This is a genomic window from Burkholderia sp. AU6039 (genome assembly GCF_002223365.1).
Taxonomy (GTDB): domain Bacteria; phylum Pseudomonadota; class Gammaproteobacteria; order Burkholderiales; family Burkholderiaceae; genus Burkholderia.
Genome location: NZ_NKFK01000004.1, coordinates 169,106 through 225,287, shown reverse-complemented (window position 1 = coordinate 225,287; position 56,182 = coordinate 169,106). Strand labels below are relative to the sequence as shown.

Annotated in this window: 52 protein-coding genes (1 of these 52 only partly in view); 26 read left to right on the top strand and 26 right to left on the bottom strand. The window is 67.0% G+C overall.

Annotation, left to right across the window (positions count from 1 at the left end):
- The 3 genes in view from CFB39_RS13670 to CFB39_RS13660 are tightly spaced (at most 23 nt apart) and all read right to left on the bottom strand, a layout consistent with a single transcriptional unit that may run on beyond the window.
- A protein-coding gene (locus tag CFB39_RS13670) for a fimbria/pilus outer membrane usher protein (RefSeq protein WP_179257688.1) crosses the window boundary here: on the bottom strand, positions 1–1,088 show its 5' end (the start). Its footprint begins 1,276 nt before the window's first position; 1,088 of the gene's 2,364 nt are visible here — the first part of the coding sequence; the start codon lies at positions 1,086–1,088; its stop codon lies beyond the left edge, outside the window.
- A 23-nt stretch (positions 1,089–1,111) separates the two neighbouring features.
- Positions 1,112–1,822, bottom strand: a complete 711-nt coding sequence (locus tag CFB39_RS13665) for a molecular chaperone (protein ID WP_089426091.1) — start codon at positions 1,820–1,822, stop codon at positions 1,112–1,114.
- A gap of 6 nt (positions 1,823–1,828) precedes the next feature.
- Complete coding sequence (locus CFB39_RS13660) at positions 1,829–2,365, bottom strand: spore coat U domain-containing protein (RefSeq protein ID WP_089473381.1); 537 nt, start codon at positions 2,363–2,365, stop codon at positions 1,829–1,831.
- A gap of 302 nt (positions 2,366–2,667) precedes the next feature.
- Here CFB39_RS13660 and CFB39_RS13655 point away from each other — a divergent pair, with 302 nt between their 5' ends.
- A complete protein-coding gene (locus CFB39_RS13655) occupies positions 2,668–3,669 on the top strand; it encodes a spore coat U domain-containing protein (RefSeq protein ID WP_089473380.1) in 1,002 nt (333 codons plus the stop codon).
- A gap of 6 nt (positions 3,670–3,675) precedes the next feature.
- Here the strand turns inward: CFB39_RS13655 and CFB39_RS13650 are convergent, their stop codons facing one another.
- Positions 3,676–4,485 (bottom strand): helix-turn-helix transcriptional regulator, encoded by an 810-nt coding sequence (locus tag CFB39_RS13650; RefSeq protein WP_089473379.1) that lies wholly within the window; start codon positions 4,483–4,485, stop codon positions 3,676–3,678.
- A 215-nt stretch (positions 4,486–4,700) separates the two neighbouring features.
- On the opposite strand from CFB39_RS13650, the gene CFB39_RS13645 reads away from it, so the two are divergent.
- Positions 4,701–5,453 (top strand): class I SAM-dependent methyltransferase, encoded by a 753-nt coding sequence (locus CFB39_RS13645; RefSeq protein WP_089473378.1) that lies wholly within the window; start codon positions 4,701–4,703, stop codon positions 5,451–5,453.
- 119 nt (positions 5,454–5,572) lie between these two features.
- Here the strand turns inward: CFB39_RS13645 and ppc are convergent, their stop codons facing one another.
- Positions 5,573–8,587 carry a phosphoenolpyruvate carboxylase gene (ppc, locus tag CFB39_RS13640; RefSeq protein WP_089473377.1) on the bottom strand — a complete coding sequence of 1,005 codons (3,015 nt, stop codon included), beginning with the start codon at positions 8,585–8,587 and terminating at the stop codon, positions 5,573–5,575.
- Positions 8,588–8,794: 207 nt separating this feature from the next.
- On the opposite strand from ppc, the gene hemC reads away from it, so the two are divergent.
- Genes hemC through CFB39_RS13625 form a run of 3 tightly spaced genes read left to right on the top strand, consistent with a single transcriptional unit; the run spans position 8,795 to position 12,959 of the window.
- The gene (gene hemC, locus CFB39_RS13635; protein WP_089426085.1) at positions 8,795–9,799 is read left to right on the top strand and encodes a hydroxymethylbilane synthase; all 1,005 of its coding nucleotides are present in this window, start codon (positions 8,795–8,797) and stop codon (positions 9,797–9,799) included.
- A complete protein-coding gene (gene hemDX, locus CFB39_RS13630) occupies positions 9,799–11,769 on the top strand; it encodes a fused uroporphyrinogen-III synthase HemD/membrane protein HemX (RefSeq protein WP_089473376.1) in 1,971 nt (656 codons plus the stop codon). Before hemC ends, hemDX begins: the two co-directional genes overlap by 1 nt.
- Before the next feature lie 2 nt (positions 11,770–11,771).
- Positions 11,772–12,959 carry a heme biosynthesis protein HemY gene (locus tag CFB39_RS13625; RefSeq protein ID WP_089426083.1) on the top strand — a complete coding sequence of 396 codons (1,188 nt, stop codon included), beginning with the start codon at positions 11,772–11,774 and terminating at the stop codon, positions 12,957–12,959.
- Positions 12,960–13,075: 116 nt separating this feature from the next.
- Here the strand turns inward: CFB39_RS13625 and CFB39_RS13620 are convergent, their stop codons facing one another.
- The 5 genes from CFB39_RS13620 to CFB39_RS13600 all read right to left on the bottom strand — a co-directional run bounded on the left by CFB39_RS13620 (position 13,076) and on the right by CFB39_RS13600 (position 18,662).
- Positions 13,076–14,203 (bottom strand): alpha/beta fold hydrolase, encoded by a 1,128-nt coding sequence (locus CFB39_RS13620; RefSeq protein WP_256991403.1) that lies wholly within the window; start codon positions 14,201–14,203, stop codon positions 13,076–13,078.
- Positions 14,204–14,298: 95 nt separating this feature from the next.
- Positions 14,299–14,712: a helix-turn-helix domain-containing protein gene (locus CFB39_RS13615; RefSeq protein WP_089461491.1), complete on the bottom strand. Its 414-nt coding sequence runs from the start codon at positions 14,710–14,712 to the stop codon at positions 14,299–14,301.
- A gap of 225 nt (positions 14,713–14,937) precedes the next feature.
- Positions 14,938–16,242, bottom strand: a complete 1,305-nt coding sequence (locus tag CFB39_RS13610; RefSeq protein WP_089473374.1) for an MFS transporter — start codon at positions 16,240–16,242, stop codon at positions 14,938–14,940.
- A gap of 128 nt (positions 16,243–16,370) precedes the next feature.
- A complete protein-coding gene (locus CFB39_RS13605; RefSeq protein WP_089473373.1) occupies positions 16,371–17,129 on the bottom strand; it encodes an SDR family oxidoreductase in 759 nt (252 codons plus the stop codon).
- 93 nt (positions 17,130–17,222) lie between these two features.
- Positions 17,223–18,662 carry an aldehyde dehydrogenase family protein gene (locus CFB39_RS13600; RefSeq protein ID WP_089473372.1) on the bottom strand — a complete coding sequence of 480 codons (1,440 nt, stop codon included), beginning with the start codon at positions 18,660–18,662 and terminating at the stop codon, positions 17,223–17,225.
- 421 nt (positions 18,663–19,083) lie between these two features.
- Here CFB39_RS13600 and ppa point away from each other — a divergent pair, with 421 nt between their 5' ends.
- A complete protein-coding gene (ppa, locus tag CFB39_RS13595; protein ID WP_011352863.1) occupies positions 19,084–19,611 on the top strand; it encodes an inorganic diphosphatase in 528 nt (175 codons plus the stop codon).
- A 54-nt stretch (positions 19,612–19,665) separates the two neighbouring features.
- Here the strand turns inward: ppa and CFB39_RS13590 are convergent, their stop codons facing one another.
- From CFB39_RS13590 to CFB39_RS13580, 3 genes are all read right to left on the bottom strand, one after another.
- Positions 19,666–20,484 carry a GIY-YIG nuclease family protein gene (locus CFB39_RS13590; protein WP_089473371.1) on the bottom strand — a complete coding sequence of 273 codons (819 nt, stop codon included), beginning with the start codon at positions 20,482–20,484 and terminating at the stop codon, positions 19,666–19,668.
- Between the two features lie 49 nt (positions 20,485–20,533).
- Positions 20,534–21,568, bottom strand: a complete 1,035-nt coding sequence (locus CFB39_RS13585; RefSeq protein ID WP_089473370.1) for an AraC family transcriptional regulator — start codon at positions 21,566–21,568, stop codon at positions 20,534–20,536.
- 303 nt (positions 21,569–21,871) lie between these two features.
- Positions 21,872–23,050: a GNAT family N-acetyltransferase gene (locus tag CFB39_RS13580; RefSeq protein WP_089473369.1), complete on the bottom strand. Its 1,179-nt coding sequence runs from the start codon at positions 23,048–23,050 to the stop codon at positions 21,872–21,874.
- A gap of 110 nt (positions 23,051–23,160) precedes the next feature.
- Between CFB39_RS13580 and CFB39_RS13575 the strand changes: the two genes are divergently transcribed.
- Positions 23,161–24,867, top strand: a complete 1,707-nt coding sequence (locus CFB39_RS13575; RefSeq protein WP_089473368.1) for an NAD+ synthase — start codon at positions 23,161–23,163, stop codon at positions 24,865–24,867.
- A gap of 83 nt (positions 24,868–24,950) precedes the next feature.
- Positions 24,951–25,289 (top strand): P-II family nitrogen regulator, encoded by a 339-nt coding sequence (locus tag CFB39_RS13570; RefSeq protein ID WP_006398637.1) that lies wholly within the window; start codon positions 24,951–24,953, stop codon positions 25,287–25,289.
- A 143-nt stretch (positions 25,290–25,432) separates the two neighbouring features.
- On the opposite strand, the gene CFB39_RS13565 is transcribed toward CFB39_RS13570, so the two are convergent.
- Complete coding sequence (locus CFB39_RS13565) at positions 25,433–26,512, bottom strand: porin (protein WP_059531990.1); 1,080 nt, start codon at positions 26,510–26,512, stop codon at positions 25,433–25,435.
- A gap of 562 nt (positions 26,513–27,074) precedes the next feature.
- Positions 27,075–28,046 (bottom strand): LysR family transcriptional regulator, encoded by a 972-nt coding sequence (locus CFB39_RS13560; protein WP_373452728.1) that lies wholly within the window; start codon positions 28,044–28,046, stop codon positions 27,075–27,077.
- An 88-nt stretch (positions 28,047–28,134) separates the two neighbouring features.
- Between CFB39_RS13560 and CFB39_RS13555 the strand changes: the two genes are divergently transcribed.
- Positions 28,135–28,632 carry a GNAT family N-acetyltransferase gene (locus tag CFB39_RS13555; protein WP_089473367.1) on the top strand — a complete coding sequence of 166 codons (498 nt, stop codon included), beginning with the start codon at positions 28,135–28,137 and terminating at the stop codon, positions 28,630–28,632.
- A 54-nt stretch (positions 28,633–28,686) separates the two neighbouring features.
- On the opposite strand, the gene CFB39_RS13550 is transcribed toward CFB39_RS13555, so the two are convergent.
- From CFB39_RS13550 to CFB39_RS13535, 4 genes are all read right to left on the bottom strand, one after another.
- On the bottom strand, positions 28,687–29,466 hold the full coding sequence (locus CFB39_RS13550) for an ABC transporter ATP-binding protein (RefSeq protein WP_089473787.1): 780 nt from the start codon (positions 29,464–29,466) through the stop codon (positions 28,687–28,689).
- Between the two features lie 17 nt (positions 29,467–29,483).
- Entirely contained in the window at positions 29,484–30,197 is a 714-nt protein-coding gene (locus tag CFB39_RS13545; protein WP_011352853.1) for an ABC transporter permease, read from the bottom strand.
- Entirely contained in the window at positions 30,194–30,883 is a 690-nt protein-coding gene (locus tag CFB39_RS13540) for an ABC transporter permease (protein WP_021158491.1), read from the bottom strand. The genes CFB39_RS13545 and CFB39_RS13540 overlap by 4 nt, the downstream gene beginning before the upstream one ends.
- A gap of 231 nt (positions 30,884–31,114) precedes the next feature.
- A complete protein-coding gene (locus tag CFB39_RS13535; RefSeq protein WP_143329468.1) occupies positions 31,115–31,897 on the bottom strand; it encodes an ABC transporter substrate-binding protein in 783 nt (260 codons plus the stop codon).
- Between the two features lie 369 nt (positions 31,898–32,266).
- Here CFB39_RS13535 and CFB39_RS13530 point away from each other — a divergent pair, with 369 nt between their 5' ends.
- On the top strand, positions 32,267–32,962 hold the full coding sequence (locus CFB39_RS13530) for a pirin family protein (RefSeq protein WP_089473366.1): 696 nt from the start codon (positions 32,267–32,269) through the stop codon (positions 32,960–32,962).
- 70 nt (positions 32,963–33,032) lie between these two features.
- Here CFB39_RS13530 and CFB39_RS13525 read toward each other — a convergent pair whose 3' ends face one another.
- Positions 33,033–33,584, bottom strand: coding sequence for a periplasmic heavy metal sensor (locus CFB39_RS13525; RefSeq protein ID WP_089473365.1), 552 nt, complete (start codon positions 33,582–33,584; stop codon positions 33,033–33,035).
- A gap of 224 nt (positions 33,585–33,808) precedes the next feature.
- Between CFB39_RS13525 and CFB39_RS13520 the strand changes: the two genes are divergently transcribed.
- Both CFB39_RS13520 and CFB39_RS13515 read left to right on the top strand, forming a co-directional pair.
- Positions 33,809–34,534: a response regulator gene (locus tag CFB39_RS13520; RefSeq protein ID WP_009693256.1), complete on the top strand. Its 726-nt coding sequence runs from the start codon at positions 33,809–33,811 to the stop codon at positions 34,532–34,534.
- Complete coding sequence (locus CFB39_RS13515) at positions 34,518–35,834, top strand: ATP-binding protein (protein ID WP_089473364.1); 1,317 nt, start codon at positions 34,518–34,520, stop codon at positions 35,832–35,834. Before CFB39_RS13520 ends, CFB39_RS13515 begins: the two co-directional genes overlap by 17 nt.
- Positions 35,835–35,876: 42 nt before the next feature.
- On the opposite strand, the gene CFB39_RS13510 is transcribed toward CFB39_RS13515, so the two are convergent.
- A complete protein-coding gene (locus CFB39_RS13510; protein ID WP_011545926.1) occupies positions 35,877–36,143 on the bottom strand; it encodes a hypothetical protein in 267 nt (88 codons plus the stop codon).
- Between the two features lie 504 nt (positions 36,144–36,647).
- On the opposite strand from CFB39_RS13510, the gene CFB39_RS13505 reads away from it, so the two are divergent.
- The 10 genes from CFB39_RS13505 (at position 36,648) to CFB39_RS13460 (ending at position 49,275) form a co-directional block, all read left to right on the top strand.
- A complete protein-coding gene (locus CFB39_RS13505; protein ID WP_089426070.1) occupies positions 36,648–38,405 on the top strand; it encodes an ABC transporter permease subunit in 1,758 nt (585 codons plus the stop codon).
- A gap of 22 nt (positions 38,406–38,427) precedes the next feature.
- A complete protein-coding gene (locus tag CFB39_RS13500) occupies positions 38,428–39,765 on the top strand; it encodes an AAA-associated domain-containing protein (RefSeq protein ID WP_011352844.1) in 1,338 nt (445 codons plus the stop codon).
- 572 nt (positions 39,766–40,337) lie between these two features.
- A complete protein-coding gene (gene tssI / locus CFB39_RS13495) occupies positions 40,338–43,337 on the top strand; it encodes a type VI secretion system Vgr family protein (RefSeq protein ID WP_089473363.1) in 3,000 nt (999 codons plus the stop codon).
- Positions 43,337–44,119 (top strand): ankyrin repeat domain-containing protein, encoded by a 783-nt coding sequence (locus CFB39_RS13490; RefSeq protein WP_089456731.1) that lies wholly within the window; start codon positions 43,337–43,339, stop codon positions 44,117–44,119. The genes tssI and CFB39_RS13490 overlap by 1 nt, the downstream gene beginning before the upstream one ends.
- Positions 44,120–44,217: 98 nt before the next feature.
- On the top strand, positions 44,218–45,033 hold the full coding sequence (locus CFB39_RS13485) for a DcrB-related protein (RefSeq protein ID WP_089473362.1): 816 nt from the start codon (positions 44,218–44,220) through the stop codon (positions 45,031–45,033).
- 12 nt (positions 45,034–45,045) lie between these two features.
- A complete protein-coding gene (locus tag CFB39_RS13480) occupies positions 45,046–46,329 on the top strand; it encodes a PAAR domain-containing protein (RefSeq protein WP_218829806.1) in 1,284 nt (427 codons plus the stop codon).
- Positions 46,329–46,757, top strand: coding sequence for a hypothetical protein (locus tag CFB39_RS13475; protein WP_144030255.1), 429 nt, complete (start codon positions 46,329–46,331; stop codon positions 46,755–46,757). The genes CFB39_RS13480 and CFB39_RS13475 overlap by 1 nt, the downstream gene beginning before the upstream one ends.
- Before the next feature lie 600 nt (positions 46,758–47,357).
- Positions 47,358–47,963, top strand: coding sequence for a hypothetical protein (locus CFB39_RS13470; protein ID WP_089473359.1), 606 nt, complete (start codon positions 47,358–47,360; stop codon positions 47,961–47,963).
- Between the two features lie 32 nt (positions 47,964–47,995).
- Complete coding sequence (locus tag CFB39_RS13465) at positions 47,996–48,511, top strand: tetratricopeptide repeat protein (RefSeq protein WP_089473358.1); 516 nt, start codon at positions 47,996–47,998, stop codon at positions 48,509–48,511.
- Positions 48,512–48,585: 74 nt separating this feature from the next.
- Positions 48,586–49,275, top strand: coding sequence for a hypothetical protein (locus CFB39_RS13460; RefSeq protein WP_089473786.1), 690 nt, complete (start codon positions 48,586–48,588; stop codon positions 49,273–49,275).
- Positions 49,276–49,487: 212 nt separating this feature from the next.
- Here the strand turns inward: CFB39_RS13460 and CFB39_RS13455 are convergent, their stop codons facing one another.
- Positions 49,488–49,982, bottom strand: coding sequence for a hypothetical protein (locus CFB39_RS13455; protein WP_089473357.1), 495 nt, complete (start codon positions 49,980–49,982; stop codon positions 49,488–49,490).
- The gene (locus CFB39_RS13450; protein WP_089473356.1) at positions 49,979–50,530 is read right to left on the bottom strand and encodes a hypothetical protein; all 552 of its coding nucleotides are present in this window, start codon (positions 50,528–50,530) and stop codon (positions 49,979–49,981) included. Before CFB39_RS13450 ends, CFB39_RS13455 begins: the two co-directional genes overlap by 4 nt.
- A 288-nt stretch (positions 50,531–50,818) precedes the next feature.
- Between CFB39_RS13450 and CFB39_RS13445 the strand changes: the two genes are divergently transcribed.
- From CFB39_RS13445 to CFB39_RS13435, 3 genes are all read left to right on the top strand, one after another.
- Positions 50,819–51,025 carry a hypothetical protein gene (locus tag CFB39_RS13445; RefSeq protein WP_089473355.1) on the top strand — a complete coding sequence of 69 codons (207 nt, stop codon included), beginning with the start codon at positions 50,819–50,821 and terminating at the stop codon, positions 51,023–51,025.
- Between the two features lie 138 nt (positions 51,026–51,163).
- On the top strand, positions 51,164–52,585 hold the full coding sequence (gene otsA / locus CFB39_RS13440; protein WP_089461477.1) for an alpha,alpha-trehalose-phosphate synthase (UDP-forming): 1,422 nt from the start codon (positions 51,164–51,166) through the stop codon (positions 52,583–52,585).
- On the top strand, positions 52,578–53,171 hold the full coding sequence (locus tag CFB39_RS13435; RefSeq protein ID WP_089473354.1) for an AAA family ATPase: 594 nt from the start codon (positions 52,578–52,580) through the stop codon (positions 53,169–53,171). The genes otsA and CFB39_RS13435 overlap by 8 nt, the downstream gene beginning before the upstream one ends.
- A 30-nt stretch (positions 53,172–53,201) precedes the next feature.
- Here CFB39_RS13435 and CFB39_RS13430 read toward each other — a convergent pair whose 3' ends face one another.
- Positions 53,202–54,569 carry an MFS transporter gene (locus CFB39_RS13430; RefSeq protein ID WP_089473353.1) on the bottom strand — a complete coding sequence of 456 codons (1,368 nt, stop codon included), beginning with the start codon at positions 54,567–54,569 and terminating at the stop codon, positions 53,202–53,204.
- A gap of 159 nt (positions 54,570–54,728) precedes the next feature.
- Positions 54,729–55,109 carry a DUF5594 family protein gene (locus CFB39_RS13425; protein WP_039368496.1) on the bottom strand — a complete coding sequence of 127 codons (381 nt, stop codon included), beginning with the start codon at positions 55,107–55,109 and terminating at the stop codon, positions 54,729–54,731.
- 117 nt (positions 55,110–55,226) lie between these two features.
- On the opposite strand from CFB39_RS13425, the gene CFB39_RS13420 reads away from it, so the two are divergent.
- Positions 55,227–55,628, top strand: a complete 402-nt coding sequence (locus CFB39_RS13420) for a hypothetical protein (RefSeq protein ID WP_011352835.1) — start codon at positions 55,227–55,229, stop codon at positions 55,626–55,628.
- Between the two features lie 183 nt (positions 55,629–55,811).
- On the opposite strand, the gene CFB39_RS13415 is transcribed toward CFB39_RS13420, so the two are convergent.
- Positions 55,812–56,126 (bottom strand): hypothetical protein, encoded by a 315-nt coding sequence (locus CFB39_RS13415; protein WP_089473352.1) that lies wholly within the window; start codon positions 56,124–56,126, stop codon positions 55,812–55,814.
- Positions 56,127–56,182: the final 56 nt, after the last annotated feature.

Sequence of the window (56,182 nt, the reverse complement as noted above, 5' to 3'; positions counted from 1 at the left end):
GACCCGCTCGCCGCCGGCGTGTGGGCGTAGTCGAACGAGGTGATGCCGTACGCGCGTCGCAGGAAACCCGCCTCGACCGAATAGCTCGCGAGGCCCGGCGCGAGCAGGCGCGTATCGATGTACAGCGGAATCGACGTCGACACCGAGCGGCCCAGCGCGTCGCGCGTGACGACGGTGGCGTTGCCCGAGCCGGTGATGCCCGGCACGCTGTTGATCACGAACGGCCCGCCCGGCACGTCGCCGCTGAACTGGCGCACATTGTTCACGTACAGGTCGACCGACGTCGGCACGACCGCGCTGCCGGACAGCGCCGGCACCGGGAACGTCACGAGATCGGGGCGCAGGCCGAAGTTGCTGCGCCATTGCACGCCACCGATGCGCAGCGAGCGCGTCCACGACAGCGACGACGAGATCGTGTCGCCGAACTGCGTGCTCGTGAGCGTCGCCGGGCTCGAGCGCGTCCACGACGTGTCGTAGCGCAGGTAGCGCTGGCGGTCGTCGTACAGGTACGCGATGCCGGTGCTGCTGAAGACGCCGGCCGGGTCGAAATAGCGCGCTTCGCTCCAGATGGCGAGCGGCGAATGGGCGAGGGTCTGCGCGTAGGCATCGTAGTTCAGCACGAAGCCGCGGCCGGCCGTGGCGGGCGGTGCGGCGGTGAGCGCGCGCGTGTCGAACGTGTGCGGAATGCGCAGCGCGTCGGGCACGCGCAGGTCGAGCGTCTGGCGGCTCGTGTCCACGTCGTAGCGCAGCCCCGGGAGCGTGTCGAGCGCGACGAGCGTATTCGAAGGCTCGTGCGTGCGCTCGCCCGTCGCGACGCCGAGATCGTTCAGGTCGGCGGAGGCCGCGTAGAGTCGGCCGTCGATCTGCTGGACGCGGGCGATCCGGTGGGTCGGCTCGCCGTTGAGCGACACGTCGAGAAACAGCACGCCGGGCTCCGGGGCAGCCGCGGGGGCGGGCCGCGCGGGCGCCGGCTCCGCGCGTGCCGCGGCGGCATGCAGCGCCAGCGCGATCGCGAGGGCGGCCGCGAGCCGGGTGTGTCGCGCGGGGGCGTGGGCCCGGTGGGCATGGCGCGTCGTCGGCACGGGCAGCGTGGCGGGTTCGTGCCCGCGCGTCAGGGTGGCGTCAACTGCGCCTCGACCGGCTGCGCGTTGACGGTGGCCTGTACCCTGACGAACGATGCCGCGCGCGCGTCGAGCCTGAGCGGCCAGCGGCGCGTGCTGCCGGCGAGCGCATAGCCGAGCAGGCCGCGTGCGACCTCGTGAGTGGCGCCTTGCGCGTCGACCAGCCGGACCGCGGAAAGCTGCGCCCGCCGTCCGCCGCGATTGTCGACCGCGAGCCGCAGGCCCTGCGCGTCGCGCTCGACGCGCCACGCGAGACGCGGCGGCGCCGGCATCCCGGGCGGCTCGACGAACACGGGCACCGAATAGCGCAGCCGGATCGTGATGCCGTTTTCGACCGGGGTGCCGGGCGCGGGCAGTTCATCGATCAGGACGCGATAGCTTTCCTCGGCTGCCGGCGCGTCGACGGCCGTGCGCACGAGCCGGATCAGCTGCCCGGCGTTCGCGCCGATCTGCAGCAACGGTGGCGATGCGGCCAGCGCGTCGGTCGGCGTCATCACGTCGTCGCCGTTTTCCTGCGTCCAGCGGTACGTGCGGACCTGGCCGTAGATCGGCCGTCCGCCCGGATTGTCGAGCATGACGCTGGCCGCGGCGGCCGACGGCGGCAGCTCGATCGTCACGGGCGTGATCTGCAGCGTGGCCGCTGATACGGCCGCCGCCGACGTGGCCCACAGCGCGGCGAGCGCGCGCGGAAGGAACGCCACGGGGCGTCAGAAGTAGACGGTGGCGGTGACGCTCGCCTGATAGGTGTCGGGCTTCGGTGTCGCCTGCGCCGGCACCTGGCCATACACGTTCAGTGTCTGTGCGGAACCGGTCCCGGTGCCGCCGACCGTGTCCGTTCCCTGCGTGTTGCCCCAGACCGTGGCGTGGCTCGAATCCTGGTAGATCTGGTAGCCGACCGTCGTGCTCGTGTTGCCGTTCGCGGTGCCGGCCATCAGCCGGCTGGCGACCGTCGAGCCCGTGACGGCGCCCGCGTCGAGCCCGACGTTGTACGGCGTCGAGTTCGTACAGGTGACGGACAGGGTGGTCTGCTGGCTGATCGTCGACGCGAGCACGCCGGTCGTGCCGAATGCGAGCGGGTTGGCGGCGATCGTGCAGTTCGCCTGGATCGTCAGCGTGACGTTGAACTGTGCGGTGGCGTTGCCGTTCGAGTAGGTTGCGGCGACGGTGACGGGTTGCAGCGCCGGTGCGAATGCGAAGGCGGTCGCGAGCGCGGTGGAAAGGACACGACGTCGGGTAGCGTTCATTGTGATTATCTCCAGCCGTTCAAGGGATGTCGCCCGGCTCGCGGGTGGCCTCCCGCGTTGTGCCTGCCGTGCCGACGGAACAGCGCTGTCGTTGAAGGAAGACTACTCCACGCTTTCGGGCGCCGGCAATGGTGAAAACGCCGAAGCGGCAGGTTTTGTGCCGGATTCCTGATAGATTGCTGTGGGCGGCTTGACCTGGATCAAGAATCGGCGCGAACGACGCGGTACGCGGCCGGCTACCATCGAGGGGCGCGTGGCCTGGCGACGGTTGTCGCGGGGCGAGCGTGCTTACGGGGAAAACCATGGCGGATGAGCGATTCGACGCGGCGCGCGGCTGGCTGCGCATGCTGTCGTGCCTGCTGCTGGTCGTGGCGCTTGGCGCGCCGTGGGCGTCGGCACGCGCGGATTCCTGTTCGGTCACGCCACCGGCGCCGAGCTTCGGCTCCGTCAGCCCGATCCGGCTGCTGGCCGTCACGACCACCAGCACGATGACCGTCAACTGCACGTGGGATGCGCTGAGCCTGAACACGGGCGTGCTCGTCTGCGTGAACCTCGGCGGCACGAGCCCGCGCTACCTGAGCAACGGGACGAACCAGATGCAGTACGACCTGTACCAGGATTCCGGCTATGCGCAGGCGTGGGGTTCCGTCAGCGCCGGCACCACGCCGATCTCCGTTACGTTGCAGAAACCGTTGCTTGGCACCAGCGCGAGCGCGAACGTCACCGTCTATGGCCGCGTCACGGCCAACCAGCCGACCGTGCCGACCGTGAACAACAGCAGCACGGTCTACACGCAGAGCTTCAGCGGCAACCAGGCGACGTACAGCCAGAGCTTTTCGCTGCTCAGCATCCTGCCGACGCTGACGTGCGCGGCGCAGTCGGCGGCCGGCACGGTGAGCTTCTCCGCCACGGCCACGGTCACCAACGACTGCATCATCACCGCGACGGGCGTCGCGTTTCCGGCCACCGGCGTATTGACGTCTCCGTTGGCGGCGGCCGGGTCGATCAATGCGCGCTGCACGAACGGCGACGCGTTCCAGATTGCGCTGAACGGCGGCGGCAGCGGCAACGTCGCCGCGCGCACAATGTCGCGCGCGGGCGGCGGCGGGGCGGTCGGCTATCAGCTTTACAAGGACGGTGGCTACACGACGCCGTGGGGCGACGGCACGGGCGGCACGTCGATGGCGACGGGGTCGGGCAGCGGACTCGGCCAGACGATCCCCGTGTACGGGCGCGTGCCCGCGCAGACAACCCCCGCGCCGGGCAACTACAGCGACACGATTACCGCAACGATCAGCTTCTGAGTGGCGTCAGTCGCGCACCAGCACGACCAGCTTGAGGTCCTCGCGGTGCGCGGGCTTCAGCGTGATCTGCTGGTACACGAGGCGGCCGTCGGCCGGATGGTCGAATTCGCGCAGGCCGCCTTCGCGTTCGAACACGTCCTGCGATGCCCAGTACTGCGCGAAAGCGTCGCTGCCGGCGGTCAGCGCGTCGATCAGTGCGCGCGTCGGCGCATCGGTCAGGTGACGGATCGAATCGGCGCGGAATTCGGCCGCGAGCCGCCGCGCGCGGGTTTCCCAGTCGACGATCAGCGTGCGTGCGGCCGCCGACATGAACGTGAAGCGCAGCAGGTTGCGGTCGTGCTCGCCGTCGAGCCAGCCGGAAAAGAGCGTGGCGGCCGGCGCATTCCAGGCGAGGGCGTTCCATTGCCGGTCGAGCACGTACGCGGGCGTCGCGATGGCCGCGACGGTCGCGGCGAGCGTCGGCGGCAGGTCGCCGCCCGCGACGTCGGGCTCGGCCGGGTCGCGCTGCGCGGCCAGCTCGAACAGATACGCGCGCTCGGCCTTCGACAGTTGCAGCGCGACGGCGATCCGCGCGAGCGCGTCGGCCGACGCCGACACCGGGCGGCCCTGTTCGATCCACGTGTACCAGGTCGGGCTGACGCCGCACAGTTGCGCGACTTCCTCGCGCCGCAGCCCCGGCGTGCGGCGGCGCGGGCCGGGCGGCAGGCCGACGGCCTGCGGCGACAGCCGCTCGCGGTGGGCGCGGATGAATTCGCCGAGTGCGCGGGCGGGCGAGGCGTCGAGCGGCGGGACGGGAGCGGAGGACGGGTGGTTCATGCGGAAACGGCGAAATGGAAACGGGGGCGCGGCAATGGTCAGGCAGGTGTATCGAATACCAGAATAACTGCTTAACTTGTACTGGTACAAACGCAGGCCTATTGTAGCGGCTCGCGCGCTGGCAGGGCAGCGCGCGTCCCACAAAACGCGTTGCATGGGGCCGGAGCAGAGGCGGAGGCGTCTGTCGCACCGGCAACGGTACAAAGGAGCGAACGATGAAACACCACGACCAGGTCGCCGACGCATTCGGCACGACGGCCGCCGCCTATCTGACGAGCACGGTCCACGCGACGGGCGCCGATCTGCAGACGCTCGCGGACGCGGTGCGCGCGACGCCCGACGCCACGGTGCTCGATCTCGGCTGCGGCGCCGGCCATGCGAGCTTCGCGGTCGCGCCGCACGTGCGCGACGTGGTCGCCTACGATCTCGCCGCGCCGATGCTCGCGACGGTCGACGCCGCCGCGCGCGAACGCGGGCTCGCGAACCTCCGTACGCAGCAGGGGCCGGCCGAGCAACTGCCGTTCGAGACGGCGACGTTCGACTGGGTCGTGAGCCGGATGAGCGCGCATCACTGGCACGACATGCGCGCGGCGCTCGCCGAAGTGCGCCGCGTGCTGAAACCGGGCGGCCGCGTGTTGATGATCGATATCGCCGGCAACGACCACCCGCTTCTCGATACGTACCTGCAGGCCGCGGAAGTGTTGCGCGATGCGTCGCACGTGCGCGACTACCGGGCGGACGAATGGCTCGTGATGTTCCGCGAAGCCGGCTTCGACGCGCACGTGCACAGCCGCTGGCGGCTGCCGATCGATTTCGATACGTGGGTCGCGCGCATCCGCACGCCGGCCGACAGCGTCACCGGCATTCGCGCGCTGTGGGCGCATGCGCCGGACGAGGTGCGCGGCTACTACGCGGTGCAGCCCGACGGTTCGTTCGAACACGACGCGTTGCTGATCGACGCGCACTGAGCGCGAGGTGCACCGGCACGGTTTCGCCGGCGCATGAAAAAAGCCGCGATACGCATCATCGCGTATCGCGGCTTTCAAGACGTCAGTCGGCGCGGGAATCACACCGCGCCGCACGCGGATCAGCCCGTGTTGCGCAGGCCGGCCGCGATCCCGTTGATCGTCAGGTGAATCCCGCGGCGCAGCCGCGCGTTCGTGTCGCCCGCACGGTGGCGCTTGATCAGCTCGACCTGCAGGTGGTTCAGCGGATCGAGATACGGGAAGCGGTTCTTGATCGAGCGCGCGAGCAGCGGGTTGGTCGCGAGGCGGCCTTCGTGCCCGGTGATTTCCGCCAGCGCCTGCGACGTGCGCTCCCATTCCGCGACGATCCGCTCGAACACGTGCTTGCGCAGCTTGCGGTCGGAAACGAGCTGCGCGTAGCGCGACGCGACCGCGAGGTCGGTCTTCGCGAGCACCATGTCCATGTTCGACAGCAGGTTCGAGAAGAACGGCCAGGTCTTGTTCATCTTCTTCAGCAGCGCGACGCGCTTCGTGCGCTCGGCGTCGTCCTGCGCGCCGTCGAGATACGCGCTCACCGCGCTGCCGAAGCCGTACCAGCCCGTCAGCAGCAGCCGGCACTGGCCCCACGAAAAGCCCCACGGAATCGCGCGCAGGTCCTCGATCTTGCGCTGCTTCGGATCCTGCAGCTTGCGCGACGCCGGGCGGCTGCCGATGTTCAGCTCGGCGATCTCGGTGATCGGCGTCGACGAGAAGAAGTAGTCGGTGAAGCCCGGGGTTTCATAGACGAGCGCGCGGTACGCGGCCATCGCCGAATCGGACAGCGTCTGCATCGCGGCCTCGAACGCCGGCAACTGCGCGGGCGCATTGTTCTGCGGCAGGAGCGTGGCTTCGAGCGTCGCGGCGACGACCGTCTCGAGGTTGCGGCGGCCGATCTCCGGGTTCGCGAACTTGCTCGCGATCACCTCGCCCTGTTCGGTCAGGCGGATCTGGCCGTTCACGGTGCCCGGCGGCTGCGACAGGATCGCCTGGTAGGTCGGGCCGCCGCCGCGGCCGACCGTGCCGCCGCGGCCGTGGAACAGCCGCAGCGTGATCTTGCGGTCACGGAACAGGTCGACGAGCGCGAGCTCCGCACGATACAGCTCCCAGTTCGACGTGAGGAAGCCGCCGTCCTTGTTGCTGTCCGAATAGCCGAGCATGACTTCCTGCTCGGCGCCCTGGTGTGCGATCAGCGCGTCGATGCCCGGCAGTGCGAAGTACTCGCGCATGATGCGCGCGGCGTCGCGCAGGTCGGGAATCGTCTCGAACAGCGGGATCACCATCAGGCTGTTCTTCGCATCGCCGCCCGGGACGCCGAGCGCGCCTTCGAGCAGGCCCGTCTCCTTCTGCAGCAGCAGCACCTCGACGAGGTCGCTGACGGTTTCCGTATGCGAAATGATGTAGTTGCGTACCGCACGTGCGCCGAATTGCGCGCGGACTTCGCGCGCCTTCTCGAACACGCCGAGCTCGCTCTGCGCGAGCGCCGAGTATTCGAAATACGGCGAGCGCAGCGGACGCGGATCGGCGAGGGCGGCGAGCAGCACGCGCAGCTTGTCTTCCTCGGCGAGCGCCGCGTAGTCGGCCTCGACGCCCGCGCGGGCGAACAGTTCGGCGACCACGGCTTCGTGGATGTCGGAGCTCTGGCGCAGGTCGATGCTCGCGAGATGGAAGCCGAACACTTCGGCCGCACGCACGAGCGGCGCGAGGCGCGGCGCGGCGAGCGACGTGCCGTGGTGTTCGTCGAGCGACGCGGTCAGCACCTTCAGGTCGGCGACGAACGCTTCGGAATCCGCGTACGGGATCGCACGCACGGGCGGCGCGCCGCGGCCTGCGCTGCGCACCGGCACCGTGCCTTCGCCGAGACGCACGCGCGCGCTCGCGGCGAGGCGCGTATAGATGCCGATCAGCGCGCGGCGATACGGTTCGTCGACGCGGTGCGGCGACTGGTCGGGGGAAGCTGCCGCGAGCGCCTTCACGGCGTCGTTCGCACCGACGAGCAGGTTCGACACCGACAGCTCGGCGCCGAGCTTGTGCACCTGTTCGAGATAGTGCTCGAGGATCACCGCGGCCTGGCGGTTGATCGCCTCGTCGAGCGTCGGCGCGGTCACGTTCGGGTTGCCGTCGCGGTCGCCGCCGATCCAGCTGCCCATCTGGAAGAACGCGGGTACGCGCGCGGACAGGCCGTGCTCGGCGAGCGCGGCCTCGATGTCGCCATACAGCGCGGGCAGTTCGTCGAGGAACGTCGCGCGGTAGTACGACAGCGCGTTCTCGATCTCGTCGCCGACCGTCAGGCGCGAGTCGCGCAGCATGCGGGTCTGCCACAGCGCGGTGACGCGCGCGCGCAGCATCGATTCGTTGTGCTGGCGCTCGCGGCTCGTCAATTCCTGGTCGCGTTCGGCGAGCAGGCGCGCGATGTCGTGCTGGGCGTCGAGGATGCTCTTGCGCTGCACTTCGGTCGGGTGCGCGGTCAGCACCGGCACGATCAGCGCATCGTCGAAGAAGCGCTGCAGCAGGCGCTTCGACGCGTTGCCGGTCGTCTTCAGTTGTTCGAGCGCGTAAGCGACCGTGCCGGGCTGCGACGCGGAGCCGGCCAGCGCATGGATGCGGCGGCGGCGGTTGTGGTGGCGGTCTTCCGCGATGTTAGCGAGGTGCGAGAAATAGCTGAACGCGCGCACGACGCTCACCGTCTGCTCCGGCGTCAGCTTGCGCAGCTTCTTCTCGAGCGTCTGCGCGGCTTCGCTGTCGTCCTCGCGGCGGAACTTGACCGCGGTCTGGCGGATCGTCTCGACGACGTCGAACACGGTATCGCCTTCCTGCTCGCGCACGACGTCGCCGAGCAGGCGGCCGAGGAAGCGGATGTCTTCGAACAGCGGGCCGTCCTTGTCCTCGCGCGTGCGCGTGCCGGACTTCGGCGCGGCGGCCGTGCGGGCAGCCGGGCCGGTGGCTTTCGTCGTGCGTTTTGTCTGACGTATCGGGTCTTTCGGTTTCGTTGCCGTTTTCGCACGGCCGTTCGCGGCGGTGGCGACGGTGTCCGTCGAGGCGTCGGAGGAGGACAGGGCAGCATTGCGGCGCGCCGTACGCGCCGATCCGGAAGACTTCACGATGGGTTTCCTTGGGAAAGCTCGAGTCAAAAGGAACTGCGGAAACTGCGAAACTGCGGTCAAGCAACCAGCTACGTGCGGCACATCCGCGCATCGGCGCCGCGACCCGCTCGGCGGCAGGCCGGGCGCAGGCTCCAGGCCCGGGCGGGCAGGGGCGTGCGTGCTACCATTGTTCGATCTTCAATCCCGTCCTTCGATGTTCCAGCAATGAATTCCGAGACCCCCGCGGCCGGGCCGCAACAGGCACAGTCGCCCGCGACGTTGACGATTGCTTCGCGCGAGAGCCGCCTGGCGATGTGGCAAGCCGAACATGTGCGTGATGCGCTGCGCAAATTATATCCAGCTTGTGACGTGAAAATCCTCGGGATGACGACGCGCGGCGACCAGATTCTCGATCGCACGCTGTCGAAAGTCGGCGGCAAGGGCCTGTTCGTGAAGGAACTGGAGGCCGCGCTGGCCGACGGCCGTGCCGATCTCGCCGTGCATTCGCTGAAGGACGTGCCGATGGCGCTGCCCGACGGCTTCTCGCTCGCCGCGATCATGGAACGTGAGGACCCGCGCGATGCATTCGTGTCGAACGACTACGCGTCGCTCGACGCGCTGCCGGCCGGCGCCGTGGTCGGTACGTCGAGCCTGCGCCGCGAGGCGATGCTGCGCTCGCGCTACCCGCACCTGGACGTGCTGCCGCTGCGCGGCAACCTCGACACGCGCCTCGCGAAGCTCGATCGCGGCGACTACGCGGCGATCATCCTCGCGGCCGCCGGCCTGAAGCGCCTCGGCCTGGAAGCGCGCATTCGCACGCTGATCGACGTCGAAGCCAGCCCGCCCGCGGCCGGCCAGGGCGCGCTCGGCATCGAGATCGCATCGCACCGCGACGACGTCGCCGCATGGCTCGCACCGCTGCACGACCCGCAGACCGCGCTCGCGGTCGAGGCCGAGCGGATGGTGTCGCGCGCGCTCGGCGGCAGCTGCGAGGTGCCGCTCGCCGCGCACGCGGTGTGGCGCGCGGGCGAACTGTACCTGACGGGCCGTGTGTCGACGACCGACGGCAAGCGCGTGCTGACGGCCGAGGAGTGCGGGGCCGTCATGACCGTCGCCGATGCGCTCGCGCTCGGCCGCGCCGTGTCCGACGAGCTCGAGGCGCAAGGCGCGCTCGACATCGTCCGGGCGCTGCTCGCGGGCTCGCAGGCCGCCGGCAAGGGCGACGCCTGATGGCGGGCGGCGCGCGCGCGTTCACCGCTGTCCTGACGCGCCCGGACGGCCAGTCCGGCGCGCTTGCGTCGCAACTGGCCGAGGCCGGCTGCGACGTGCTCGAATTCCCGTTGATCGACATTGCGCCGGTCGACGATCCCGCGCCGCTCGACGCGGCATTCGCGGCGCTCGCCGACTACGCGCTGGTGATTTTCGTCTCGCCGAACGCGATCGACCGCGCGCTCGCGCAGTACGGCGCGATCTGGCCGAACGCGCTGCCGGTCGGCGTGGTCGGGCCCGGCAGCGTCGCGGCGCTCGAGCGTCACGGCATCGCGGCGCCCGCGCATCGCGTGATCGCGCCGCAGGCGCCGGCCGACGGCGGCGTACCCCATTACGATTCGGAAAGCCTGTTCGCGTGCATCGAGGCCGCGTTCGGCGGCGCGCAGGCGCTGGCGGGCAAGCGCGTGCTGATCGTGCGCGGCGACGGCGGTCGCGAATGGCTCGCCGAACGATTGCGCGAGGCCGGCGCGGACGTCACGCTCGTCGCCGCGTACCGGCGCGTCGTGCCCGAGCCGCGTGTCGGCGCGTGGGAGCGCGTGCATGCGCTGCTCCACGGCGAACCGCATGCGTGGCTCGTCACGAGCTCGGAAGGCGTGCGCAACCTGCACGAACTCGCGCGGGCGCACCTGAACGATGCCGAGATCGACGCGCTGAAGCGCGCGCCGCTCGTGACGCCGCATCCGCGGATCGAGCAGACCGCGCGTTCATTGGGTTTTGATAGGATTACGCTGACCGGCGCGGGCGATGAGCGCATCGTCCGCGCGTTTCGAACGATGGCCGAGGAGGCCGTCCAACCGGCGACAGCCGCACCGGTGACTAAACGCATGACAGATACCAACGATTCCAAAAGCGTCGCTTCCCAGCCGGCCGCTGCATCCGCACCGCCGTCACGACCCGCCTACATGGGCGCCGAACCACCCGCGCGCCGCGGCGGCAGCGCGGTGCTGTGGTTCGTCGTCGTCGTGCTCGGCTGCGCGGCGGGCGTCGGCGGCTACGCGCTGAACCGCAAGATCGATCGGCTCGACGGCACGTTCGTCACGCGCCAGAAGGCGCTCGATGCGCAGACGGCCGAGACGCGCATGAAGACCGAGCAGGCGCTCGCGAGCACGCACCAGGTCGACACACAGCTTGCGCAGCTCGACGGCAAGCTCGCCGACGCGCAGAGCGCGCAGCAGGCGCTGCAGCAGCAATACCAGGATCTGTCGCGCAACCGCGATGCGTGGATGCTCGAGGAAGTCGACCAGATGCTGTCGAGCGCGAGCCAGCAGCTTCAACTGACCGGCAACACGCAGCTCGCGCTGATCGCGCTGCAGAACGCCGACGCGCGCCTCGCCACGTCGCAGAGCGCGCAGGCCGTCACGGTCCGCAAGGCACTCGCGCTGGACATCGAGAAGCTGAAGGCCGCACCGGCGGCCGACCTCACGGGCCTGGCGATCAAGCTCGACGATGCGATCGCGAAGATCGACGCGCTGCCGCTGTCCGGCGAGGCGATCGTCCCGCACGAGGCGCCGAAGGCCGTGCCGGCCGACGCCGCGTCGTCGGCCGTGGCCGGCGAGCCGCGCTGGAAGGTGTGGTGGCACGACTTCTCGGCCGGCCTCGGCCAGCAGTTGAAGGGGCTCGTGCAGGTGCGCCGCATCGACAACGCGGATGCGATGCTCGCGTCGCCCGACCAGGGCTACTTCGTGCGCGAGAACGTGAAGCTGCGCCTGCTGACCGCCCGCCTGTCGCTGCTCGCGCGCAACGACAGCGCGATGAAGGCCGACCTGCACGCCGCACAGGCGTCGCTCGGGAAGTATTTCGACCAGGCATCGAAGGACACGCAGACCGTCGAGGATCTGCTCAAGCAGGTTGACGGCGCATCGCTGACGGTTGCGGTGCCGAACCTGAACACGAGCCTGAACGCCGTTCAGCAGTTCAAGAGCCGGGGGTAACGATGACGCTTCGAGGAATCGTCTGGCTCGCGGTCCTGTTCGCGATCGCCGCGGCGCTCGCCACCGTCGGCCGTTTTGACGCGGGGCAGGTACTGCTCGTCTATCCGCCGTACCGGATCGACGTGTCGCTGAACCTGTTCGTGATCGCGATCGTCGTGCTGTTCATCGTCGTGTATGCGCTGCTGCGCATCGTGCGCAACATCTGGCGCATGCCGCAGCGGGTCGCCGCGTATCGGGCGCGCTCGCGCAACGAGAAGGCACAGGCATCGCTGCGCGACGCGATCGCGAACCTGTATGCGGGCCGCTTCTCGCGCGCGGAGAAGGCCGCGCGTGAAGCGCTGTCGGTCGATGCGAACCTGGGTGCCGCGAGTCTCGTCGGGGCCACCGCCGCGCACCGGATGCACGAGTACACGCGCCGCGACGACTGGCTGTCGAAGGTCGACGCGCCGGAATGGCAGGATGCACGGCTGCTCGCCGCGGCCGACATGCGCGCGGATGCGCGTGATGCCGACGGCGCGCTTGCCGCGCTGGCCGACCTGCAGGCGGGCGGCAAGCGCATCCATGCGCAACAGGTCGCGCTGCGCGCGCAGCAGCAGTTGAAGAACTGGGCCGAGGTGCTGAAGCTCGCGAAGGCGCTCGAGAAGCGCGAGGCGCTGCATCCGGCGGCGGCCGTGCGGCTGCGCCAGCAGGCCGCGGAAAACCTGCTGCGCGAACGCCGGCACGACCCGGACGCGCTGCTCGAGGTGTGGCAGTCGCTGTCGCCGGCCGAGCGCCAGTCGCCGCGTCTCGCCGATCTCGCCGCCGATCTGCTCGTGCCGCTCGAGCGCCGCAACGAAGCGCGCCGCATCGTCGAGGATGCACTCGCGCACAACTGGGATGCGCGCCTGCTGCGCCGTTATCCGGATACGGCCGGCGCCGATGCGCTGCCGCTGATCCAGAAGGCGGAAGGGTGGAAGAAGGATCACCCGGAGGATGCCGACCTGCTGTTCGCACTCGGTCGCCTGTGCCAGCAGCAGCAGCTGTGGGGCAAGGCGCAGTCGTTCCTCGAATCGGCACTGAAGCTGGCCGACAACGAGGCGCTGAAGGTGCGTGCGCATCGCGCGCTCGCGCGGCTGTTCGAGCATCTCGGCGAAACCGACAAGGCGGCGAAGCATTACCGCGAAAGCGCGCTGGCGATTACCGTGGTCTGATGCCGGTCACTCGGGCCGCCTGCTGCAGGCGGCTCGCACAACCCGTGCAAAAAAGCCCCGAAGGCCTTTCCGGCATTCGGGGCTTTTGTTCGTCCAGGGTGGGCCTGGATGACGCGTCACGCGCCGAGCTTGCGCAGTAGATCCGCCTCGTTCGAGACGAACCACACCGAGGTACCGCGATTGGACTCGCGAACGAGCGCGCGAAGCGCTTCGCTGCGCGCGAGCCAGTGGTCGATTTCACCGACCACGCCGAGCCGGACGCCGTAGTTGACGAGCTTCTGCAACACGGCGCCTGCGAGGCCACTTTCGAGCCGGTAGAAATCGTCGTGCAGCGCGTCGGCGGGGACCGCGATCCAGTCGGCTTCATGCTCGTGCGCGAGCGCAACGAGGTCGAGCGCATCGCTTTCGCGTTGTACCAGACCGGCGGCGGGATCGCGGACCAGCACACGGTGGCCGGCTGCCTGAACGATTCGGTGGTGCATGCGGGTTGGCTCCGTCGACATGAGAAATGCGAGCACGGTGTCGCGCTGCCCGCGGATGAAGTGGTATTGATCCGGAAGAAACAGGACCTGCGCGTGTGGCACGAGACGCGTCAGGCGATCGTGTGTCTCGCGCGAATCGAGCATGACGTCGCGACCGCCGACGATCGCCAGCACGGGCGTGGACAGCGTGCGCAGCGCGCCGTCGCCGAACACCGGGACCGCTTCGAGGCGCGGCCGGAAGCCGCGATCCACGGCGCGCATGAGCGCGAACGTGTCGCGCTCGGCGGGCGTCGATGCGGGCGGCAGGCGGCCGAGCACGCGCCGTCGCACGCGCGCGCGCCCGACATCGCCGAGCAGTAACAGCGGCAGCGCCCACCACAGAAACGGTTTCTGCCGGCCGATGCCGGACGGGCAGAGCAACGCAAGCCGCGTGACGCGCGTTGGCCGCCGCAACGCGAAATCGAGCGCGGTTCGCGCACCGAGCGAGATGCCGACGAACGCGGCGCGTGACACGCCCAGGCCGTCGAGTACGTCGTCGAGCCACTGCGCGTACGCGTCGCTCGCGAGCGGTGGCCGCGACGGGGCGCTGGGTCCCGCTTCGCCGATTACGTCGATCGCGTAGAGCCGGAAATGCTTCGACCATTCGCCCGCGTAGTGCTGCCAGCTCGCCGCTGTCGTCTGCGCGCCGTGGATCAGTACGACCGGCGGCGCGTGCGCCGGACCGCAGGCAATCACATGCGTGGTGCCATGGCGCGTCTGCACGGTGATGCGCCGATGTCCAGCCGGCCAATGCGACAGCGCAGCCTCGTAAGCCGCGCGAATCGCGCGGGCGTGGCGTGGCGACCTGAAGATCGCGCTCATGTCCCGCTTTGTTGCAGCAGCGCCTCGACCGACGACATCAGCGCAGCCGTGTCGGCCGGCGTTGCGGCAACGATGATCTTGACCAGGCTGGCGGCGGGATCGAACGTGACGTCGATTCGCACCGGGTCGACATACGACGTGCGGCCGGATGCCATCGCATGCAGCGACCGCGACAGGTACTGGTGCAGCGACTGCGGCGCATCCGGAATGTCGACGATGCTGGTGACGCGCACCGCACGCGGGACGGGCGCGGCCGGCTTCGTTTGCGCGAACGCGGCAAGGTCGGCGTCGAGGATGCGGTACGCGCGGCCGACCCGCGCTGCATGCAGCTTGCCCTCGCGGATGAAGCGCAGGACGGTTTTTGGGTGGAGGCGCAGGCGGGCGGCGGATTCTTCGACGGTATGGAACATGATCGGCCAGTGGTGCTCAAGATATTCCCTATTGTTCCATGATAAATGGATTAATAGGGAATATTCTGGGCGGCGCTGAGTCATCGTTGACGGGATACCGAACCCGCATCTCTCGAGCGGTGCGTGCGTGGAAGCAGAAACGCCCCGCCGGCCGGAGCGGTTCCGGCCAGCAGGGCGTTCCGGGTGTCGGTCGGTTATCGGCCGGCGGGCGTCATGCGCCCGGCGTTACTTGTCGACGAGCCGCTTCGGTACCGACAGCGCCAGCAGCCCGCCGAGCACGAGAAACCCGGCGAGCATGTACATGCCCGAATCGTTGGCGCCCGTTGCCTGCTTGAGCCAGCCCATCATGTACGGGCTGAGGAAGCCGGCGAGGTTGCCGATCGAGTTGATCATCGCGATGCCGGCCGCGGCCGCCGTGCCGCCGAGGAAGGCGGTCGGCAGGCTCCAGAACAGCGGCAACGTCGTCAGGATGCCGATCGTCGCGAGCGTGAGGCCGAGCATCGCGAGCGCGGTCTGGTGCGCCCAGATCACCGACAGCACTAGCCCGAGCGCGCCGATCGCGGCCGGGATCGCGACGTGCCAGCGGCGCTCGCGGTGCCGGTCCGCGCTGCGTGCGATCAGGATCATCGCGACCACGGCGGCCGCATACGGAATCGCCGACAGCAGGCCGATCATGAGCGTGTCGGTCACGCCCGTCGCCTTGATGATGGTCGGCAGCCAGAAGCCGACGCCGTAAAGCCCCATCACGAACGAGAAGTAGATCAGCGCCATCAGCCACACGCGCGGGCTCGCCATCACGGCGCCGAGCGGCGGGTCTTCCTTGGTGGCCTCTTCGGCAGCGACGTTGCGCATGAGCAGCGCCTTTTCGTCGTCGGTCAGCCAGTTTGCCTTCTCGATCCGCTCGTCCAGCTTGAGGAACACGACCACGCCGACCAGCACCGACGGGATACCCTCGAGCAGGAACAGCCATTGCCAGCCGTGCCACCCGCTGATGCCGTCGAACGCCTTCAGGATGAAGCCCGAGAGCGGCCCGCCGATCACGCCGGACAGCGCGACGGCCGTCATGAAGAACGTCGTCATGCGGCCGCGCCGGTGCGCGGGATACCAGTAGGTGAGGTAGAGGATCACGCCGGGGAAGAAGCCCGCCTCGGCGACGCCGAGCAGGAAGCGCATCACGTAGAACATCGTGGGCGTCGTGACGAACATCGTCAGGATCGAGATCACGCCCCACGTCGCCATGATCCGCGCGATCCACACGCGCGCGCCGACCCTGTGCAGGATGATGTTGCTCGGCACCTCGAAGAGGAAATAGCCGAAGAAGAAGATCCCGGCGCCGAGCCCGTAGACGGTGTCGCTGAGGTTCAGGTCGCTCGCCATCTGCAGCTTCGCGAACCCGACGTTCACGCGGTCGAGATACGCGACCACGTAGCACAGCAGCAGGAGCGGCACGAGCCGCCACGACACCTTGCGGTAGGTCGCTTCCTCGAATGCGCCGGACGAGCCCGGCAGCGACTGCGTCGATGTTGCCATGTTGTCTCCTGTCCTTATAGTTGGCCGGGGAGGGCGCAGCGGCACCCGATCCGGTTTCGTGCGAAGCAATGCGTGGATGCCGTGCCGGCCGGCGAAACCCGGCGCGGCACGCGAACAGCGCGATGCGGCTAGATGCAGCGTCCGCCGTCGACTTCGAGACAAACGCCCGTGATGAATTCAGCTTCGTCGGAGGCAAGGTAAAGCGCCGCGTTCGCGATGTCCTGCGGCGTCGAGAAGCGGCCGAGCGGGATCGTCGCGAGGAACCGGCTACGGTTCTCGGGGGTGTCCTCGCAGCCCATGAATTCGGTCATCAACGCCGTTTCGCCGAGCACGGGGTTGATGCAGTTCACGCGGATGCGGTCGGCGCCGAGCTCGGCCGCGAGCGACTTGCTCGCGGTGATCATCGCGCCCTTCGTGCTGTTGTACCAGACGAGGCCTGGCCGCGGCCGCACGCCGGCCGTCGACGCGACGTTCACGAACACGCCGCCGCCCTGTTCGCGAAAGTACGGCACGAAGGTCTGCACGCACCAGAACAGGCTCTTCATGTTGACCGCGTACACGCGGTCGAATTCGGCTTCCGTCACGTCGAGCACCGGCTTGTTGCGGTGCGTGGTGCCGGCGTTGTTCACGACGATCTGCACCGCATGGAAATCGTCGAGCGAGGCTTGCAGCAGCCCGTGCCAGTCGTCCTGCCTCGACACGTCGCCGGCCACCGCGATGGCCTTGCCGCCCGCGAGCGCGATCTCGCTCGCGACGCGCTCGGCTGCCGCGCCATTCAGGTCGTTGACGACGACGTTCGCGCCTTCGCGCGCATAGGTCTTCGCGATGCCTTCGCCGAATCCCGAGCCGCCGCCCGTGACGATTGCCGTCTTGCCGCTCAACCGCATGGTGTGTCTCCTGTGCTGGATATGAGTGTCGTCGTGCTTCGGCACGCGGCCCGGGTGCTGCCGGCCGCGTGCCAGGTGCTGCATGCGGCGCGGTCAGCCGTGCCGGATCGCGATCGTCTTCAGCGTGGTGAAGCCGTACAGTGCCTCGAAGCCTTTCTCGCGGCCATGTCCCGAGTGGCCGACGCCGCCGAACGGCAGCTCGACGCCGCCGCCCGCGCCGTAGTTGTTGATGAACACCTGGCCCGCCCGCAGGCGCCGCGCGAGCCGCATCTGGCGTGCACCGTCGCGCGTCCAGATGCCCGCGACGAGGCCGTACGGCGTGCCGTTCGCCAGCGCGACGGCTTCGTCCTCGTCGACGAAACGCATCGCGGCGAGCACGGGGCCGAACACTTCCTCCTGCGCGAGCCGGTGCGACGGCGGCACGTCGCGCAGCAGCGCGGGCGCCTGGTAGAAGCCGCTTTCGGGCGCGTCGGCGACGACCTGCCCGTGCGCGGCCATCGGAATGCCGTCGTGCTGCGCGTCGGACAGGAAATCCCACACGCGCTGCTGCTGCTTCGCGTTGATCAGCGGGCCGCAGTCGAGGTCGGCGCGGCTCGGGCCGACGCGCAGCCCGTTGAACGCGGTGGCGAGGCGCTCGACGAGCGGCTCGTACACCGCGCGCTCGATCAGCACGCGGCTGCCGGCCGAACAGGTCTGCCCGCCGTTCTGCACGATCGCGGACACGAGCACGGGCAGCGCCGCTTCGAGATCGGCGTCGGCGAACACGATCTGCGGCGACTTGCCGCCGAGTTCGAGCGTGACGGGTACGTGGTTCTCGGCCGCCATCTGCGTGACCAGCTTGCCGGTGGCCGGCGATCCCGTGAACGAGATGTGGTCGATGCCGGGATGGCGTGCGAGCGCGGCGCCGGCTTCATGGCCGTAGCCGGTGACGATGTTCAGCGCACCGGCTGGCAGCCCGGCCTCGACGGCCAGCTCGGCGACGCGCAGCAACGACAGGCACGCATCCTCGGCTGGCTTGACGACGCAGGCGTTGCCGGCCGCGAGCGCGGCGCCGACGCTGCGCCCGAAGATCTGCATCGGGTAGTTCCACGGCACGATGTGGCCCGTGACGCCGTGCGGCTCGCGCACCGTCAGCACCGTGTAGCCGGCTTGATAGGGGAGGGTTTCGCCGTGCAGCTTGTCGGCGGCGCCTGCATAGAACTCGAAGTAGCGCGCGAGCGCGGCTGCGTCGGCGCGCGCCTGTTTCAGCGGCTTGCCGGTGTCGCGCGCTTCGATCGCGGCGAGTTCGTCGATCGAGGCGGCGACACGCGCCGACAGGCGCATCAGCACGCGGCCGTGCTCGGCGGCGCTGGCGGCGCCCCACGGGCCCGCGAATGCGTCGCGGGCCGCGGCGACCGCGCGCTCGATGTCGGGCGCCGTGCCGCGGGCGATCGACGCGAACGGCTGGCCGTCGGAGGGATCGACGACCGCGATGGTTTCCAGTTGCGCGGGCAACGTCCATTCGCCCGCGATGAAGTGCTTCGCCTCTTCCATGCCAGCTCCTGTCGACCCGAGTTAGCGCTTCAGCGCTTACTCGGGTCCCATGCTTCGCGGTCGGCCCGAGTTGGCACTTCAGCGCTTACTCGGGCCCCATGCTTCGCGGTCGACCCGAGTTGGCGCTTCAGCGTTTACTCTGGCCCCATGCTTCACGGTCGCGCCGAGTTGGCGCCTCAGCGCTCACCCGGGCCCCAAGTTTTGCGGTCGGCCGGCGACAGCGCTTCAACCGCCGACACCGATTCCACGTCACGCGGCCGATGATTCAACGGCCGGGCATCCGGAACGATTATCGGCCGATCGTCATCCGGACGCCACCGGTCGATTGGCTATAATGGCGCATTCCCTTGCGGGACGCCTGCGGCGATGCATCGGCCGCGGCGCCCTGTCCCGAATTCCCATCGACCTACAGAGAGTGCTCATGAGCTTCAATCATGTTCCGGCCGGCAAGGACCTGCCGCAAGATTTCAACGTGATCATCGAGATTCCCGCGCAAAGCGATCCGGTGAAGTACGAGGCGGACAAGGAACTGGGCCTTCTCGTCGTCGACCGCTTCATCGGCACGGGCATGCGCTATCCGGTGAACTACGGCTACATCCCGCAGACGCTGTCGGGCGACGGCGATCCGGTCGACGTGCTCGTGATCACGCCGTTCCCGCTGCTGGCAGGCTCGATCGTGCGCTCGCGCGTGCTCGGCATGCTGCAGATGACCGACGAGTCGGGCGTCGACGCGAAGCTGGTCGCCGTGCCGCACGACAAGGTCTGCCCGATGACGGCCAACCTGAAGTCGATCGACGACGTGCCCGAGTACCTGAAGGACCAGATCAAGCACTTCTTCGAGCAATACAAGGCGCTCGAGAAGGGCAAGTGGGTGAAGGTCGAAGGCTGGGCCGGCATCGAAGCCGCGCACAAGGAAATCACCGACGGCGCAGCGAACTACAAGAAGTAAGCGGCGTACCGGCCAACGGCCGGTTCGTGCGAAACGCCAACCGCGCGTGTCTCCTCAGGAGGCCGCGCGGTTTTGTTTTGTGCGTTGGGGTCGCTTGCGTGCGGCGGCGGGTACGGCCGCGGGCGACGGGGCGGTGGACGGCGCATCCTTCGTGCGCTTCGCGCGGCGAGGGACAACAGGAGCCGCCGGCGCTTCGGCGGCTTGGGTAGCAGCCGGGCGGCGGCGACGCGATGCGGGCGCGGCATCTTCGCGTGCGTTCGTGATGAGTTTGCCGCTGGCTGCAGGCGCCTTTCCTTTCGACGAAGCGGGTGCGTCCGGCTTGTCCTTTTTTACCGATGTGTCGCGCGATGAAGTCTTTTTTGCGACCCCATCGTTGTCGGGCTTCTTGCGCTGTGCGACCGGGGCGGCTTTTGTCGCCTTGGAAGGCTTGGCGGCTTTTGCAGGTTTGTCGACCTTTTCGGCTTTCCCGGCCTTTCCGGCCTTCTTCGGGCTTTTGCCCGTCTCGACCGTCTTCTCCGCACGATCGACGTTCTTCGCCTTCTTCCGCCCGCGCGCACCGGCCTTCAACCCGACCTCGTCACCGCTGGTATCGACGGCCACGACGGCCGGCAGCACCGACTCCAGCGTTCGCAACCCGGCCGCCAGCTCCCGCTTCTGTACCGCCGTGAGCTGCTTCACCCAGTACTCGGCGCGCGACGCGCTCGACCGGTCGGGCAGTGGAAACGACGCGAGCACCGCACGCGGCTTGCGCGAGCGCGTATAGCGCGCGCCCTTGCCGGATGCGTGCTCGTCGAAGCGCGCGGCAACGTCGGTCGTGATGCCCGTATAGACGCTGTCGTCGGCGCATTCGATCAGATACAGAAACCAGGACATGGCAGGGCGGCAGGATGCGAAGCCGCCAGTGTCTCAGAAAAAGCGCCCGTCAACGCCACCGCTCGCCGTGCCCGTCGCGAAAGCGGCTCGGCGCCGCGCCGAGTTCGCGCGTGAAGAAGCGCGTGAACGCGCTCGTCGAACGGAAGCCGACCCGCGCGCCGATCTCGCCGATCGGCAGTTGCGTATTCAGCAGCAGGTCGCGCGCTTCACCGAGCCGCGCCTGCGCGACGAGCGCATGAAACCCGACCGCTTCGCGATGCAGCCGCCTGCGCAGTGTCCAGCGCGACATCGCGAAGCGCGCGCAGACGTGCTCCATCAGCGTGTCGGACGGCACGTCGGCGTCGTCGGACGTGCGCAGCCAGTCGCGCACGCATTGCTCGACCGACGCGCCGAACGTCGAGCGGGCGCGCACGCGCTCGCGCGCGGCGTCGGCCGCCTGACGCTGGATGTCCGCGAGCGGCGCGTTGTAGCACTCGAACGGCGTGTCGAAGCGCGCGGAGCGCAGCACGACGCGGTTGCATGCGGCATCGAACGACACCGTCGCGCCGAGGAGATCGCGCAGCGCGGCCGTCGGCGCAAACGCGCGGCCCGCGAACGCGGCTTCGTCGATCCGCACGTGCGGATCGTACAGGCGCGCGAGCGCGACGAGGATCGCGAAATTCGCGAACGCGCTGCTGGCGGGCCTTCCGTCACCTTCGTTCACGTACTCGAGTGCGATCACGTCGCCCGTTTCATGCGCGAAAAGCCAGTCGACGTTGCCGATCAGTTCGCGGTAGCGCAGGTAGCCGCGCAGCGCGTCGCGCAGCGTCGCGGCGTTGCAGGTGATGCCCGCGAGCTCGGGGAATGGCGCGAGCCACGGCACGACCTGTGGCGGCGGCCGATGCCAGGACAACGGCCAGTCGCTCATCAGCCGCATCGCGGCGACATGCCGATCACCGGGGATGCGCCGCGCGTCGTCGGCGAGATCGGCCGCGCCGATGCCGAGCGTCGCATACAGCGGCGCGACGTCGAAGCCGTTGCGCCGCATGTCGTCGAGCGCCTGTCGGTAGACCCGGACGGATACCGATTTCTGTCGTAACTCCATGTCTCTCTCCATGACCTTCGGGTTGCCCCCGCTGCGAGAGGTCAGGTACTGCTCCTGCCGGTCAAGCATGGTGACCGGTCGATTTCTTTTAACTGGGACGCTGGAGTGGGGTGACAAGTACAACAGATCGATTCAGGCGGATCAATGAAAACTCGCTGTTCCGGCGTTTGACGATTGCGTGCGCGTGGGCGATCCAGGCGTTGCCGACGACGGTGACGCGTGCCGCGCACCGGGCCGACGGAGCCGTGCGGCATGCGGCGAAGCCGGCCGTGACTTCGTCGCATGCTGGTGCCGCTGATGACGTTACTGGCCGCCGCGCCGGAACGGATCGTGTTCGCGCAGTTCGTCGACGTACGCATGGATATGCTCGGTCTCGCGTTCGAGAAAACGTGCGACCGCGTCCGAGAACGCCGGGTGCGCGAGCCAGTGCGCGGAGTGCGTGACGGTCGGCAGGAAGCCGCGCGCGAGCTTGTGTTCGCCCTGCGCGCCGCCTTCGAATGTATCGAGCCCGGCCTCGATGCAGAATTCGAGCAACTGATAGTAGGCCGTTTCAAAATGCAGGCAGGGCACGTGTTCGAGCGCGCCCCAATAGCGGCCATACAGCGTGCCACCGCCGTTTTCGCCGCGCCTGTAGACGGCGAGCGCACTCGCGATCGGCTGCCCGCCGGCTTCCGCGATCACGAGCAGCAGGTTCTCGGGCATCGTCGCGCCGATCGTGCGGAAGAAGTCGAGATTCAGGTACGGGCTGGAATAGTGTTCGCGGTAGGTCTGCCGGTAGCAGCGCGAGAAGAAACGCCAGTCGGCGTCGGTGATCTGGTCGCCGGTGAGCCGCCGGAACGTCACGCCCGCGTCGTGCACCTTGCGCCGCTCGGCGCGGATGTTCTTGCGCTTCTTCTGCTCGAGCGTGCCGAGGAAATCGTCGAAGTGGCGGTAGCCGTCGTTGATCCAGTGGAACTGCACGCCTTCGCGCAGCATCATCCCCATCGATTCGAGGAGCGCCGCTTCGTCGCCGGTCGGGAACAGCACGTGCAGCGACGACACGTCGCTCTGCTCGGCGAACGCGAGCAGCGTGGCCGCGAGCCGGCGGCGCGCGTCGTCGTCGGCCGCGAGCAGGCGCGTGCCCTGCACGGGCGTGAACGGCACCGCGCACAGCAGCTTCGGGTAGTAGGGCAGGTCGTTGCGCTGGTACGCGTCGGCCCACGCCCAGTCGAACACGTATTCGCCGTACGAATGCTGTTTCGCGTAGACGGGCGCGGCGGCCGCGAGGCGGCCGGTGCGCTCGTCGGTCAGCGTGACGAAGTGCGGCGACCAGCCGGTATCGTCGACCGCGCAGCGCGCGACGTGCAGCGCGTCGAGGAATTCGTGGCGCAGGAAGGGGGTCGGCTGCGCGTCGCGGGCGAGCAGCGCGTTCCATTCTTCGGCCGGCACCTCCGCGGGGGACGACAGGATGCCCGTGCGATAATCGATGCGTTCGTGTTTCAAGCGTGAATCCGTACCGTTCTGTGTCGCCGGATGCGCGGGCCTGCGCGGCCCGCACCGGGACGATTTCGTCAGCCGTTCAGGGCGCGCCGCCGGGCTGCGCCGATCCCGCCATGAAGACCCGACTCGCTCTTGCCCAGATCAACGTCACCGTCGGCGACTTCGCCGGCAACGTCGCGCGAATCGTCGCGGCCGCCCGCGCCGCGCACAACGATGGTGCGCAGCTGATGGTCGCGCCGGAACTCGCGCTGTCCGGCTATCCGCCGGAAGACCTGCTGCTGCGGCCCGCGTTCTACGCGGCGGCGGCCTCGGCACTCGATGCGCTCGCCGACGCGCTGAAGGCATTCGACGGGCTCGCGGTGCTGGTCGGCCATCCGCTGCGCGGCATGGGCGAAGGCGCGCACGCGCCAGCCGTCGATGGTAATGCAAACCGCCCGATCGAGCGCGGCGTGCCGCCCACCGATACCTATAACGCGGTTTCCCTGATCGTCGGCGGCGAGATCGTCGGCACCTACCGCAAGCAGGACCTGCCGAACGCCGAGGTGTTCGACGAGAAGCGCTACTTCGCGACCGACGCCGAGCCGCTCGTGTTCGAGCTGAACGGCGTGAAGTACGGCGTGATCATCTGCGAGGATGCGTGGCACGCGTCGGCCGCGCAGATCGCGAAGGCGGCCGGCGCGCAGGTGCTGCTGATCCCGAACGGCTCGCCGTACCACATGAACAAGGAAGCGGTGCGCTTCGACATCCTGCGCGCACGGATCCGCGAAACCGGGTTGCCGATGGTGTACGTGAACCTCGTCGGCGGCCAGGACGAGCTCGTGTTCGACGGCGGCTCGTTCGTGCTCGACGCGCAGGGTGCGCTCGTCGCGAAGATGCCGCAGTTCGACGAAGGGCACGCGATCGTCGAATTCGACGGCGCGCGGCCGCTGCCGGGCGCGATCGCGCCCGAGCTGTCGACGCACGCGCAGGTGTACCGCGCGCTCGTGACCGGCGTGCGCGACTACATCGGCAAGAACGGGTTTCCGGGCGTGCTGATCGGGCTGTCGGGCGGCGTCGATTCGGCGCTGGTGCTGGCTGTCGCATGCGATGCGCTCGGGCCGGAGCGCGTGCGTGCGGTGATGATGCCGTCGCGCTTCACGGCCGACATCTCGACCACCGACGCGGCGGAGATGGCGCGGCGCGTCGGCGTGCGCTACGACGAGATCGCGATCGCGCCGATGTTCGATGCGTTCCGCGCAGCGCTCGCGTGCGAGTTCGCGGGCCGCGCGGAAGACGCGACGGAGGAGAACATCCAGGCACGCATTCGCGGCACGCTGCTGATGGCGCTGTCGAACAAGTTCGGCTCGATCGTGCTGACGACCGGCAACAAGAGCGAGATGGCGGTCGGGTACTGCACGCTGTACGGCGACATGGCCGGCGGGTTCGCGGTGATCAAGGACATCGCGAAGACGCTCGTGTACCGGCTGTGCCGCTATCGCAACGAAACGGCCGACTACCCGCTGCGCGACGTGATCCCGGAGCGGATCCTCACGCGCGCGCCGTCGGCCGAGCTGCGCGAGAACCAGACCGACCAGGACAGCCTGCCGCCGTACGACGTGCTCGACGCGATCATGCGCATGTACATGGAAGAGGACCGGCCGCTCGCCGAGATCGTCGCGGCCGGTTATGCGCAGGCCGACGTCGAGCGCGTGACGCGGCTCATCAAGATCAATGAATACAAGCGCCGCCAGGCGCCGATCGGCATTCGCGTCACGCATCGCGCGTTCGGGCGCGACTGGCGCTATCCGATCACGTCACGGTTTACCGAACGGCTCGATTGAGCGGTGTTGGGCCGCGTGCGGCTCGCAGGCTTACAATCGGGGTCGCGATTTTGCATCCAAACGAGCATTGGGGGACAACCACCATGAAACGCATCACTGCCATCATCAAGCCGTTCAAGCTGGACGAAGTCCGCGAAGCGCTCGCCGAAGTGGGTCTCACGGGCCTGACCGTGACGGAAGTGAAGGGCTTCGGCCGCCAGAAGGGCCATACCGAGCTGTATCGCGGCGCCGAATATGTCGTCGACTTCCTGCCGAAGATGAAGATCGAGGTGGTCGTCGCGGAAGCGCAGGTCGACCAGGTGATCGACGCGGTGATCGGCGCGGCCCGCACCGGCAAGATCGGCGACGGCAAGATCTTCGTGTCGGATGTCGAGCGCGTGATCCGCATCCGCACCGGCGAAGAGAACGAAGCGGCCGTCTGAGCGCCGCCTTCGTCGAAGGGCCGCACAAAGCCGGCCCGCCAATAAAAAACGGTGCGATACCCGGTTGGGTACCGCACCGATACGCGCCTCTCGCAGCAGCGTGGAAAACGTCGTTGAATCGATTCTTTGAGAACGGCGCCTGATCAGAACAGGTGCTGGATGCCGGCGTAGACGCCGGTCTGGCTGCCGCCCGGATTCGGGTTGCCCGTCGACACGGCCGTACCGGCGCCGTTCGCGTTCAGGCCGAAGTTGGCGTTCTTGCTGTTGCGCACCGTCGCGACCTGCAGGTCGAACAGCGTGCGCTTCGAGATGTTGTACGAACCGCCGACCGTGTAGATGTTCGCGTTGCCGCCGCCGTGGTTCGCGTTCACGTGATACACGGCTGCGATCAGCGCCGCTGCCGGCGTTGCCTGCCACGTCACGCCGCCCCAGACCTGCTGGGTGCCCGTCACGCCGGCGTTCACTGCCGGGCCGCCGCTGCCGTCTGCGCGCGATGCCTGGTAGGCCGCTTGCACCTTGAACTGGCCGAGGAACACGTTCACGCCCGCGAAGTATTCACGCGAGTAGTTGAACACGTCCGAGAACCGGCCGTTGCTGTCGCGCGTTTCGTCATAGATACCGCGCAACTGGAACAGCGAATTCGTGTAGGTGACCTGTGCACCGGCTGCACGGCCCGGTTGGCCGGCCGTCGTGTTGCCGTTGAAGCTGGTCGAGTTCGAGAACGAGAACTGGCCGTAGAAGTCGAGGCCGTAGAACTGCGGCGACTGGTACGACACGTTGTTGCTGGTCTTGTTCCAGTTGCGGCCGCGCACCAGCGAGGCCGTCGACCAGGCCGACTGGCCGAACGGGTCGAAGTCCCACACGCCGTTGGCGATCGCGAGCTCGCGACCCAACAGCAGCGTACCGTAGCGGTCGTTGGAGATGCCGACCGTCGCATAACGATCCCAGATCGAGCCGCTGAAGCCGCCCGTCATCGTGTTGAACGCGCCTTCGAGGTGGAACAGGATCTTGTTGCCGCCGCCGATGTCCTCGGTGCCCTTCAAGCCCCAGAGGCTCGTGCCCCAGTCGCCGCTTTCCGCGCGCACTTGGTGGCCGTTTTGCAGGCCGTTCATGTACTCGATGCCGGCATCCAGGCGGCCATACAGCGTGACGCTGCTCTGCGCGTGCGCCGTCACCACCCCAGCAGCCATCAGCGCGGCCGCGACCAAAGCTTTCTTCATCATCTCCTCCATACCCTGTCAAAAAGTCAACCCAGACTGCACGAGATGCCCGGAGCGCGAGCGCCGGGCAAAAGCGGGATAACCAGGGAGACCTCGTGCAGGGCCGGTAAGCGCGGCACGCGGGCAAGCGGACGGAAAACCGTTGAGCGGTCCCGCGCAGCCGGGTCGGCCTGCGGGGTCTCCTTGTAGTGTCGTGAAGCTAAACTACATTTCACGAACTTCGTTTTGCTACTTTGGTTACTAATTTAGCAAAAATACAATTTTGTGGCGATGGAAATCGTTGTTTGACTAACACGTGTCGCCAAATTGCCATGCAACACGGTGGGCAACAGGGGTGCCAAGGGTTTGCAATTAACGGAAAACCCTTGTCCCGCAAGGGAGACACGAATCTGGCAAACAGGGGTCAAGGATTGCCACTATTGACGCTGCGAGGGCGCGGGCGTAAGCGTCGGACGCGAGAAATTGGTAAGTATTTCGTAATGAATGGACGGCTGCCGGAGAGGGCCTGCGGGTGCCTGAAACGCTTGTCCGTCAACGCCCGGCGCGAGGTACCAACCTGTGTCGGTCAGGCAGCGGCGGGCCTTGCGTCGAGCAACTGCGCGCGAATCCAGCGATGTGCATCGGTGCGCGCATGCTTCGCGTGCGAGTAGACCTTCACGGTGTAGCGCGGAATCTCGAACGGCGCCGGAAAGAGGCGGATCGGCGCCGCGTGCCGCAACGCCTGCGCGGCGCGGTTCGGCACCGTCATCAGCAGCGCGGATTCCGCGATCACGAACGGTGCGGCCAGCACCGTCGGCAACTGCACGGCGACCTGCCGCGCGAGGCCGAGCCGGTCGAGCACATGGTCGACGACACCGCGCGACTCGTTCCACGGCGTGACGACCACGTGGCGTGCCGCCAGGTACTGGTCGAGCGTCAGCCGCCGGCGAATCTCCGGATGCGTGGCGCTCGCGATCACGACGTAGTCGTCGGAGAACCAGTCGAAATCCTCGATGCCCGGCGCGTCGGCCGCCGATTCCTCGTGGTAGCCGAGCGCGAAATCGATGCGGCCGGCCGCGAGTTCGTCGACGGAGATCTTCCGGTCGGAATGCACGACGCGGATCCGCAATTGCGGCGCGACATGCTGGATGCGCGCGAGAAACGCCGGCAGCACGGCGAATGCCGTGTAGTCGGTCGCCGCGAACACGAACGTGCGGTCGCTTTGCGCGGGATCGAAGCGGCGTGCGCGGGCGAGCCCCTTCGACATCGTGTCGAGCGCGTCGCCGGCCCAGGCTGCGATGTCGTCGGCGCGCACGGTCGGCTGCATCTCGTTGCCGAGGCGCACGAACAGCGCGTCGCCGATCGCGTCGCGCAGCCGCGCGAGCGCGTGGCTCAGGGCGGACGGGCTCAACGCGAGCTCGTGTGCGGCCGCGGCGACGGACCGGTGGCGGTACAGCGCGTCGAACACGAGCAGCAGGTTCAGGTCGAGGCGGCGCAGGTCGGGATGCATCATGTTCAGGTCCGGATGAAGAAACTGCACTTCCTGCAGGGGCTGCATGAACGTAGCATGACGCTCTGATGGGTGCCAGCGCGGCTGCGCGGCATCGTTTCCCGTTACAAGCCAGGGCCGGAGGAGGGCTCAACCCGTGCAAATCGATATCCGTTCCGCCACCGTCGCCGACGTGCCGCAGATCCTGCATTTCATCACCGAGCTGGCCATCTACGAGAAGGCGGAACACGAAGTGATCGCGACGCCCGCGTCGCTCGAGCGCAGCCTGTTCGGCGAGGGATCGCCGGCGCGCGCGCTGATGTGCGAGGTCGACGGCGAGCCGGCCGGCTTCGCCGTCTATTTCTTCTCGTATTCGACGTGGCTGGCCCGGCAGGGGCTGTATCTCGAAGATCTGTACGTGTCGCCACGCTTTCGCGGCGCGGGCGCCGGGCTGCGGCTCCTGAAGGCGCTCGCGCGGATCGCGGTCGAGTCGGGCTGCGGGCGTTTCGAGTGGAGCGTGCTCGACTGGAACGAGCCGGCGATCCGCTTCTACGAGAGCGTCGGCGCGGCGCCGCAGAGCGAATGGGTGCGCTACCGGCTCGCGGGCGACGAACTGCGCGCGTTCGCTGACAGCGCGCCGGTGAGCGCCGCGTAAACGCAAAACGGGCGCCGCGCGGCGAACCGCGGGCGCCCGCTCAAACGGCGTGCGTTACTTGAGGCTGCCCGACAGGAACCCGCGCAGCCGCTCGCTCTTCGGGTTCGCGAACACCTCGGACGGCACGCCTTCTTCCTCGACGCGGCCCTGGTGCAGGAACATCACATGGTTCGACACGTTGCGCGCGAAACCCATCTCGTGCGTGACGACGATCATCGTGCGGCCTTCCTCGGCGAGCTTCTGCATCACCTTCAGCACTTCGCCCACCAGCTCCGGGTCGAGCGCCGACGTCGGCTCGTCGAACAGCATCACGTCCGGATGCATCGCCAGCGCGCGCGCAATCGCCACGCGCTGCTGCTGGCCGCCCGACAGGTGCGACGGATACTGCTTCTCGACGCGCGGCGCGAGGCCGACTTTCTCGAGATACGTGCGCGCACGTTCCTCGGCTTCCTTCTTCGGGATGCCGAGCACGTTCACCGGCGCTTCCATCACGTTCTCGATCACGTTCATGTGCGACCAGAGGTTGAAGTGCTGGAATACCATCGACAGCTTGGTGCGTACGCGCTGCAGCTGCTTCGTATCGGCGGCGCGCAGCGCGCCGGTCTTGTCGAGCGCGGTGCGCACTTCCTCGCCGTCGACGAAGATGCGGCCCGCGTTCGGCTGCTCGAGGAAGTTGATGCAGCGGAGCATCGTGCTCTTGCCGGAACCGGACGAGCCGATCACGCTGATCACGTCGCCCGAGTTCGCCTTCAGCGACACGCCCTTGAGCACCTCGTTGTCGCCGTACCGCTTGTGCAGATCGTCGACGAAAAGCTTCTGAGTCTGGGAATTCATCATAGTCCTGCGAAAACTTACTTGCCTTGCGGGCGCAGATACGCGAGCCAGCGGCGCTCGGCCTGGCGGAACAGCCAGACGAGCGTGAACGAGATCACGAGATAGAGCAGGGCGGCGATGCCGAACGCATGGAACGACATGTAGGTCGCCGAGTTGACGTCACGGGCGATCTTCAGGATGTCCGGCACGGTCGCGGTGAAGGCGACGGTGGTCGCGTGCAGCATCAGGATCACTTCGTTGCTGTACAGCGGCAGCGCGCGGCGCAGCGCCGACGGCAGGATCACGCGGCGGTACATCGTGAACGTCGACATCCCGTACGCACGTGCGGCTTCGATCTCGCCGTACGAGGTCGCCTTGATCGCGCCCGCGAAGATTTCGGTGGTGTACGCGCAGGTGTTCAGCGTGAACGCGAGCAGCGTGCAGTGCATCCCGTCGCGGAAGAACGCGTCGAGCATCGGCGTGCCGCGCACGGCCTGCAGGCTGTAGAGGCCCGTGTAGCAGAGCAGCAGCTGCACGTAGAGCGGCGTGCCGCGGAACACGTACGTGTAGAGCCACACGGCGCCCGACAGCCACTTCTTCTTCGACACGCGCGCGACCGCGAGCGGTATCGACAGGCAGAAGCCGAGGCCGATCGACACGACCAGCAGCCACAACGTGATCGCGACACCGGTGATGCGATAGCCGTCGGTGTAGAGATAGTTGCGCCAGTATTCTTGGATGAGTTCGATCATAGGTCAGCCTTGCGGACGCCGGTCGAGTAGCGCTTTTCGAGCCACATCAGCACGAAGTTCGAGATCGTCGTGATCGCGAGGTAGACGGCACCCGCGATCAGCGTGAAGAAGAAGAACCGCAGCGTGCCCTTGCCGGCATCCTGCGACGCCTTCACGACGTCGGCGAGGCCGATGATCGACACGAGCGCGGTCGACTTCACGAGCACCTGCCAGTTGTTGCCGATGCCGGGCAGCGCGAAGCGCATCATCTGCGGGAACATGATCCGCGTGAACACCTGCCAGTTCGTCATCCCGTACGCGCTGCCGGCCTCGAGCTGGCCGCGCGGCACCGACAGGAACGCGCCGCGGAACGTCTCGGTGAAATACGCGCCGTAGATGAAGCCGAGCACGAGCACGCCGGCGAGGAACGGGTCGATGTCGATCTGGTCCCAGCCGAGCGCGTCGGTCGCCATGTTCAGCCAGATCTGCAGGCTGTAGAACAGCAGCAGCATCAGCACGAGGTCGGGCACGCCGCGGATCAGCGTCGTGTAGACGGTGCCGACGCCGTTCGTGAAGCGGTTGCGCGACAGCTTCGCGCCCGCGCCGAGCAGGCCCAGCAGGAACGACAGCGCAAGCGAAAGCACCGCCAGTTTGACGGTTTGCCAGGTGCCTGCGAGGATCAGCGGGCCGTAACCTTGTAGAAACATTGAGTGGTCCCTGGTGTGGTCCCTTAGGGCGCACGCGGTGCGCCGCGAAAGACGCATTCCGCCCAAGCTGCGCGGAACGCCCCGTGCGTATCGTGACCGTCCGCCCCGGCATCGGTGCCGGGCCCGTCCGTCGCGCGAGCGGCGGGCAGGGGGCGGGCGGCGCGTGGTTGACTGCCTGTACTGCCCGGGTGCGGGGCCGCCCCCGCATCCGTCGTCTCTTCTTTTCGTTGCTCAGCGGGCCGAAGCCGAATAGACGCTGAACGCGAAATACTTGTGCGACAGCCGGTCGTACGTGCCGTCCTTGTGCATGTCGGCCAGCGCCTTGTTGATCTTGAGCTTCAGGTCCGTATCCTCCTTGCGCAGGCCGATCGCGGTGCCGTCGCCGATCGTCTTCGGATCCTTCACTTCCGGCCCGGCAAACGCGAAGCCCTTGCCGCGCGGCGTGCGCAGGAAGCCGTAGTCGGCCTGCAGCTCGTCCTGCAGCGTCGCGTCGAGACGGCCCGAGCCGAGGTCGGCGTAGACCTGGTCCTGGTTCTGGTAAGGAATGATCGTCACGCCCTGCGGCTCCCAGTACGCCTTCGCGTAGGTTTCCTGCGTCGAGCCCTGCTCGACGCCCACGCGCTTGCCCTTCAGCGATGCAACCGTCGGCAGCAGCGGCGAGCCGGTCTTCGCGATCATCCGCGCCGGCGCGTCATAGACCTTGTCGGAGAAGTCGATCTGTTCGCGGCGCTTGTCCGTGACGGTCAGCGACGACACGATGACGTCGTACTTCTTCGCCTTCAGCGCCGGGATGATCCCGTCGAGATCCTGCGCCACCCACACGCATTTCACGTTGATTCGCTTGCAGATTTCCTTGGTGAGATCGACGTCGAAACCGACGATCTCGCCGCTCGGCGCGGTCGACTCGAACGGCGGGTAGCTGGCGTCGACGCCGATCCGCACGGTCTTCCACTCCTTCGCGAAGGCGCTGCCCGCCATGAGGGCGAGGGCGGCGCACAGGGCGGCCTTCTTCATTTCCATCCTTCTGTTGCTGACTTTCCGGGAGCACTCGCGGCCGGTTGGACCGGGCGCCGCGGCGTATTCTAGACGGCCAAAAATCGCCGATCGGCGCTCTGGCAATGGCGGCCGCCGGAACGGCGAACGCCAAAAGGCCGGTATTTTACCCGAACGCGATACCCGGAAACCGGCAATCCGGGCCGACCGATCGATTCTTCGACGCATTGATCCGGCTGTTGCGATAATCGCTGCATTCGCAATGGACATTGCATCGATTGCATCCGCAGGTGCAACGATGCGGTGCGCAGGCGGCGGATTGTGGCGCGATTGGCACACTCATACAGTGATGGCATGGCAGAACCATGCATCCCACGGAGTGTCCGTTCCATGTTCCAGATCCGCCGCGCCGCCGATCGCGACCAGCGCAGCCATGGCTGGCACGAATTCCTTCACAGCTTTCCTGGGGCGTCCGGCCGGAGCGGGCCGCCGGCGTTCGGCGCGTTGCGCGAACTGAACGAGGAATGCATCGCGCCGACCCGCGGCTACGGGATGCGGCCGTACCGCGACGCGGAAATCGTCACCTACGTGCTCGACGGCGCGCTCGCGCATCGCGACAGCCTCGGCAACGGGGCGATCGTCCGTGCGGGTGGCGTGCAGCGCATGAGCGCCGGCAGCGGCGTCATGCTGAGCGAAACCAACGCGTCGCGTGACGAGCCGCTGCGCCTGCTGCGGATCTGGCTCGCGCCGGCCGGGGCAGGCGGCCGGCCCGGCTACGTGCAGACGCGCTTTGCCGATGACGAGAAGCGCGGCCGGCTGCGGCTCGTCGCGGCGCCGGACGGAGGCGACGGTGCGCTGCCGATCGGTGCGGACGCACGCATCTTCGCGGGGCTGATCGACGGCGACGAGGCGGCGGCGTTCGACGTGCCGGCCGGGCGCCGCGCGTACGTGCACGTGGTGCGCGGCGACGTCGTGGTGAACGGCTACGCGCTGTCCGCGGGCGACGGCGCGCGGATCGGTGCCGTGGACGCAGTGGCGTTCGCGCGCGGCCAGGCGGCCGAGGTGCTGCTGTTCGACGTCGCCTGAAACGCAAAAAGGGGACGCGGGCTGGTGCCCGCGTCCCCTTCGATGCCGCTGCGCGGAGCGGCGCGCCGGCTTACTGCGCCGGCGCCGACGCGGCCTTGGCCGCGCGATGCTGCTCCCAGCGCTCCTTCATCTTCTCGTGGCGCTGTTCCATCTTCGCGAACTGCTGCTTGAGCGCCGTGCTGACCATCGTCTTCTGCTGGTCGTTCAGCCCGTTGTAGAACGTGAGCCATGCGGCGGACGTCTGCTCGCGCAGTTGCGCGTTCTGCGCCTCGGCCTGCTGGCGTGCCGAGTGCATCGCGCTCAGGTCCAGGATCGGCTGGTTCTGCTGCGCCTTGAACTGGTCGCGCATCTGCTCGTGGCTCTTGCGCATCGCGTCACGGTTCTGCTTCATCGTGTTGACGGCCGCCTGCCATTGCTGTTCCTGCGACGCGTTGAGCTTCAGCTGGTCGTGCAGTTTCATGATCGCGCCGAACGGGCCGCCTTCGTGCCCGCCATGCATCTGGTGGGCGCCGGGGCCACCCGGAGGCGGCATGTCGTTGGGCTGCGCGGCATGCGCGGTGCCGAATGCGAGAGCGAGCACGGTGGCGGCCGCGATGGCCACGCGGGAAGTCTTCTTATACATTTCAGAAACTCCTTGTATCCAAAGGGTCCGGCGATGCGGGTCCGGGAAAACCGGGTGCCGCATCCGGTAAGACGCAGGTTAGCGATGCAGGCTGCGGCCGGTGTTACGTGGGGCGGTGGCCGGGTTACCGCGCATTACAGTTCCCTTGCGCGGTAACCCGCAGTAACCCTTTCGTCCCTTTGTTTCGTTCTTCGACTCCGCCCTCGCGCGGTAAACTTCGAGCCATGACTACCCAGATCCTCATCGTCGACGACGACCAAGAACTCCGAGACCTGCTGCGCGACTACCTCGTGCGCCAGGGGATGGAAGTGTCCGTGCTGCACGACGCGGCGACGCTCGAGAAGCGCCTCGAGCGCGAGCGGCCCGACCTGATCGTGCTGGACCTGATGATGCCGGGCGTCGACGGCCTGACCGCGCTGCGCCAGCTGCGCGCGGCCGGCGACGACATCCCCGTGATCATGCTGACCGCGCGTGCGGACGACGTCGACCGCATCGTCGGGCTCGAGCTCGGCGCGGACGACTACCTCGGCAAGCCGTTCAACCCGCGCGAACTGCTCGCGCGCGTGCAGGCCGTGCTGCGCCGCCGCCGCGCGACGCCGTCGGCCGCGGCGCCCGAACAGCGCGAGCCGTTCGCGTTCGGCCGCTTCGTGCTCGACTTCCAGGCGCGCACGCTGTCGGTCGACGGCAAGCCGGCCACGCTGTCGAGCAGTGAATTCGCGCTGCTGAAGATCTTCGTGAACCATGCGCTGCGCACGCTCACGCGCGAGCGGCTGCTCGAGCTGCTGCACGGGCCCGAGTACGACGGCACCGACCGCGGCATCGACGTCCAGGTGTGGCGCCTGCGCCGCATCCTCGAAACGGATCCGTCGACGCCGCGCTTCATCCAGACGGTGCGCGGGCGCGGCTACGTGTTCGTGCCCGACGGCGAGGCCCATGCGCAAACCCATTGATTCACTGTTCGGGCGGCTGGCGCTGCTCGTCGTCGGTGTCCTGCTCCTGTCGCACTTCGCGTGGTTCTTCGCGATGCGGCTCGAGCGCAGCCAGATGCAGACGCGTTACGCGGTCGAAGAGGCTGCGTTCCTCGTCGACGCGGTGCGCCAGCACGTCGCGCGCACGCCCGACCAGCCGCTGCCGTCGCGCGTGCGGCTCGTGTCGCCGGACAGCGCCGACGTGCCGAAGGGCGGTGATGCGGGGCTGCCGCCGCCGCTGAAGCGGTTCCGCGACGACGTGAGCGACCGCATGCCGCCCGGCACGCAGGTCGAGATCGGCACGCCCGGACATCCGCCGGTGCTGTGGGTAAAGGAGCCGACCGACCGCAACTGGATCGTGGTGCCGGTTCAGCCGCTGCGGCCGCCGCGCTCGCTCGACCGGATGCTGTTGTGGCTCGGCACGATCTTCTCGGCCGGCGTGATCGCCGCGCTGTTCGCGGCCTGGCAACTGCAGCAGCCGCTGCGTTCGCTGGCACGCGCGGTCGCGCGCTTCGGCCGCGGCCAGCCGGTGCCGCCGCTGCGTGAGCGCGGCCCGCGCGAGCTGCGCCAGCTCACGCATGGCTTCAACCAGATGGTGGAACAGGTGTCGCAGGCCGAGAGCGACCGCGCGGTGATGCTCGCGGGCGTGGCGCACGACCTGCGCACGCCGCTTGCGCGGATGCGGCTGCGGGCGGAAATGATGGACGACGCCCGGTTGCGTGATGGCGTCGTGCGCGACGTCGATTCGATGTCGCACATCGTCGATCAATTCCTGGTGTTCGCGCACGGCGGGTCCGATCGCAGCGAGCCGGTGCCGGTCGATCAGGCGTGCGAGCGGATCGCGCGCAGCTATCGCGCGGTCGCGCCGAACGCGCCGACGGTCCAGACCCGGCTCGACGCCGATCCGGGCTTCCGGCTGCCGACGGCGACGCTCGACCGGATCCTGTCGAACCTGCTGGACAATGCGCATGCGTATGGTGCGCCGCCCGTGCTCGTCGAGACGGCGCGCACGCCGACCGGCTACGTGTTGTCGGTGAGCGACAGCGGCGGCGGGATCGCGCCGCGCGACCTCGCGGCGGCCACGCGGCCGTTCGTGCGGCTCGACCCGGCGCGCGGCGGCAACGGCCACAGCGGGCTCGGGCTCGCGATCGTCGAGCGGCTCGTGCTCAGGCTGGGCGGGACGTGCGACATCGGCAACCGCCCCGAAGGCGGCCTGCGTGTCGCGATGACGTTCCCGTTCGAGGTCGTGCCGAAGGACGAACCCCACGCACAGGCCGCATGAGCGGCTGCGGCGCCAGCCCGTCCGGGCTGGCGCCGCGTGCCATCATTCGCCGAACAGCGTGCCGAGCGTCTCGGCCGCGTTGCTGTCGATGGTGTTGTAGGTCACGGTGGTGGCCTCGAAGATGTAGACGGTCGTGTACCGGCCGAGGCGCTCCAGGATTTCCTCCTGCAGCGATTCCGGCACGACGTTCATGTTCAGGTACCACGCCGTCGACGACAGCCGCGTCTGGAACGACCCGTACTCCTGCATCAGTTCGTAGAACGCGTCGGCATCCTGATCGCGGCAGACGATCACCAAGTTTCCTGCCATTCCCTTTCCTCCCGCTCGTCGATCGATCCCCGGCGCCTGTTGACATCGGGCACGCGCATGCGTTGCCGTCGGACCATCCGCAACAGACCCCGAGGGCCAGCCCTGATCATACCCGCTTAGTCGTATCCGGCTGGTGACGCCCGACATGGTTTGCGCGCACGTGCGGCTGGCGGGTTCCCGGGCGGGCCGGATCACGGCATAATTCGGGCCTGCATGCCGGCCGAAAGACTGCGGCCGGGGCTGCTCGACCCGCGCACCCGCCATCCGCACGCGCCAGGTACGATCCGTGCGCCGCCTGCGCCGTTCCCGGACGGTTGTACCTGAAATACAGGTTGGTGTAGTGTCGTGCCGTCGCGGGCCGGCTCGTCCGGAGCGCGGCAGCGCACGCACGGCGCACCGCGCTCGCGCGCGATCGTCAGTCAATCGAATTACCGCACCCGTGCGCTTTGCCATGAATCAACATCGACTGCCGGCTTCGTTCGGCCTTACCGGGGAGGGCGCCTGATGGACGTCGGATTCTTCAATCCGAACCGGACCGCCAACGCGTCCGCGTGGCGCGTCCTGCCGAACCGGTGGGATTTCATCGCGTTTCCGCTGATCATCTGCCTGATCGCGATGGCGGTCGTCGGCTTCCACGAAACGATGGCGCCGATCGGTACCCTGCAGACGCAGAAGATCTCGCTCGACCCGTCGAACCTGCCCGAATACGCGTTGCGCACCACGCTGCGGATGCTTGCCGCGATGGTCGCGTCGCTTGCGTTCACGCTGATCTACGGCACGCTCGCCGCGAAAAGCCGCCGCGCCGGCATGGTGCTGATCCCGATCCTCGACATCCTGCAGTCGGTGCCGGTGCTCGGCTTCATCTCGTTCACCGTCACGTTCTTCCTCGCGCTGTTCCCGAGCCGCGTGCTCGGCGCCGAGCTCGCGGCGATCTTCGCGATCTTCACGAGCCAGGCGTGGAACATGACGTTCAGCTTCTACCAGTCGCTGCGTACGGTGCCGCGCGACCTGGACGAAGTGTCGCGGGGTTTCCACCTGACGTCGTGGCAGCGCTTCTGGAAGCTCGAAGTGCCGTTCTCGATGCCGGGGCTGATCTGGAACATGATGATGTCGATGTCGGGCGGCTGGTTCTTCGTCGTCGCGTCGGAGGCCATCACCGTCGGCAACCAGACTATTACGTTGCCGGGCGTCGGCGCGTATCTCGCGCAGGCGATCTCGGACAAGAACCTCGGTGCGATCGGCTGGGTGATCCTCACGATGACGGTCGTGATCGTCGCGTACGACCAACTGCTGTTCCGCCCGCTCATCGCGTGGGCCGACAAGTTCCGGATGGAGAACACCGCGTCGGGCGATGCGCCGCAATCGTGGCTGCTCGACCTCGTGCGCCGCACGCGCCTGATTCATCAGTTGCTCGTGCCGGCCGGCTGGTTCTTCGCGAAGGCCGCGCGGATTCCGCTGCGCCTGCCGCTGTCGGGGGCGATGCGCTTCTCGCTGCCGAAAGTCGAGAAGAAGGCGTCACGCACGGTCGACATCGCGTGGGCGACCCTCGTGCTGCTCGGCACGGCGTATATCGTGTGGCGTGTCATCAGCTTCGTGTCGACCGGCGTGACGATGGCCGAGGTTGGCCACGTGCTGGTGCTGGGGCTCATCACGCTGCTGCGCGTGGTCGTGCTGATCTCCATCGCGTCAGTGATCTGGGTGCCGATCGGCGTGTGGGTCGGGCTGCGCCCGAAGCTGGCCGAGAAGCTGCAGCCGCTCGCGCAGTTCCTCGCCGCGTTTCCGGCCAACCTGTTGTTCCCGGTGTTCGTGATCGTGATCGCGCGCTTCCACCTGAACGCCGATATCTGGCTGTCACCGCTGATCGTGCTCGGCACGCAGTGGTATATCCTGTTCAACGTGATCGCCGGCGCGACGTCCTACCCGAACGACTATCGCGAAGCCGCGACGAACTTCCGCATCCGTGGCTGGCAGTGGTGGCGGCAGGCGATCCTGCCCGGCATCTTCCCGTATTACGTGACCGGCGCGATCACCGCATCGGGCGGCGCGTGGAACGCGAGCATCGTGTCGGAAGCCGTGCAGTGGGGCAATACCAAGATCGAGGCGCACGGCCTCGGTGCCTATATCGCGCAGACCACCGCCGCCGGCGATTTTCCGAAGATCATCCTGGGCATCGCCGTGATGTCCCTGTTCGTCACCCTGTTCAACCGCCTGCTGTGGCGTCCGCTGTATGCCTTCGCCGAAGCGAAGCTGCGGCTCGACTGAGACTGATTGAGAGCGAAACGCGATGCACAATCCGAATGCTGTAAACGCCCCCGTCCAGACGAACCAGCCGCCGCGCCTCGGTGAGGAAATCCTGCGCGTCGATCACGTCTGTCGCGGCTTCAACAAGACGCAGGGCGAACTGCTCGTGCTCGACGATGCGAACCTGTCGCTGCGCGAAGGCGAGATCGTCGGGCTGCTCGGCCGTTCCGGCTCGGGCAAGTCGACGCTGTTGCGCATCATCGCCGGGCTGATCGAGCCGACCGGCGGCGAGGTGACCTATCTCGGCCAGCCGCTGCGCGGCCCGGCCGAAGGCGTCGCGATGGTGTTCCAGACCTTCGCGCTGTTCCCGTGGCTCACCGTGCTGCAGAACGTGGAAGCCGGCCTCGAGGCGCTCGGCGTCGGCGCACGCGAGCGGCGCGAGCGTGCGCTGGCCGCGATCGACCTGATCGGTCTCGACGGCTTCGAGAACGCGTACCCGCGCGAGCTGTCGGGCGGCATGCGCCAGCGCGTGGGCTTTGCGCGCGCGCTCGTCGTCGACCCGACGATCCTGCTGATGGACGAGCCGTTCTCCGCGCTCGACGTGCTGACGGCCGAGACGCTGCGTACCGACCTGCTCGATCTGTGGACGCAAGGTCGGATGCCGATCAAGTCGGTGCTGATCGTCACGCACAACATCGAGGAAGCGGTGTTCATGTGCGACCGGATCCTCGTGCTGTCGTCGAACCCGGGCCGCGTGATCGCCGAGATCAAGGTGCCGTTCAAGCATCCGCGCAACCGGCTCGACCCGGCGTTCCGCAAGCTCGTCGACGACATCTACGCGAAGATGACGGCCCGCCAGACCGGCGAGGCGACGAAGAAGGGGCTCGAGCTCGGCAGCTGGCTGCCGCAGGTGTCGACCAACCTGATGGCCGGCCTGATCGAGACGCTCGCAATGGCGCCTTACCACGGCCGCGCGGACATGCCGGAAATCGCACGCACGCTGCATCTGGAAGTCGACGACCTGTTCCCGATCGCCGAAGTGCTGCAGTACCTCGGCTTCGCGGACGTGCGCGAAGGCGACGTGTTCCTGACGCCGCCGGGGCGCGTGTTCGCGGAATTCGGCACGCAGGAGCGCAAGCTGATGTTCGCGGATCACCTGCTGAAGCACGTGCCGCTCGCGGCGCGGATCAAGAAGGTACTGAACGAGCGCCCGGGCCATCGTGCGCCGCGCGTGCGGTTCGAGCAGGAGCTGGAGGATTTCCTGTCGGACGGCGCCGCCGAGGAGACGCTCGACGCGGTGATCGACTGGGGCCGTTACGGCGAGATCTTCTCGTACAACGACCAGACCGAGATCTTCAGTCTCGAGGACGTCGAGTCCTGACGCAGTCGGGGCGCCTCCGGCGCATCCGGCCGACACGGCCCTGATGTCCGCCGCGCCTTGATCCGGCCGCGCCCCGCCAAGGGCCGTGCGGCCTGCCCCCCGGCGATCGCAATGAGCGCCGGGCGATGCTCCATCTGAGCGTCGGGCCGCGCCATCGCCGGTGGCGCGGAAAATGGCGTTCGTCAAGGATGCCGCGCCCGGTTTGATCCTCGACCGCAGCGCTTTGCTCGCCTCTGGCTGCGCCATCCACTCCGTCACGCATCGAATTCCCGCCGCCCCCCGTCGCTCGTTGTCCGGTGTACGCCGCACTCCGGTCGTTCGTCGTTGCCTGATCACAAGCGATGCCGCGACAGGTGCGCGATTACGCTGCGACGGCAGGCAATGAATATTGGGGTTCGATTGAATGGCCGATCGGGCCTGTCGTCATTCCGGAATATTAAATGCTGGTAAGTGTTATGAAATTCTCCGCGGTTTGATATATTTAGCGCCTTCAAGGCGGCTGAGAGCGCCTTGTTGGTGCGATAGCGTCTAGGTTGCGGCGGGTCCGCCGGACGAAAAAAACGAGGTTAATGATGAGTTTCGCTGCAAACGGAAACCCCGATGGGACGGGAGGGGGCGGCGCGGCCTTGGCCGGCGGTTTGAGCAACCTGGGTTCGCTTGCCGGAATGGCGGGGCAACTGGGGGCGCTGACCGGCATGCCGGGCGCCGGGCTGCTGGGCGGAGCCGCGAGCGCGGTTCAACTGGCTCAAACCGGCTTGTCGTTGATCGGCAAGGCACCGGAGTCGATTGCCGAGGCAATCAACGGCCTGACGGGTGCGGTTCCGCGCTTGACCCAGGATAATCGCTTCGTCACGATCGAAACACCGCTCGGTCCGGACGTGCTGCTGGTCAGCGCGGCCGTCATTGACGAACACGTCAATCAGCTCACCGAAACGCATCTCGATCTGCTGTCGCATCGCAACAATATCGAGCCCCAGGAAATTGTCGGGCAGCGGGTCAAGATCACGCTGGAGCCGCAGAGCCGCAATTTCAGTCTGACGCGTGTCGTGACGTCGTCGGCCGATATCGAGACGAAGCGGTATTTCGACGGTTACGTTGCGTCGTTCGGGCGTGTCGGAAACTCGGGTTCGGTGACCCGCTACGAAATGTCGGTCGTTCCGTGGTTCTGGTTCCTGACGCGCTCGACCGATTGCCGGATCTTCCAGAATCAGACGCCGCAGGACATCCTGGGCGACATTTTCCGTGAGATGGGCTTCCCGGATTTCGAGTTCGCCATTCAGGGCGATCGTCCAAAGCTCGAATACATCGTGATGTACGACGAGTCGTACTACAGTTTCTGCTCGCGCCTGATGGAGCAGGAAGGGCTGATCTGGACGTTCCGCTACGAAAACGACAAGCATGTACTCGTGATCGGCGACAGCAACGCGATGTTCCAGCCGATTCCGAATCTGAAGACGATTCCGTACGAAGCCAACAGCGCAGCAAGCGAGCAGAACGGCATCAACCGCTGGGACGAGGCGTTCAGCTTCCGAGTCGGCAAGATCACGTACCGGGATTTCAATTACAACCAGCCGTCGTCGCAACTGATGCATGTCGAGGTGCCGACCGTCAATCTGAAGCACCCGAATATCCAGACGACGGAGCGTTACCAGTTCCATTCGCTGTATGACCACGGGAACGACGGGCAGCGTTACGCATGCTATGCGATGGAAGCGGAAGAAGCGCTCGCGCATCGTTTCAACGGAGCGGGGCATGCGCACGGCATGACGACGAGCGGGCGCTTTACGCTGGTCAATCACGGCACGTCCGCCTACAACAACAAGGATTTCGTGATTCTTCGCGTTCGTCATCAGGTGGCGAACGACTATACCCAGCGGACCTCGAAGCTGCCGTACCACAATACGTTTACGTGCTTGCCGATCGACATTCCGTTCCGGCCGGAGCGGCGTACGCCCAAGCCGCACATGCAGGGTACGCAGTCCGCGATCGTGGTCGGGCCGAAGGGCGAGGAAATTCACACCGACGGCAGCCGGGTCAAGCTGCATTTCCTGTGGGACCGGCGCGGCAAGCTCGACGGCTCGGACTCGATGTGGGTGCGCGTATCGCAACCGTGGGCAGGCAAGGGATGGGGCGGTTCGGCGATTCCACGGATCGGCCAGGAGGTGCTGGTCTCGTTCAACCAGGGCGACCCGGACAACCCCATCGTCGTAGGCCGTGTGTTCAACGGCGAATCCGGCAACCCGTATCACGGTAGCGGCGGCCAGACGATGGGGATGCGCAGCCAGACGCACAAGGGCGAGGGCTTCAACGAACTGCGGTTCTCGGATGTGAATGGCGCCCAGGAAGTCTTTCTGCATGCGCAGAAGGACATGAAGACGATCGTCAAGGATAACGAATCGCATACGGTCGAATCCGGAGCGCGAAGCGTGTCGGTGCTGAAAGGCGACGAGAGCAAGCACGTTGCGGAAGGCAGCCTGTCGGAAAAGATCGCGAAGGCGCGCTTCACGACGGCCAACAGCGTCGGCGTGCAGGCGCTGGCCGGCGATGCCGGGCCGGGGAAGCAGAGCTATCAGGCAACGGACGAGATCGAGCATCGGGTGGGCGCGAGCATCGTCACACTGAAGCCGGACAGCATCAAACTGTCTCATGGCGCATCGAGCATCCTGATCAATCAGAGCGGCATCTTTCTCGATGGCCCGGTGATCCATCTGAATCAAGGGCTTTTCGTGACGCCTGAACAGGCGATGGCGATCGAGTGGGCCAATCAACAGGCGATCATCGCGGCAGGTCTCGCGTCGGCCGATCCAAAAGTGCAGGCGGCGGCTCGCAAGCTTCAGGCGACGGTCAAGGCTCAGCAACTGGCCAAACTCGCGGGGGCCGTGTACACGCCAGGTACGGCGCCGCCCGGATGGAAGAACGTATCGAACGATCCGGAAGCGCTCAAGAAGTTCGGCCTGAGGCCGCAGGACCTGCAGATTCCCGGCAGCAACTTCGGTGCGCAGGTCTATGCGCCCGACCCTGCGGTGTTCGGCGACAGCATGAAGCCTACCCTGGCGTTCAAGGGAACGCAGCCCACGGTCAAGGAAGACTGGTCGAACAACCTCAATCAGGGATTGGGCGACAACTCCCCGTACTACGATCGTGCGGTGACCATCGGCAAGAAGATCTACGGCTCGGGCAATGCAGGCGGCCTCGATCTCACCGGTCACTCGCTCGGCGGCGGGTTGGCTTCGGCAGCGTCCCAGGCCAGCGGCGCGGGCGCGACGACGTTCAACGCGGCCGGCCTCAATTCCGAAACGCTGCCGATGTACGGCGCAGCACCCCGGGCGTCGGCCATCACGAACTACCGGGTCGATGGCGACATCCTGACCGGGGTGCAGGAAGGCAGGCTGGGCCCGATCAGTGACGTGACGTCGCAATTGATGCCCAAGGCCGTCGGTGAGCAGATCACCATTCCGGGTACCAGTTTGACGACCGTTCAGCGTCACATGATGGGGCAGGTGACGAGCGGACTGGAAACGACCGCTGCCGATCAGCAGGCGTCGTTGCTGAGCCAACTTCAGGGACATTGATGAAATACAGCAAGGTCATCGCCGCGGGCGCGGTTGTCGCGGTAATCGGTTTGTCGTCGCCGTTCTGGTGGCCGACTCAAGCACAGGAAACAAAAATGGCAGACTTCAAGCGTTACCCGCCCGAAGACTTTTTCTCGGGATCGCAACTCGAGCTGGCGCGTGCCATTCGCGACGGAAATCTCGAGCAGGTCAAATCGCTTGCGACGCGTACCGATCTGGCTGCGCCGGGCAACAAGAAGGCCACCCTGTTGTCGTTCGCGGTGCAGGAGGCGATTCCGGTGAAGACGGACGCCACGAACGTGCACTTCCAGATCGTCAGCGAGCTGGTGCGGGACGGCGCGAAGCCCGAACAGCCGTTCGGCGAGAACGGAGCGAACGTGGCATATCTGGCTGCGCGGGCAGACACGCCCAACTTGCTGAAAGCATTGCTGGCCGGTGGCATGAGCCCGGATCTCAAGTACGACGGCGATACGCCGCTGCTGTTCGCAACCTGCAAGGACACGCTGTTGCCGCAAATGCGCGTGCTGGTCGAGCACAAGGCCAACGTCAATCTGCGGGACTCGATGAAGGAAACCGCGCTCTACGAAGCGACGCGCCTGCGGCAGTGGGACGTCGTCGATTATCTGCTCGAGCACGGTGCCGATCCGTCGGTGAAGAACGACAACGGCCTCGCCTATTCGAAAGTCCTCGGCGACGAACTGCAGCAGACGCCGAAAGGCTCGCCGCAGCTGAGTCGCATCGAAGCCATTCACAAGCGTCTGGTCACGGCGGGCGTGCAGTAACGTCAGCCGCATGACGGATGCGCCGGCTGCGCCTGTGCAGCCGGCGAACAGTTTCAATCCGGCGCCTGCCCCGACGGGCAGGCCGAACCGAGAAGAGCATGTCCGAATATCAGATGAACGACGTCGTCATTCAGTTGCCGGCGCACTTCAAAGACAAGACGATTCACCTGTTCACGGTCGATGAAGCAGGGAGCAGCGGATTCACGTTCGTGGTTTCGCGTGCGCCGATGGAGCCGGACGACACGGTCGATACGTTCGTGACGCGGCTCGTATCGGAGATGCGAAAGTCGCTTCCGCGTTTCGAATTGAAGCATCTGGAAAACCGGGAAATCGATGGCGAAACCGCGCGCGAAGTCGATTATCAGTGGGTGTCGGAAGGCACGCCGCTGCATCAGCGCCAGACGGTGGTGATGTCGCCGAAGGCCGGGCGCGAGCGCGTGGCGATCAGTTTCATCGGCACCTGTCCGAAGTCGTTCACGGAGGACAAGAGCAAGGAGTACAAGAGCCTGCTCGCGAGTGTCGTGCTGGCCCGGCCCGACCGTGCGGCTTTTGTGCCGACCGCGCTCGGCCAGGACGAGGCGGGCATCGTCTTCGTGCTGCACGAGCCGAGCGCGACGTTGTACGCGCTCACCGGCATGGCCGAACTGTTCCGGCACGACGTCACGGAAATGTTCGACGACACCGCGTTCTTCGGCTCGGCCGGCGAGCCGCTCGCGTTGCAGCCTGCTCCGGCTGGACAGCAGGCGTGGCGAGCACTGGATGGCCGTCAGTTCGCGCTCTGGACGACGGATTCGCGCGAGCACGCGTCGCTGGGCGACCGGCTTGCCGGGGTGACGGCGGTGAAGGGCATGACCGGCATGCAGAGCATCGAGGCCGTGCGTGCTTATCTGACCGCGGTTGCGAACGCGGGCTAACGGGGAGCGCGCGTGGATACATTGCTTGCTGCTGCGCGACTCGGCGATCCGATTGCGCATACGGCATCCAAGGGATGGATGATCGCCGGGTTGATCGCGGGTGCGGTGATCGGCGCGGTGGCGGTGGTCGCCACAGGCGGTGCCGCGTTGACGGTGGTCGCTGCAGTCGCCGCGGGTGCTGCCGCGGGCGGCGGCCTTGGCGAAGTGCTGGGCACGATGTCGTGGGCGCCGCGACACGTCACGGGAAGTCTGATAAAAGGCTCGCCCAACGTCTTCATCAACAGTCGCGCGGCGATGCGGGCCATCCTGAGCCTGGGCCTGTGCAGCGACCACGCGGGTCCGCCGCAGGTGGTCGCGCAGGGTTCGTCGACGGTCTTCATCAACAGCCAGCCGGCGAGCCGCAAGGAAGACCGGATGATGTGCGGCGCGCTGATCAACGACGGATCGCCGAACGTGTTCATCGGCGGCCCGGCGGTCGGTGAGTACAATCCCGAGATTCCGGCGTGGGTCAACTGGACGATGCTGGCTGTCGGCGTGGCGGCGACTGCGGTGCTCGCCGGGCCGGCGATTGCGATTCTGGGTGCGGCCGGCGGGTTCGTCGGCGGAGAGGTCGGCTCGTGGATTGGCGGCAAGGTGTTCGGCGAAGGGTCAGACGGGCAGAAGTGGTCGATGCTTGGCGGAAGTCTGCTAGGTGGGGCCGGGGCAGCAAAGGGAGCCGGGCTCGTGGGCGGCGCAAAAGGCGCTGCGTCCGTTGCAGGCGAACTCTCCGCCGGGGAGGCCGCTGCAGATGCGCTTGCAGGCGGACTGCCCAAGGCCGGTGCGACGAGTCCCTTCGATTACGTGGTTCACTCGTTGCCTGAGGACCTCGTCAGCAATCCGAAGGGTGTTTACGGGTACACCCCGGTAGAAGGATCCGAGTTTGCCGCACCCAAGTGGCCGGTCGACTGGACGAATCCGGAGCAAGTCGCCAATGCCCGGAACGTACGGCTGGAATATCATCAAGGCCTGGCCGACGAGGGGGCATGGGTATCCGACATGCGCGGCAGCGGCGCCAGCGAAGAAAGTATCGCGCGGCAGATCGTCGACATGCGAAATCAAACCCGGATGTCGAAATACGCCGAGGAGAAGCTGCCGGTATTGTATGAGCGCAATATGGCGAAGTACGGAAACAAGTATGGGCCGACTTACGAAGCGCTGCTTCAGAAATATGGCAGCCCGGAGGGGGTGATTGCTGCGGGAACGCGAAGCAACCCTACAATGGACATCCTTACTGGCATCGCGAAGGTTGGAGAATGATGAAGAACGTGCAACTCGGCGTGATCAATCATCCGTCGAGGTTCATGGAACTGGATACGGAGACGGGCGTGTTTTCCGCGTTGGCCGGAGACGGATATGTGGCGCGGGGAAATTACATCGCTGTCGAGGGCCAGGAGGTTGCCGTCTTCGCGGCGGATCGGCAGCTTTATCTTCAATGGAACAAAAGGCGCTGGAACTTCGCGGATCTTGGGCGCAACGTGAAGTACGAACACGACTTCCAGCGTGGGGTGACGACTTTTTCCATCGATGGCGATACGATTCATTATCCCGCCTGGTGGGTTGGCGATGAAACATTTGATCCGAATCTGCCGGAACTCGATGAAGACGAGGACCATTTCGCGTATATCGCGAGCCTGACCAAAAACAAGGAACTGCAGCGATCCCTGATTGATGTCTGGAGCCGCTAGATATGATGCCTGCCCGAGTTTCGTGTCGTTTTTCTGACTCAGGCGCGACGATGTGCGTTGGCGGGATTGACCGGTAGGTCTGCGGATTGGCATTCGGCTTGCGACGCTTGGATGCTCCTTGAGAGCATGCAGTGCCCTGAATACGAAATGGCTGACAGGCTCGTGCGGCCCGGCATCCGCGTGCGTCGCGCTTGTCAGCGCCGCGCATCGCACCGCTACTGCATATTCTCTCCCCCAGGGGCCGCCGGTTCCGCCGACGCCCATTTCCAGTGCGCGCCGCGCTGGCACGCACTTGCGAAATGCCAGTCGACCTCGTCCGCCGTCCTTCACCGACGACGCTAACTCCCAGTACAGCGCATTCGACGGCAGAAGGACGATATGGGGCTTCAGACCCGCACCGGGAGACGCGTCTGCGGTGGAAGTGTTCACCGACCTGAAGGGATCGAGCGACCCCGGAGTCGTTGCTACAGGACAGGATGCATTCGTCACGATTGCGAGAAATCCGTTGGCTATCCGCGGTGGTGGCGGCCTTCCACCGACTTCGTATGAGCGGAAGATACCCGGCCATGCAGGCGCAGTACGAATCGATACTGGCGGCGCATGAGGATCTGGTTGCGCATGGGCCGATGGATGACATTCGATGTCAATGGCCGCCCAAGTCTGGCGAATGGCGCGAAAACTACTATAACTGTGCAACGTTTCCAGGTCGCCTCGGACGTCGGGAAATTGAATCTTATGAATGTGTGCGAAAGCCTTTATTCCGCCGCTGTCAGAATGCACGACCTGGTGTTCGTGTCCGTCATCGATTCACCGAGTCCGCACGTACTCCGAGCAAAAATAGAGCAGATCTATTCCTGCGGAAAGGGCATCACGCCGGATCGTCTCGGGACGGAGTTCGAGTTTTACAGCGGACCTGCGACGTGGGGGAACGTACCGCTCCAGATCGGGGAGCGGGCGTTGCTCTTCGTCCATCAGGTGGCCGGCGTGTTCAACGAATATCCATGGCGCGGCCACATGGTCCTGGAGGAAATTGACGGTGAATCGTACGCGCGGGTGCAGATGCCCGAGTTGTGGTTGAGGGATGATCTCCCGGAAGCCGTGAAAGCTGCGGCGGGTCCGCATCCAACCAGGCGAAACGCGTCGATTGTCCGGTTCAGTGTGCTTGAGCGCTACCTGAAAGAGCTCATCGAGAAATCGGTTCCCTGAACCCGGGCGGCTTACGGACGGCGAAGCGGATAATGGAAGGAACGAAGTTTTTGGAGCTGAATGGAATGACCGACAAAAATCCCGATTTTTCACCGATTCGCATGCGGGCGCGTGGTTTCGTGTCGCAGGGGCGCATCGAGGACGCGCTCGGGCTGTACGGCGACATCCTGAAAATCGCGCCGGAAGACGCGGCGGCGTATGCCGACCGCGGCACGACTTTCGCGATGATCAAGAAGACGGATTTTGCGTTGAACGACCTGAACCGGGCCATCGAACTGGGGTACACGGACGCGTCGGCGTATTGCACGCTCGCGACGATCTTCCTCGAAGGCGGCGGCTACCAGAAGTCGCTGGATTATTTCGACAAGGCGCTGACGCTCAACCCCGATCAGCCTTTCGTGTACTTCAATCGCGCTCGGGCTTATGAGACGCTGGGCGATATCAAGGCGGCGATCGCCGACCTGGAGAAGTGCCTGACCTACAATCCTGATGACGCGTTGTCCGCGAAGATCAAGGACAGGGTGGCGCAGCTTCGCGCGCGTGCGTAACGGCTGCCGCCGGGTGCGAAGTTTGCCGTATCCGGCCTGCAACTATCCGGGAAAAATGCTTGGGGGGCGTCGTGATGTTGGAACGTGACGCGTTGCCGTACTCCGCACTGCCTTCAGCGTTGACGGCGTTGATTCCCGAGGCAATTTTTTTGGAGGCGCTCGAGAATGCTGAGTCCCAAACGATCATTGTTTGGCACGTCGACGCGAAAATCGGTCGTCAACATGAAGTCGAGTTTTCGCCGCAATCGGGGCGTTTGCTGACACGCAGCGAGCGCGAAGCACGATTTCCGATGGAGCGGCAGATCGTTCTTCGGGATGGAATCCGGGTGCAAGTCGGCAATCGGCTCGAGACCGCTACCGACGTTCGTTACGAAACCTATACCGCATACGATCCCGTGACTTCGTCGAAGCTTGCCGTCGGCGAACAGATATTCTTCATGCGGTTTCTGGCCGATCCCGAGACAGTCGTTCGGCAAGCGATCGAAAAAGCAACGTTCTCGAATACCTATGCGGGATGGAGTGCAAACGAGCGCATTCGCTATTGGGTAGGCGTGCTGTATCGTGCCCGGCGTCAGACGGGGGAGTCGGGAATCAATGAAGATGACGCCTTTCGGCCTGCGTTGCTGAAGCAGATGAGAGCGGTGGATCCCGAGGTCGACGGCATACTTGCGGCGGTCCTCGCCGAGCTGAGTCGAATGGAAATGATCGGCCCGGATGCCATGCGGGCTGCGTTCAATCAACGGACAGGCGCATCGATCGGATAGCCCGGCTGACGCACGTGCCGATGACCGAAGTGCCCGGATTGGCAAGTCGTATTCTCGGCGGTTGACTCGATTGGTTGACAGCCGAAGCGCCTGGCCTGCAACCCGGACGATGGGGCAGCTTGACGCCGCTGCGCGCGTCCACGTCATGACCGCCGGCTGCAGCTGAGCAGAACGGCGAGGACGCCGCGCGTCATGCGCGGCGTATCGCACGCTTACTGCAGATTCCCCCACCGGTCAACCGCCGGTTCCGCCGACGCCCACTTCCAGTGCGTACCTTGCTGGCACGCATTCGCGAAATACCAGTCGGCCTTGTTGCCATCCTTCACCGAGAACGCGAATTCCTTGCAGATCGCGAGCGCCGACGCGTACGCGCGCGTGACGCGCACTTCGCCTTCGCCGTTTTCGAGCGGCAGCGTGTTCTTCACCTTCCACGGCTTCACTTCGCCGACGGCCAGGCTGCCGACCACCTTCGCGATCGCGTCCTGCTGGTTCTGATGAAGCTGCTTCATCGTGCGGTTGACGGCTTCGTCGGTCGCCGCTTGCACGGCAATCCCGACGCCGACGCCGACCGCCGGGTTCGCGGTGACGAGGCCCGTCGCCGCGCCGGCGAGGGCGCCGCTCGCCGCGCCGACCGACCCGCAGCCCGACAGCGTGGCCGTTGCCGCGCACAGCGTGCCGATGGCCGCGATACGGAGCGCGACGCTCATTGCAGCGCACCCCAGCGTTCGGTCGCCGGCTCGGCAGATGCCCATTTCCACACGGGGCCGTCGCGGCAGATCGTGGCGACGTAGAAGGACGATTGCGCGGCTTTGTCGGGTTTCGCGGGCGTATCGACCGCGAACACGATTTCCTTGCAGTCGAGCGGGCCGATGCTGATCATCCGGCTGACCGTCACGCGACCCTGCTCGTCGTCCTCGATCGGGAACGAGTGGTGCGTCGACCACGGCGCAACGCCGCCCACGTCGAGCGGGCCCGCAGCCTTCGCGATCTGTTCCTGGGTGTAACGGTGCGCGACCCGCTGCGAGTACTGGACACCCGCCCGCGCACCGGCGACGGCGCCGAGGCCGATGCCCGTCGCGACGGCGGCGTTGTTGGTGACCTTGGAGGCGATCGCGGCGCCCGCGATACCGGCGCCGGCAGTCGCGCCTTCGCTGTACAGCGAGTTGCAGCCGGACAGCAGTGCGGCCGTGGCGATCACGGCCAGCACGACGCGCGCCGGCGTGGCCCGGCGCGGCGATTCGAAACGAATGTTCATCCCTGAGTGCAAGTCCTGTCTGGGTGAGCGGCGTGGCATGCACACCGTCATGCCGCGTCATTGTTTCGCAATTGTCATAGGAAAACTGCAAAGCTTTGACAAATCGCCGTGCGGCAGGCCGCGTGCGCGCGAGCGGCGTTATTGTCGGATAGATGCTTGCGGAGGGGTCGAAACGTTACAAATTGAAGGTAATTGTTACCTTCGGATGCGATCAGGCGACCTAGACTGTTGTGCGATGGAATGTTTCTACGACGGCCTCGGGCCGCACCGCATATGAGACACCCAGCTATGCGCCGTTCGAAACGGCTGTCACCTCGGTCGCCCGACGCGGCGGCCGGCCGTCCGGAGGACCGCCCGCGTCCGCGGACCGACGCGCCATCGGCGCCGCCGGGCGCGCCCGACGACACGCCGTCGGACGGCGATCACAACCAGGGCGGTGCCCGCCCGGAAGGGCTCGACTATCAGCGCGACCTCGGTCAGGAGCAGGACGCGTGATTCCGTCGTAGCCGCATTCCACCGCCGTATTTCATTGCAATTCTCGGAACTGAGTCGCCGCGCGGCCGCCTTCGGGCCGCCGCGCCCGCTTTGGCGTGCGTCGCGCGCCAGCCAATCGAATCGAGGAGGGGAAGTCGCATGAGCAGATTGATCGTGGTATCGAACCGTGTCGCCGCCGGCGAGGACACGCGCCCGAGCGCGGGTGGCCTGGCGGTCGGCGTGATGGACGCGCTGAAGGAAACGGGCGGCGTCTGGTTCGGCTGGAACGGCGAGATCGTCGACGCATCCGACACCGCGCCCGCAATCCAGCGGGACGGCAACGTCACTTATGCGACGGTCGGGCTGACCCGCCGCGACTACGACCAGTACTACCGCGGTTTCTCGAACGCGACGCTGTGGCCGGTGTTCCATTACCGCGGCGATCTCGCGCGCTTCGACCGTCAGGAGTACGCGGGCTACCTGCGCGTGAACGCGATGCTCGCGAAGCAGCTCGCCGCGTTGCTGCGCCCCGACGACCTGATCTGGGTGCACGACTATCACCTGTTGCCGTTCGCACATTATCTGCGCGAGCTCGGCGTGAAGAACCCGATCGGCTTCTTCCTGCACATCCCGTTTCCGTCGCCCGACATGCTGCGTCTCGTGCCGCCGCACGAGGAGCTCGTGAAGTTCATGTGCGCGTACGACGTCGCGGGCTTCCAGACCGAGGCCGACAAGCAGGCGTTTACCGACTACATCGAGCGGCGCGGGATCGGCGCGGCAAGCGACGACGGGATGCTGCACGCGCATGGCCGCGTCGTGAAGGTCGCCGCCTATCCGATCGGCGTGCATCCCGACGCGATCGCGCAGGCGGCCGTCCAGTATGGCACGCGCAAGCCGGTGAAGATGCTGCGCGAGGCGCTCGACGGCCGCAAGCTGGTGATGAGCGTCGACCGCCTCGATTATTCGAAGGGGCTCGTCGAGCGCTTCCAGTCGTTCGAGCGGATGCTCGCGAACGCGCCGGGCTGGCAGGGGCGCGTGTCGCTCCTGCAGATCGCGCCGCCGACGCGTTCCGACGTGAAGACCTATCAGGACATCCGCGAAACGCTCGAGGGCGAGGCGGGCCGCATCAACGGCCGCTTCTCGCAGCTCGACTGGACGCCGATCCAGTACCTGAACCGCAAGTACGAGCGCAACCTGCTGATGGCGTTCTTCCGGATGTCGCAGGTGGGCTACGTGACGCCGCTGCGCGACGGGATGAATCTCGTCGCGAAGGAGTACGTTGCGTCGCAGGATCCGGCCGATCCGGGCGTGCTCGTGCTGTCGGAGTTCGCGGGCGCGGCGGCCGAGCTGACCGGCGCGCTCCTCGTCAATCCGTACGACCTGTCGCAGATGGCCGAGGCGCTCGAGCGCGCGCTGTCGATGCCGCTCGCGGAGCGGCAGGCGCGCCACGAGGAGAACCTCGCGCGGCTGCGCGCGAACGACCTGTCGGTCTGGCGCGATACGTTCGTCGCCGACTTGCGCAGCGTCGCGGCGGCCGCGTCGGTCACGCGGCGCGCGGGCCGGCGGGTTGCGCATGCGTGAGGTCGTGCAGGCGCCCGGCGCCGCCGACGATGCGGGCGAGGAAGCCGCACGCCGCTTCTTTATCGTCACCGGTGGCCCGGGCTCGGGCAAGAGCACATTGCTCGACGCGCTCGAACGCGCCGGTTTCGCGCGCTCGCAGGAAGCCGGTCGCGGCGTGATCCGCGACCAGATGGCGATCGACGGCCAGGCGTTGCCGTGGCGTGACCCGGCGGCGTTCGCCGAGTTGATGCTGAGCTGGGAGATGCGCTCGTACGATCTTGCGCGCCACGCGCGCGGGCCCGTGTTCTTCGATCGCGGCGTGCCGGACGTGGTCGGCTATCTACGGCTGACAGGGCTCGCGGTGCCCGCGCATGCGGAAGCCGCGGCCCGCCGTTTCCGCTACCACCGGCGCGTGTTCATCGCGCCGCCGTGGCCGGACATCTATGCGCAGGACACCGAGCGCCGGCAGGATTTCGCGGAAGCCGTGCGCACCTACGACGCGATGGTCGAGTGCTACACGTCATATGGCTACCGGCTGATCGAACTGCCGCGCGACAGCGTGCAGGCGCGCGTGCGCTTCGTGACGGACGCGCTCGACGCGGAATGACGGGCGGGAGCGAGGACGGCGAGCGATGTGTCAGGTCGCCGTGTCCGGCCGCGGCGACGTGATGCGCAGCATGCTGACGACCGCGGCCACCGCCGCGAATGCCGCGGCGACATAGAGCGCGATCGTCGGCCCGCGATCGGGCACGAGTCCGAAAATCAACGCGACGAGCGCGGCGCCGAGCGTCTGCCCGGTCAGCCGCGCGGTGCTCAGCATGCCGCCCGCGCCACCGCTGCGTTCGCGCGGCGCCGACGACAGCATCGCGCGGTTGTTCGGCGACTGGAACAACCCGAAGCCCGCACCGCACAGCGCCATCCGCCACACGATGTCGACGGTGCCCGGGTGCGCGCCGATCGTCGCGAGCGACAACAGCCCGGCCGCGAACAGCGCGAGCCCGATCCCACCGAGGATGCCGGCCGAATAGCGATCGGACAGCACGCCCGCGAGCGGCGCGGCGAACACGATCACGAGCGGCCACGGCGTCATGTACAGGCCCGTCTCGACCTGCGAGAAGCCGAGCGAGTTCTGCAGCCAGAACGGCAGCGCGACGAACGCGAGCATCTGCGACGTGAACGACGCCGTCGACGTATAGACCGACAGCGCGAACATCGGGATGCGCATCAGGTCGACCGGCAGCAGCGGCGCCGGCTGCGACAGCTGGCGCTTCACGAAGAAGTAGCCGACGACGAACGCGACGGCCAGCTCGGCCGCGACGTACGCATGGCTTTCGCCATGGCCGAGCCCGTCCACGGCCGTGATCAGCAGCCCGAACACGCACGCGTTCATTACCGCGCTCGCGAAATCGTACGGCGCGTCGTGCAGCGGGTTGGCCGGCAGCGCACGCACGCTGCCGAATACCGCGGCGATGCCGATCGGCACGTTGACCGCGAAGAGCCACGGCCACGACGCGAACGACAGGATCGCGGACGCGACCGTCGGCCCGATCGCCGACGACAGCGCCACTACCATCGCATTGATCGACAGCCCGCGCCCGAGCATCGACGACGGGTAGATCATCCGCACGAGCGCGGCGTTGACGCTCATGATGCCGGCCGCGCCGAAGCCCTGGATCACGCGCATCACGGCCAGCATCGGCAACGAGCCGGCGAGCGCGCAGCCGAGCGATGCGGCAGTGAACAGCGCGAGCCCCGCGATGTAGATGCGGCGATAGCCGATGCGCTCGCCGAGCGACGCGAGCGGCAGCAGCGTGATCGTGACCGCGAGCTGGTACGCGTTGACGATCCAGATCGAGGCGGCGTCGGATGCGTGCAGGTCGCGCGCGATCGTCGGCAGTGCGACGTTGGCGATGGCGCCGTCGAGCACGGCGAGCGTGATGCCCAGTGCGACGCAGACGATCGCCCAGTAGCGTTGCGGAAGCGGCAGGCCGGTATCGGCGTTCATGGCGGGAGCAGAGGCGTGGTTGTCCGCGCGCCCGGTTGCCGGTTGCGTGCGCAACCATGCGCAAGGGTGGAGGCGGCGATGAGCGGCCCGGCCGGCGCAACTGCACCGGAGCGGGGCCGGTCGAGTGTATCACCGGGCCGCATCGCGCGACGCCGGCGCTCAGCCTTCGAAGTCGAGGCCGCCGAGCCGCACGAGCGGGTCGGCCTGCGTGCGCGACAGGAGATCGATGTCGCGCGCGCTCTGCCATGCACCCAGCTTTTTCGGCAGCGCGGCGAGGTAGTGCTCGAAGCGTTGCGGGCCGTCCGGCTCCATCAGCCGCTCGATTTCGTCGGTGTCCCAGGTCAGTTCGAGGTTCAGCGGATGGTCGAAGCCGCTCACGTGCTCGTGCGGCGCGCTGCGGATCTGCACGCGCGTCGGGTGCCCGTGGCCGCCATACGGGACGACGTCGGTCAGCACGTGTTCGGCGAAGAAGGCGGCGATTGCCTGTGCGATGCGCGGGGCGAATTCGGTATCGAAACGGCGGGCGGTTTCCGGCTGCATGACGGCGTCTCCTGTATGCCGAAAATCGTAGCACGGCGACGGTGCATTTCGATGGGCGTGATACCGGTAATCGCGCGTTACCACTTGCTGCATCTATTACGGCCGCGAGCCGCCACAATGCATCGCATCCAGTACCACTTCGCGTGGGAGTCCATCATGAAAAAAATTGCCGCAGTGTGTGTCCTCGCCGGTTCGCTTGCCGTGGCAGGCCCGGCGTCCGCGCATGGCCGCGACGGTGGCGCCGTCATCGGCGCGTTGATCGGCGGCGCGGTGCTCGGCGCAATCGTGACGTCCGCGATGAATCCGCCCGTCGCGTATCAGGCGCCCGCGTACCAGGCGCCGGCCTATCAGCCGCCGACGTACTACCAGGCGCCCGCGTACCAGCAGCCTGCGTATCCGACCTACCAGCAGGCGCAGTACCAGGACGACGGCCCGAACTATTGCTACGACCGCTACCAGCGCGCGTATGTGTGCGGCGCGCCCGTCTCAGGCGGCTACGCGCAGCCGGCCGGCTGGTGAGCAGGCTGACGCGCGAAGCGTGAGCAGGCGGCGGTGGCGCCGTTCGCTTCACCGCACCGAACGACAAAAAGGCCCTCGCTTCATGCGAGGGCCTTCGTCGTTTGCGCGGCCGTCCGTTCGTCTGCGTGACGCGTCGGCCATCCTGGCGCGCGGCACGCGGATACAAACGGTTGCAAATGCGCGTCAGTGGCGATGGCCGCCGCCGCCTCCGCCGCCATCGTTCCAGTCGCCGCGGTGGCCGCCGCCGCGCCCCCAGCCGTTGCCGCGGTTGCCACGATCGCCGTCCCAGCGATGGTAGTCGCGCCGGCCGCGATCCCAGTCGCGTCCGCCGCCACCGCCCCAGATATTGACCGTGCCGTACACGGGCGACGGGGCGTACGCGTAGCCGGGATCGGAATAGTAGGGCTGCCCGTAGCCGTAGCCGTATCCGGCGTCCGGGGCGACGACGCAGCCGGCCAGCAGGGTGGCGGCGCCGGCGGCCGCAATGAGCTTCAGCATGATGTTCTCCGTTGGTTCCCGTATAAGTACCGCGCAAGGGGATTGCCAGCTGTTTG

Excerpts from the sequence above, each read along its gene's own strand:
- CFB39_RS13585 (WP_089473370.1), bottom strand. The coding sequence starts at position 21,568 with ATGGAGTTACGACAGAAATCGGTATCCGTCCGGGTCTACCGACAGGCG.
- CFB39_RS13560 (WP_373452728.1), bottom strand. The coding sequence starts at position 28,046 with ATGCAGCCCCTGCAGGAAGTGCAGTTTCTTCATCCGGACCTGAACATG.
- CFB39_RS13600 (WP_089473372.1), bottom strand. The coding sequence starts at position 18,662 with ATGGAAGAGGCGAAGCACTTCATCGCGGGCGAATGGACGTTGCCCGCG.
- CFB39_RS13500 (WP_011352844.1), top strand. The coding sequence starts at position 38,428 with ATGCACAATCCGAATGCTGTAAACGCCCCCGTCCAGACGAACCAGCCG.
- CFB39_RS13470 (WP_089473359.1), top strand. The coding sequence starts at position 47,358 with ATGAGGATCTGGTTGCGCATGGGCCGATGGATGACATTCGATGTCAAT.
- CFB39_RS13535 (WP_143329468.1), bottom strand. The coding sequence starts at position 31,897 with ATGAAGAAGGCCGCCCTGTGCGCCGCCCTCGCCCTCATGGCGGGCAGC.
- CFB39_RS13455 (WP_089473357.1), bottom strand. The coding sequence starts at position 49,982 with ATGAGCGTCGCGCTCCGTATCGCGGCCATCGGCACGCTGTGCGCGGCA.
- CFB39_RS13505 (WP_089426070.1), top strand. The coding sequence starts at position 36,648 with ATGGACGTCGGATTCTTCAATCCGAACCGGACCGCCAACGCGTCCGCG.
- CFB39_RS13590 (WP_089473371.1), bottom strand. The coding sequence starts at position 20,484 with ATGTCCTGGTTTCTGTATCTGATCGAATGCGCCGACGACAGCGTCTAT.
- CFB39_RS13450 (WP_089473356.1), bottom strand. The coding sequence starts at position 50,530 with ATGAACATTCGTTTCGAATCGCCGCGCCGGGCCACGCCGGCGCGCGTC.
- CFB39_RS13570 (WP_006398637.1), top strand. The coding sequence starts at position 24,951 with ATGAAACGCATCACTGCCATCATCAAGCCGTTCAAGCTGGACGAAGTC.
- otsA (WP_089461477.1), top strand. The coding sequence starts at position 51,164 with ATGAGCAGATTGATCGTGGTATCGAACCGTGTCGCCGCCGGCGAGGAC.
- CFB39_RS13605 (WP_089473373.1), bottom strand. The coding sequence starts at position 17,129 with ATGCGGTTGAGCGGCAAGACGGCAATCGTCACGGGCGGCGGCTCGGGA.
- CFB39_RS13540 (WP_021158491.1), bottom strand. The coding sequence starts at position 30,883 with ATGTTTCTACAAGGTTACGGCCCGCTGATCCTCGCAGGCACCTGGCAA.
- CFB39_RS13550 (WP_089473787.1), bottom strand. The coding sequence starts at position 29,466 with ATGAATTCCCAGACTCAGAAGCTTTTCGTCGACGATCTGCACAAGCGG.
- CFB39_RS13530 (WP_089473366.1), top strand. The coding sequence starts at position 32,267 with ATGTTCCAGATCCGCCGCGCCGCCGATCGCGACCAGCGCAGCCATGGC.
- CFB39_RS13650 (WP_089473379.1), bottom strand. The coding sequence starts at position 4,485 with ATGAACCACCCGTCCTCCGCTCCCGTCCCGCCGCTCGACGCCTCGCCC.
- CFB39_RS13645 (WP_089473378.1), top strand. The coding sequence starts at position 4,701 with ATGAAACACCACGACCAGGTCGCCGACGCATTCGGCACGACGGCCGCC.
- CFB39_RS13625 (WP_089426083.1), top strand. The coding sequence starts at position 11,772 with ATGACGCTTCGAGGAATCGTCTGGCTCGCGGTCCTGTTCGCGATCGCC.
- hemDX (WP_089473376.1), top strand. The coding sequence starts at position 9,799 with ATGGCGGGCGGCGCGCGCGCGTTCACCGCTGTCCTGACGCGCCCGGAC.
- CFB39_RS13660 (WP_089473381.1), bottom strand. The coding sequence starts at position 2,365 with ATGAACGCTACCCGACGTCGTGTCCTTTCCACCGCGCTCGCGACCGCC.
- CFB39_RS13575 (WP_089473368.1), top strand. The coding sequence starts at position 23,161 with ATGAAGACCCGACTCGCTCTTGCCCAGATCAACGTCACCGTCGGCGAC.
- ppa (WP_011352863.1), top strand. The coding sequence starts at position 19,084 with ATGAGCTTCAATCATGTTCCGGCCGGCAAGGACCTGCCGCAAGATTTC.
- CFB39_RS13435 (WP_089473354.1), top strand. The coding sequence starts at position 52,578 with ATGCGTGAGGTCGTGCAGGCGCCCGGCGCCGCCGACGATGCGGGCGAG.
- CFB39_RS13490 (WP_089456731.1), top strand. The coding sequence starts at position 43,337 with ATGAAATACAGCAAGGTCATCGCCGCGGGCGCGGTTGTCGCGGTAATC.
- CFB39_RS13525 (WP_089473365.1), bottom strand. The coding sequence starts at position 33,584 with ATGTATAAGAAGACTTCCCGCGTGGCCATCGCGGCCGCCACCGTGCTC.
- CFB39_RS13460 (WP_089473786.1), top strand. The coding sequence starts at position 48,586 with ATGTTGGAACGTGACGCGTTGCCGTACTCCGCACTGCCTTCAGCGTTG.
- CFB39_RS13430 (WP_089473353.1), bottom strand. The coding sequence starts at position 54,569 with ATGAACGCCGATACCGGCCTGCCGCTTCCGCAACGCTACTGGGCGATC.
- CFB39_RS13475 (WP_144030255.1), top strand. The coding sequence starts at position 46,329 with ATGAAGAACGTGCAACTCGGCGTGATCAATCATCCGTCGAGGTTCATG.
- CFB39_RS13445 (WP_089473355.1), top strand. The coding sequence starts at position 50,819 with ATGCGCCGTTCGAAACGGCTGTCACCTCGGTCGCCCGACGCGGCGGCC.
- CFB39_RS13420 (WP_011352835.1), top strand. The coding sequence starts at position 55,227 with ATGCATCGCATCCAGTACCACTTCGCGTGGGAGTCCATCATGAAAAAA.
- CFB39_RS13655 (WP_089473380.1), top strand. The coding sequence starts at position 2,668 with ATGGCGGATGAGCGATTCGACGCGGCGCGCGGCTGGCTGCGCATGCTG.
- CFB39_RS13485 (WP_089473362.1), top strand. The coding sequence starts at position 44,218 with ATGTCCGAATATCAGATGAACGACGTCGTCATTCAGTTGCCGGCGCAC.
- CFB39_RS13510 (WP_011545926.1), bottom strand. The coding sequence starts at position 36,143 with ATGGCAGGAAACTTGGTGATCGTCTGCCGCGATCAGGATGCCGACGCG.
- CFB39_RS13515 (WP_089473364.1), top strand. The coding sequence starts at position 34,518 with ATGCGCAAACCCATTGATTCACTGTTCGGGCGGCTGGCGCTGCTCGTC.
- CFB39_RS13465 (WP_089473358.1), top strand. The coding sequence starts at position 47,996 with ATGGAAGGAACGAAGTTTTTGGAGCTGAATGGAATGACCGACAAAAAT.
- CFB39_RS13425 (WP_039368496.1), bottom strand. The coding sequence starts at position 55,109 with ATGCAGCCGGAAACCGCCCGCCGTTTCGATACCGAATTCGCCCCGCGC.
- tssI (WP_089473363.1), top strand. The coding sequence starts at position 40,338 with ATGAGTTTCGCTGCAAACGGAAACCCCGATGGGACGGGAGGGGGCGGC.
- CFB39_RS13545 (WP_011352853.1), bottom strand. The coding sequence starts at position 30,197 with ATGATCGAACTCATCCAAGAATACTGGCGCAACTATCTCTACACCGAC.
- CFB39_RS13565 (WP_059531990.1), bottom strand. The coding sequence starts at position 26,512 with ATGATGAAGAAAGCTTTGGTCGCGGCCGCGCTGATGGCTGCTGGGGTG.
- CFB39_RS13615 (WP_089461491.1), bottom strand. The coding sequence starts at position 14,712 with ATGTTCCATACCGTCGAAGAATCCGCCGCCCGCCTGCGCCTCCACCCA.
- CFB39_RS13610 (WP_089473374.1), bottom strand. The coding sequence starts at position 16,242 with ATGGCAACATCGACGCAGTCGCTGCCGGGCTCGTCCGGCGCATTCGAG.
- CFB39_RS13520 (WP_009693256.1), top strand. The coding sequence starts at position 33,809 with ATGACTACCCAGATCCTCATCGTCGACGACGACCAAGAACTCCGAGAC.
- CFB39_RS13415 (WP_089473352.1), bottom strand. The coding sequence starts at position 56,126 with ATGCTGAAGCTCATTGCGGCCGCCGGCGCCGCCACCCTGCTGGCCGGC.
- hemC (WP_089426085.1), top strand. The coding sequence starts at position 8,795 with ATGAATTCCGAGACCCCCGCGGCCGGGCCGCAACAGGCACAGTCGCCC.